This is a genomic window from Streptomyces sp. NPDC007856 (assembly GCF_042868225.1).
Classification (GTDB): Bacteria; Actinomycetota; Actinomycetes; order Streptomycetales; family Streptomycetaceae; genus Streptomyces.
On the sequence record NZ_JBIAEC010000018.1, the window covers coordinates 1 to 56,061 of the forward strand.

General features: G+C 72.1%; 52 protein-coding genes and 1 pseudogene (1 of these 53 only partly in view). 37 read left to right on the forward strand and 16 right to left on the reverse strand.

All coding sequences use genetic code 11. The features are described 5' to 3' along the window. Positions 1–305: 305 nt before the first annotated feature. Both ACFYOH_RS34470 and ACFYOH_RS34475 read right to left on the reverse strand, forming a co-directional pair. Entirely contained in the window at positions 306–1,169 is an 864-nt protein-coding gene (locus tag ACFYOH_RS34470; protein WP_388633990.1) for a polysaccharide deacetylase family protein, read from the reverse strand. Between the two features lie 386 nt (positions 1,170–1,555). Continuing rightward, positions 1,556–2,140, reverse strand: coding sequence for a hypothetical protein (locus tag ACFYOH_RS34475; protein WP_388633992.1), 585 nt, complete (start codon positions 2,138–2,140; stop codon positions 1,556–1,558). Between the two features lie 160 nt (positions 2,141–2,300). On the opposite strand from ACFYOH_RS34475, the gene ACFYOH_RS34480 reads away from it, so the two are divergent. The 3 genes from ACFYOH_RS34480 to ACFYOH_RS34490 all read left to right on the forward strand — a co-directional run bounded on the left by ACFYOH_RS34480 (position 2,301) and on the right by ACFYOH_RS34490 (position 4,673). Further along, a complete protein-coding gene (locus tag ACFYOH_RS34480; protein WP_388633995.1) occupies positions 2,301–2,627 on the forward strand; it encodes a putative quinol monooxygenase in 327 nt (108 codons plus the stop codon). Positions 2,628–2,837: 210 nt separating this feature from the next. After that, a complete protein-coding gene (locus ACFYOH_RS34485) occupies positions 2,838–3,842 on the forward strand; it encodes an aldo/keto reductase family protein (protein ID WP_388633998.1) in 1,005 nt (334 codons plus the stop codon). A 486-nt stretch (positions 3,843–4,328) separates the two neighbouring features. Beyond that, positions 4,329–4,673, forward strand: a complete 345-nt coding sequence (locus ACFYOH_RS34490) for a DUF3040 domain-containing protein (protein ID WP_388634001.1) — start codon at positions 4,329–4,331, stop codon at positions 4,671–4,673. 203 nt (positions 4,674–4,876) lie between these two features. Here ACFYOH_RS34490 and ACFYOH_RS34495 read toward each other — a convergent pair whose 3' ends face one another. Then, a complete protein-coding gene (locus ACFYOH_RS34495; protein WP_388634003.1) occupies positions 4,877–5,440 on the reverse strand; it encodes a hemerythrin domain-containing protein in 564 nt (187 codons plus the stop codon). A gap of 92 nt (positions 5,441–5,532) precedes the next feature. On the opposite strand from ACFYOH_RS34495, the gene ACFYOH_RS34500 reads away from it, so the two are divergent. Further along, positions 5,533–5,673 carry a hypothetical protein gene (locus ACFYOH_RS34500; protein ID WP_388634006.1) on the forward strand — a complete coding sequence of 47 codons (141 nt, stop codon included), beginning with the start codon at positions 5,533–5,535 and terminating at the stop codon, positions 5,671–5,673. 57 nt (positions 5,674–5,730) lie between these two features. On the opposite strand, the gene ACFYOH_RS34505 is transcribed toward ACFYOH_RS34500, so the two are convergent. Continuing rightward, entirely contained in the window at positions 5,731–5,979 is a 249-nt protein-coding gene (locus tag ACFYOH_RS34505) for a hypothetical protein (RefSeq protein ID WP_388634009.1), read from the reverse strand. Between the two features lie 722 nt (positions 5,980–6,701). Between ACFYOH_RS34505 and ACFYOH_RS34510 the strand changes: the two are divergent. The 15 genes and pseudogenes from ACFYOH_RS34510 to ACFYOH_RS34580 all read left to right on the forward strand — a co-directional run. Next, positions 6,702–7,655: pseudogene (locus ACFYOH_RS34510) on the forward strand (NAD-dependent epimerase/dehydratase family protein); the annotation flags it as partial. Positions 7,656–7,965: 310 nt separating this feature from the next. Then, the gene (locus ACFYOH_RS34515) at positions 7,966–9,600 is read left to right on the forward strand and encodes a carbamoyltransferase (RefSeq protein WP_388634011.1); all 1,635 of its coding nucleotides are present in this window, start codon (positions 7,966–7,968) and stop codon (positions 9,598–9,600) included. Further along, complete coding sequence (locus ACFYOH_RS34520; protein WP_388634014.1) at positions 9,597–10,592, forward strand: glycosyltransferase family 2 protein; 996 nt, start codon at positions 9,597–9,599, stop codon at positions 10,590–10,592. The genes ACFYOH_RS34515 and ACFYOH_RS34520 overlap by 4 nt, the downstream gene beginning before the upstream one ends. Further along, positions 10,589–11,464 carry an HAD-IIIA family hydrolase gene (locus ACFYOH_RS34525; protein WP_388634017.1) on the forward strand — a complete coding sequence of 292 codons (876 nt, stop codon included), beginning with the start codon at positions 10,589–10,591 and terminating at the stop codon, positions 11,462–11,464. Before ACFYOH_RS34520 ends, ACFYOH_RS34525 begins: the two co-directional genes overlap by 4 nt. Continuing rightward, complete coding sequence (locus ACFYOH_RS34530) at positions 11,461–12,471, forward strand: glycosyltransferase family 9 protein (RefSeq protein ID WP_388634020.1); 1,011 nt, start codon at positions 11,461–11,463, stop codon at positions 12,469–12,471. The genes ACFYOH_RS34525 and ACFYOH_RS34530 overlap by 4 nt, the downstream gene beginning before the upstream one ends. Then, the gene (locus tag ACFYOH_RS34535) at positions 12,468–13,430 is read left to right on the forward strand and encodes a glycosyltransferase (protein WP_388634023.1); all 963 of its coding nucleotides are present in this window, start codon (positions 12,468–12,470) and stop codon (positions 13,428–13,430) included. The genes ACFYOH_RS34530 and ACFYOH_RS34535 overlap by 4 nt, the downstream gene beginning before the upstream one ends. Further along, positions 13,427–14,659 (forward strand): glycosyltransferase, encoded by a 1,233-nt coding sequence (locus ACFYOH_RS34540; protein ID WP_388634026.1) that lies wholly within the window; start codon positions 13,427–13,429, stop codon positions 14,657–14,659. The genes ACFYOH_RS34535 and ACFYOH_RS34540 overlap by 4 nt, the downstream gene beginning before the upstream one ends. Next, positions 14,656–15,357 carry an SIS domain-containing protein gene (locus ACFYOH_RS34545; RefSeq protein ID WP_388634029.1) on the forward strand — a complete coding sequence of 234 codons (702 nt, stop codon included), beginning with the start codon at positions 14,656–14,658 and terminating at the stop codon, positions 15,355–15,357. The genes ACFYOH_RS34540 and ACFYOH_RS34545 overlap by 4 nt, the downstream gene beginning before the upstream one ends. Then, a complete protein-coding gene (locus ACFYOH_RS34550) occupies positions 15,354–15,527 on the forward strand; it encodes a hypothetical protein (RefSeq protein WP_388634033.1) in 174 nt (57 codons plus the stop codon). Before ACFYOH_RS34545 ends, ACFYOH_RS34550 begins: the two co-directional genes overlap by 4 nt. Next, positions 15,524–16,945, forward strand: coding sequence for a PfkB family carbohydrate kinase (locus ACFYOH_RS34555; RefSeq protein ID WP_388634036.1), 1,422 nt, complete (start codon positions 15,524–15,526; stop codon positions 16,943–16,945). The genes ACFYOH_RS34550 and ACFYOH_RS34555 overlap by 4 nt, the downstream gene beginning before the upstream one ends. A gap of 462 nt (positions 16,946–17,407) precedes the next feature. Then, on the forward strand, positions 17,408–18,397 hold the full coding sequence (locus ACFYOH_RS34560; RefSeq protein ID WP_388634038.1) for a glycosyltransferase family 9 protein: 990 nt from the start codon (positions 17,408–17,410) through the stop codon (positions 18,395–18,397). Further along, on the forward strand, positions 18,387–19,328 hold the full coding sequence (locus ACFYOH_RS34565; protein ID WP_388634041.1) for a glycosyltransferase family 2 protein: 942 nt from the start codon (positions 18,387–18,389) through the stop codon (positions 19,326–19,328). The genes ACFYOH_RS34560 and ACFYOH_RS34565 overlap by 11 nt, the downstream gene beginning before the upstream one ends. A 117-nt stretch (positions 19,329–19,445) precedes the next feature. After that, positions 19,446–19,904, forward strand: coding sequence for an STAS domain-containing protein (locus ACFYOH_RS34570; RefSeq protein ID WP_388634044.1), 459 nt, complete (start codon positions 19,446–19,448; stop codon positions 19,902–19,904). A 120-nt stretch (positions 19,905–20,024) separates the two neighbouring features. Further along, positions 20,025–21,545, forward strand: coding sequence for an ANTAR domain-containing protein (locus ACFYOH_RS34575; protein ID WP_388634048.1), 1,521 nt, complete (start codon positions 20,025–20,027; stop codon positions 21,543–21,545). A 95-nt stretch (positions 21,546–21,640) separates the two neighbouring features. Further along, a complete protein-coding gene (locus ACFYOH_RS34580; protein WP_388634051.1) occupies positions 21,641–22,093 on the forward strand; it encodes an RpiB/LacA/LacB family sugar-phosphate isomerase in 453 nt (150 codons plus the stop codon). Positions 22,094–22,149: 56 nt separating this feature from the next. On the opposite strand, the gene ACFYOH_RS34585 is transcribed toward ACFYOH_RS34580, so the two are convergent. Continuing rightward, the gene (locus ACFYOH_RS34585) at positions 22,150–22,515 is read right to left on the reverse strand and encodes a DUF6479 family protein (RefSeq protein WP_388634053.1); all 366 of its coding nucleotides are present in this window, start codon (positions 22,513–22,515) and stop codon (positions 22,150–22,152) included. A gap of 165 nt (positions 22,516–22,680) precedes the next feature. On the opposite strand from ACFYOH_RS34585, the gene ACFYOH_RS34590 reads away from it, so the two are divergent. The 8 genes from ACFYOH_RS34590 (at position 22,681) to ACFYOH_RS34625 (ending at position 31,352) form a co-directional block, all read left to right on the forward strand. Beyond that, entirely contained in the window at positions 22,681–23,052 is a 372-nt protein-coding gene (locus ACFYOH_RS34590) for a ferredoxin (protein WP_388634055.1), read from the forward strand. A gap of 99 nt (positions 23,053–23,151) precedes the next feature. Continuing rightward, positions 23,152–24,330 carry an acyl-CoA dehydrogenase family protein gene (locus ACFYOH_RS34595; RefSeq protein ID WP_388634058.1) on the forward strand — a complete coding sequence of 393 codons (1,179 nt, stop codon included), beginning with the start codon at positions 23,152–23,154 and terminating at the stop codon, positions 24,328–24,330. A 1,378-nt stretch (positions 24,331–25,708) separates the two neighbouring features. Then, the gene (locus tag ACFYOH_RS34600) at positions 25,709–26,605 is read left to right on the forward strand and encodes a TauD/TfdA dioxygenase family protein (RefSeq protein ID WP_388634061.1); all 897 of its coding nucleotides are present in this window, start codon (positions 25,709–25,711) and stop codon (positions 26,603–26,605) included. Then, a complete protein-coding gene (locus ACFYOH_RS34605) occupies positions 26,602–27,495 on the forward strand; it encodes an ABC transporter permease (protein ID WP_388634064.1) in 894 nt (297 codons plus the stop codon). The genes ACFYOH_RS34600 and ACFYOH_RS34605 overlap by 4 nt, the downstream gene beginning before the upstream one ends. Continuing rightward, positions 27,492–28,223 carry an ABC transporter ATP-binding protein gene (locus tag ACFYOH_RS34610; RefSeq protein ID WP_388634067.1) on the forward strand — a complete coding sequence of 244 codons (732 nt, stop codon included), beginning with the start codon at positions 27,492–27,494 and terminating at the stop codon, positions 28,221–28,223. The genes ACFYOH_RS34605 and ACFYOH_RS34610 overlap by 4 nt, the downstream gene beginning before the upstream one ends. A 42-nt stretch (positions 28,224–28,265) precedes the next feature. Further along, positions 28,266–29,324, forward strand: coding sequence for an ABC transporter substrate-binding protein (locus ACFYOH_RS34615; protein ID WP_388634070.1), 1,059 nt, complete (start codon positions 28,266–28,268; stop codon positions 29,322–29,324). Continuing rightward, on the forward strand, positions 29,321–30,649 hold the full coding sequence (locus ACFYOH_RS34620) for an LLM class flavin-dependent oxidoreductase (protein ID WP_388634072.1): 1,329 nt from the start codon (positions 29,321–29,323) through the stop codon (positions 30,647–30,649). The genes ACFYOH_RS34615 and ACFYOH_RS34620 overlap by 4 nt, the downstream gene beginning before the upstream one ends. Further along, the gene (locus ACFYOH_RS34625) at positions 30,642–31,352 is read left to right on the forward strand and encodes an ABC transporter ATP-binding protein (protein ID WP_388634075.1); all 711 of its coding nucleotides are present in this window, start codon (positions 30,642–30,644) and stop codon (positions 31,350–31,352) included. The genes ACFYOH_RS34620 and ACFYOH_RS34625 overlap by 8 nt, the downstream gene beginning before the upstream one ends. 30 nt (positions 31,353–31,382) lie before the next feature. On the opposite strand, the gene ACFYOH_RS34630 is transcribed toward ACFYOH_RS34625, so the two are convergent. Beyond that, positions 31,383–31,688, reverse strand: a complete 306-nt coding sequence (locus ACFYOH_RS34630) for a hypothetical protein (RefSeq protein WP_388634078.1) — start codon at positions 31,686–31,688, stop codon at positions 31,383–31,385. 71 nt (positions 31,689–31,759) lie between these two features. On the opposite strand from ACFYOH_RS34630, the gene ACFYOH_RS34635 reads away from it, so the two are divergent. The 3 genes from ACFYOH_RS34635 (at position 31,760) to ACFYOH_RS34645 (ending at position 35,117) form a co-directional block, all read left to right on the forward strand. Then, entirely contained in the window at positions 31,760–32,755 is a 996-nt protein-coding gene (locus ACFYOH_RS34635; RefSeq protein ID WP_388634080.1) for an LLM class flavin-dependent oxidoreductase, read from the forward strand. A 626-nt stretch (positions 32,756–33,381) separates the two neighbouring features. Then, a complete protein-coding gene (locus ACFYOH_RS34640) occupies positions 33,382–34,605 on the forward strand; it encodes an acyl-CoA dehydrogenase family protein (protein WP_388634083.1) in 1,224 nt (407 codons plus the stop codon). A gap of 53 nt (positions 34,606–34,658) precedes the next feature. Next, positions 34,659–35,117: an RrF2 family transcriptional regulator gene (locus ACFYOH_RS34645; RefSeq protein WP_388634085.1), complete on the forward strand. Its 459-nt coding sequence runs from the start codon at positions 34,659–34,661 to the stop codon at positions 35,115–35,117. 314 nt (positions 35,118–35,431) lie between these two features. Here ACFYOH_RS34645 and ACFYOH_RS34650 read toward each other — a convergent pair whose 3' ends face one another. The 6 genes from ACFYOH_RS34650 to ACFYOH_RS34675 form a co-directional block, all read right to left on the reverse strand. After that, positions 35,432–37,120, reverse strand: a complete 1,689-nt coding sequence (locus ACFYOH_RS34650; protein ID WP_388634088.1) for a HEAT repeat domain-containing protein — start codon at positions 37,118–37,120, stop codon at positions 35,432–35,434. Positions 37,121–37,249: 129 nt separating this feature from the next. Continuing rightward, positions 37,250–37,378 carry a hypothetical protein gene (locus ACFYOH_RS34655; protein ID WP_388634090.1) on the reverse strand — a complete coding sequence of 43 codons (129 nt, stop codon included), beginning with the start codon at positions 37,376–37,378 and terminating at the stop codon, positions 37,250–37,252. A 267-nt stretch (positions 37,379–37,645) separates the two neighbouring features. Then, positions 37,646–38,572, reverse strand: a complete 927-nt coding sequence (locus tag ACFYOH_RS34660; protein ID WP_388634093.1) for an ABC transporter permease — start codon at positions 38,570–38,572, stop codon at positions 37,646–37,648. Then, positions 38,559–39,356, reverse strand: coding sequence for an ABC transporter ATP-binding protein (locus ACFYOH_RS34665; protein ID WP_388634095.1), 798 nt, complete (start codon positions 39,354–39,356; stop codon positions 38,559–38,561). Before ACFYOH_RS34665 ends, ACFYOH_RS34660 begins: the two co-directional genes overlap by 14 nt. A 39-nt stretch (positions 39,357–39,395) precedes the next feature. Further along, a complete protein-coding gene (locus ACFYOH_RS34670) occupies positions 39,396–40,505 on the reverse strand; it encodes an aliphatic sulfonate ABC transporter substrate-binding protein (protein ID WP_388634098.1) in 1,110 nt (369 codons plus the stop codon). A gap of 647 nt (positions 40,506–41,152) precedes the next feature. After that, positions 41,153–41,440 (reverse strand): winged helix-turn-helix domain-containing protein, encoded by a 288-nt coding sequence (locus ACFYOH_RS34675; protein WP_388634101.1) that lies wholly within the window; start codon positions 41,438–41,440, stop codon positions 41,153–41,155. A 581-nt stretch (positions 41,441–42,021) separates the two neighbouring features. On the opposite strand from ACFYOH_RS34675, the gene ACFYOH_RS34680 reads away from it, so the two are divergent. The 5 genes from ACFYOH_RS34680 to ACFYOH_RS34700 all read left to right on the forward strand — a co-directional run bounded on the left by ACFYOH_RS34680 (position 42,022) and on the right by ACFYOH_RS34700 (position 50,205). Beyond that, positions 42,022–42,864, forward strand: coding sequence for an oxygenase MpaB family protein (locus ACFYOH_RS34680; RefSeq protein ID WP_388634103.1), 843 nt, complete (start codon positions 42,022–42,024; stop codon positions 42,862–42,864). Positions 42,865–42,980: 116 nt separating this feature from the next. Next, on the forward strand, positions 42,981–45,212 hold the full coding sequence (locus tag ACFYOH_RS34685; RefSeq protein ID WP_388634105.1) for a tetratricopeptide repeat protein: 2,232 nt from the start codon (positions 42,981–42,983) through the stop codon (positions 45,210–45,212). A 686-nt stretch (positions 45,213–45,898) separates the two neighbouring features. Continuing rightward, a complete protein-coding gene (locus tag ACFYOH_RS34690) occupies positions 45,899–47,467 on the forward strand; it encodes a phytoene desaturase family protein (RefSeq protein WP_388634108.1) in 1,569 nt (522 codons plus the stop codon). A 78-nt stretch (positions 47,468–47,545) separates the two neighbouring features. Further along, positions 47,546–48,655, forward strand: a complete 1,110-nt coding sequence (locus ACFYOH_RS34695; protein WP_388634110.1) for an NAD(P)H-dependent flavin oxidoreductase — start codon at positions 47,546–47,548, stop codon at positions 48,653–48,655. Further along, the gene (locus tag ACFYOH_RS34700) at positions 48,652–50,205 is read left to right on the forward strand and encodes an acyl-CoA synthetase (protein ID WP_388634113.1); all 1,554 of its coding nucleotides are present in this window, start codon (positions 48,652–48,654) and stop codon (positions 50,203–50,205) included. The genes ACFYOH_RS34695 and ACFYOH_RS34700 overlap by 4 nt, the downstream gene beginning before the upstream one ends. Before the next feature lie 21 nt (positions 50,206–50,226). On the opposite strand, the gene ACFYOH_RS34705 is transcribed toward ACFYOH_RS34700, so the two are convergent. Then, the gene (locus ACFYOH_RS34705) at positions 50,227–50,742 is read right to left on the reverse strand and encodes a hypothetical protein (protein ID WP_388634116.1); all 516 of its coding nucleotides are present in this window, start codon (positions 50,740–50,742) and stop codon (positions 50,227–50,229) included. Positions 50,743–50,940: 198 nt separating this feature from the next. On the opposite strand from ACFYOH_RS34705, the gene ACFYOH_RS34710 reads away from it, so the two are divergent. Beyond that, a complete protein-coding gene (locus ACFYOH_RS34710) occupies positions 50,941–52,437 on the forward strand; it encodes an acyl-CoA synthetase (protein WP_388634118.1) in 1,497 nt (498 codons plus the stop codon). On the opposite strand, the gene ACFYOH_RS34715 is transcribed toward ACFYOH_RS34710, so the two are convergent. The 3 genes from ACFYOH_RS34715 to paaK all read right to left on the reverse strand — a co-directional run bounded on the left by ACFYOH_RS34715 (position 52,434) and on the right by paaK (position 55,253). Continuing rightward, complete coding sequence (locus ACFYOH_RS34715; RefSeq protein ID WP_388634121.1) at positions 52,434–53,336, reverse strand: TIGR03620 family F420-dependent LLM class oxidoreductase; 903 nt, start codon at positions 53,334–53,336, stop codon at positions 52,434–52,436. The two genes, ACFYOH_RS34710 and ACFYOH_RS34715, sit on opposite strands and share 4 nt — an antisense overlap. 185 nt (positions 53,337–53,521) lie before the next feature. Then, a complete protein-coding gene (locus tag ACFYOH_RS34720) occupies positions 53,522–53,854 on the reverse strand; it encodes an ArsR/SmtB family transcription factor (RefSeq protein ID WP_388634124.1) in 333 nt (110 codons plus the stop codon). A gap of 79 nt (positions 53,855–53,933) precedes the next feature. Beyond that, positions 53,934–55,253, reverse strand: a complete 1,320-nt coding sequence (gene paaK, locus ACFYOH_RS34725) for a phenylacetate--CoA ligase PaaK (protein ID WP_388634126.1) — start codon at positions 55,251–55,253, stop codon at positions 53,934–53,936. Positions 55,254–55,467: 214 nt separating this feature from the next. Between paaK and ACFYOH_RS34730 the strand changes: the two genes are divergently transcribed. Beyond that, positions 55,468–56,061, forward strand: partial view of an alpha/beta fold hydrolase gene (locus tag ACFYOH_RS34730; RefSeq protein ID WP_388634129.1) — the 5' portion only. It continues 300 nt past the right edge of the window; the window shows 594 of its 894 coding nt (coding positions 1–594); it begins with the start codon at positions 55,468–55,470; its stop codon lies off the right edge, out of view.

The following is a 56,061-nucleotide window of genomic DNA, read 5'->3' on the forward strand; positions in this document are numbered from 1 at the left end:
GCGAGAACGATCGCCAGCATCAGCACTTTGTTGCTCGTGAGATCCATGGGCTGTTACCTGCCTGCGCTCTCCGCCCGGCGCCGCCCGCGCTTCGTCGCGAGGGCTTGCCCGGGGCTTTCCATGGCCTTTGACCCGAGGGGTTCAAGGTTTCTCGCGGAACTACGAGATGCGATGTCTGTCAGATAGATGAGCAAATATCGGGCGAGGTTCCGACCCGATCAGCCCGGCCGCCGCTCATACCGCGCGGCCTGCGCCCCGGCGCCGAAGGGTGCAACGGCTGCGAGACGCACTGATTTCTGGCCGGTTCACCGTCCGGCCGGCGGCTGGATGTAGTCCTCCAGGCGGGCCACCGCGAAGCCCTGTTCCCGGACGCGCCTGAGCAGATTCGCGAACATCTCCGTCATGGTGGCGCCCTTGAGCTCCGCAGGGCCGCGGAAATGGGCGAGGATGATGTCGCCGGGACGCAGCTTCCCGCCTGGCTCTTGGTACTGCATATTGCGAATCTGCATGGACTCGCGCCACCAGACGATCGCTCGCGGCCCGCACTCTCCCACCGCGATCTTGGTGTTGTCGTTGTACGCCCCGTAGGGCGGCCGGAAGAGGAACGGGGCGGTGCCGAACTGCTGGGTGAGGATCTTCTGGTCGCCGCACACCTCTTGCTTCTGGCGGACCAGTGGGATGGTGTTCATCGCGGGATGGTGCAGGGTGTGGTTCTGGATGTGGTCGCCCAACGCCTGCAGTCGCTTGAAGTACCCGTAGTCCGACTTGATGGCGTCGTTCATCAGGAACATCGTGATCGGGATCTTCAAGTCCCGCATCATCTCGATGAACTTGGGGTCCTTCTCCAGTCCGTCGTCGACGGTGATGAAGACGACCTTCTGGGATGTCGGTACGTGGGCGAAGACCGGAACCGGGCCGGTCGCGGACAGCTTGATGGGTTTGTCCGCCGGGGGCTCGGGAGCCGCGGGCAGCGGTGTCAGGCCCCACTTCCGCCAGGCGGCAGGCTCAGCCGTCGTGACGTGCGACGCGGTCCCGGGCGTGCCGCCGGCGGTGGTGGCCGCCGGACCAGTTGCGTTGCCACCGCTCGTGCCACAGCCGCCTACGGAGAGCGCCAGGAGCACGGTGGCCAGCGGGACGTGGAACCTGCCGCCCATGTTGCGTCGCTTCACCGCACCGGTCTCCTGACTACAAAGCTGACCATGACTCTGCTGGGAAGATAACCGCGGCATGAAAGGCGAAGTTCAGCGGCGTGAAAGGCGAAGTTCAGCGGAGGGTGAGAATATGACCAAGCCGGTGCGGCGGGTGAAGGAGTCGCGCGGCTGGGGTTGAAGAGGATGGGGCGTAGAGCGCCCTGTTGCCATGCGGTCTCAGCTCATGCCGTCCACGTGGAGCTGGGCGCGGGAGCACCCCCGAAGCAGCGCCGGAGGACAGGTGCCGAGCGAACTCGCGCGGCGGCTGTCCAGCAGCCGCCACGGACGCGCCCGCTCCGCTGCGTACGCTACCCGCGCCTGCCGGGCAGCCGCCTCGGCCGACCGTCAACCGCCGCCTCGGCCCGCTAAAGGGCTTGGTCTTCTGACGGATGCCCGCTGGACGGGCCTGGTTCCCGGCCCCGGTGGTGTGCGGAGGCTTCCGCGACCTGCTTGAGCGCAGACGCCGTGGCAGAGTCACCGACCCTGGCGGGTTCCTCGTGCGGGTGGCCCTCGTGGCGGAAGTGGGAAGGCTCCAGCCTGTCGCCGGGACCGCGGTGCTGCGACAAGGTGCCGGCGGAGTCCGTGCGGGCAAGGTCGGCGTCGGCTGGAGGGGGCCGCCTGCCGTACTGAGTGTCGTTCTCGGCGTTTCCAGCCCTGTCGGCCTTGGGTGCCTCCTCCTGGGCGCCTCGTCGGGGGCCCGGCTGGGTCAGCCACGCCACGGCCGCGCCGGTGAGCGCCACGGGCCATTCCACCACCCCGGCGACGCCGAGCACCCCGGCTCCGGTGTAGACCGCCATCCGCCGACCGCGTGGAGAGATCGCTCCGATCCAGTCCAGCGCACTGTCGGCGGCCTTGCCCACCTGCTGGGCTCCGGGCAGCCGGCGCAGCCCGGAACCGACTGCCCGAAACGGCTGCGGAAGATCCGATGAACTCGTCCTGACCTGGCTCATGTCCTGCTCCCTCCAACGTTCACAAGGGGTGCCGGCTCCCGAGTTTCCCGATGTCACCCCGCATATGCCCCCTGCAAGCAGCGGGCCCAGCAGCCCCATGCGCGGCGGCCGCCCGTCGTCCTAGGATGAGTGAAGATCAAATGCGATCAGGGAGCGTGAAATGATCTTTATCACGGCCAAGTTCCGGATCAAGCCGGAGTACGCGGAGAGGTGGCCCGAGATCTCGCGAGAGTTCACGGAGGCCACTCGCAGTGAGCCCGGCTGTCTGTGGTTCGACTGGTCGCGCAGCCTCGACGATCCGACCGAGTATGTGCTCGTCGAGGCGTTCCGGGACGGTGACGCCGGTGCCGCGCATGTCCAGTCCGCCCACTTCAAGTCGGCGCAGCAGACCCTGCCACCCCACCTGGTCGAGACGCCCCGCATCGTGAACGCGGTCCTGGAGCAGGACGACTGGTCCCTGCTCGGGGAAATGGCCGTCCAGGGCTGACGGAGCCGCGGAGGGGCAGGGGAACGCGACTGCCGAGTACGTTCGGCAGCAGTAGGCAAGTGCTGTTGTCCGGGGGCACGAAATGATCTGATGATGGCCCTGTCAAGCATCCCTCCAGTAACCCCCGGATGCCGAGCCGGCGGCAGACCATGGTGCGCTCGCACCGGGCCGTGCCGACTGCCTCGCGGAGCCGACCAAAGGACTGCCCCTATGGAATATCGCCAGCTCGGCCGCAGTGGCCTGGTCATCAGCGAGATTGCCTACGGCAACTGGCTGACCCATGGCTCGCAGGTGGAGGCGGAGGCGGCGACCGCGTGCGTGCGCGCGGCGCTGGACCTCGGCATCACCACCTTCGACACGGCCGATGTCTATGCGGCAACGCGTGCCGAGTCGGTCCTGGGCGATGCGCTGAAGGGCGAGCGCCGCGAGGGACTGGAGATCCTCACCAAGGTGTACTGGCCGACCGGACCGGGTCGCAACGATCGGGGGCTCTCGCGCAAGCACATCATGGAGTCGATCGAAGGGTCGCTGCGACGCCTGCGGACCGACTACGTGGACCTGTACCAGGCGCACCGGTACGACGTGGCCACGCCTCTGGAGGAGACGATGGAGGCGTTCGCCGACATCGTCCACTCCGGCAAGGCCCACTACATCGGTGTTTCCGAGTGGCCCGCGGAGCAGATCCGGCGAGCTCACGCGCTGGCGCGGGAACTGCACATCACTCTGGTGTCCAATCAGCCCCAGTACAACGCCTTGTGGCGGGTGATCGAGGGAGAGGTCGTGCCCACCTGCGAGGAACTGGGCATGGGTCAGGTGGTGTTTTCTCCGATCGCGCAGGGCGTGCTGACGGGCAAGTACGAGCCCGGTCGGCGGCCTCCGCAGGGCTCGCGGGCCACCGATGACAAGGGCGGGGCCGACATGATCGCGCGGTGGATGCGCGACGAGGTGCTGGAGGCCGTTCAGCGGCTGAAGCCGCTGGCAGTCGAGGCCGGGCTGTCGCTCGCGCAACTGGCCGTGGCCTGGGCGCTGCAGAACGCCAACGTCTCGGCCGCCATTATCGGTACCTCGCGTCCGGAGCAGGTCGAGGAGAACGCCAAGGCGTCCGGGGTCGTGCTGGAGGCCGACCTCATGGCCCGTATCGAAGAGGTCCTGGAGCCGGTTGCGGTCACCGACCCCAAGCGGGTCCACGACAATGTGCCGCAGCGCCGACCCTGAACCATCGACGCCATTGCGGTGATCGGAAGTCGCGACCGTTTTGGCGTCCGAGCCGATTTCCGTGAAGCGTCACAACCGCACGCCCCGGCTGATCCGGCTCACAGCCGAATGAGGTGGCCGGGGTAGCAGTGCTCCACGACGGGGGGCTCGCGCGGCGGCCAGGTGCAGCGCGTAAGCCATCGCACGAGCCCTCAGTATGGCCGTGACCTGCGGCCGCGCCACACTACGGAACGTTGATCAGCATCCTGTGCCCGGACCGTGAGCAGCAGGTCACCGAGGCGGACCGCCGACCGCCGGTACGCCCGACGCGCCTGGCAGGGCCGGGAATCCGGCGTCGACCAGGCAGAGTGCGCACACCGCGAGGCCCGGACAGGGCATCACCGAGGAGGGCGCCGGGGGATCGCGGCTCCGCATTGGCCGGGCCGTCCGGGGAACTCGGGTGCGCGGGGACGGAAACCGCCGATGGGCGGAGGAGGTGCCGTTGCCGTGGACGACTGGGAGACATGGGAGATGCACGACGAGGTACGGCTCTGGCCGCGCGAACGACTCGCGCTGCTGCAGATCGAGAACTCCCTCAGCCAGGACCGCAGGTTCGCGCGGCGCATGGGCGACACCCGTCGAGAGGTGTGGCTGCCGGTGGCGGTGCTGCTGCTGGGCATCGCCTCGGCGTTCGCGGCCGTCATGGGCGTCCGTACCTCGGACCCCGCACTGCTGTGGTGCTTCGCGCTGCTGTGGCCCCTGACCCTCTTCCAGGCGTTCCGTCTCCTGTGCCGAACCGTCCGCCGCCATTGCCGCTCCCGTTCCGGAGACGGCGTGCGGCCGTGGCTCTGAGAGTCCCGGGACGGGTCGGCGTGCGGGTCCTGTCGCGCCGGTGACCTGTCAACCCGTACCTTTTCATGGCGGCAGGGCGGCCCCGCCGATACGGCGCTGATCGGGGCCGTGGCGCCGAGGCCGGCCGGCCCGTCCGGCGCTGATCGGGGCCGCGGCGCCGAGGCCGGCCGGCCCGTCCTGGGCCGGCCCGGGCGCCCCGTCCCTCAGCTCTCCCTCCCCCGCCCGGACAGCGCGTCGCGCATCCGGTCGACCAGGCCCGCTCCCGGAGCCAGCAGCTTGTTGGCCGGGGGAGTGTCCGGCGCCGAGGGATGCGGACGGGTGGGGGCCATCTTCTTGGCGCGGCGCACCTTGTCGCCGAGGTTCATCAGCGTGTCCGCCGAGCAGGCCGCCTCCAGCTTCGGGAAGAGGTTCTGCTCCTCGTCCATCACATGGGACCGGATCTCGCTCATCAGCTGTGCCATGAGCGCGTCGAACCGGGCATCGTCCGCCTGCAGGCCCTCCATGTCCTTCATGATCTGCTCGGCCTTGGCGTGGTCCTCGATCTCCTTGTCGGCCATGGCGTCCCCGCCGGTGATGTGCTCGCGCACCGCCGGGTACAGATAGGACTCCTCCGCGACCGAGTGCCGTACCAGCTCGATCGTCGCCTGGTCGGCGAGCGCCTTGCGGTCCTCCGAACCGGGCGGCAGCGCCGCGATACGGTCGAAGATCTCCTCCACCTCACGGTGATCGGTCGTCAGCTCCTGGATGACGTTTCCGCCGTGACCCATGTCGTCACCTCCTGCGAGACATCGGCGGCCGATGAGCGGCCTGCCGTCGCCGCGCCGAGTGCCCCGGGTACGCCGCGCTACACGGGGTGTCCGTGCGTGATCGGCGCGCCGAGTGCCGGGCCGCGGCCGGCCGGCCCGCCCCGGACCGCGCCCACCGCCACCAGTGGTCCAGCAACTCCTCGCTCACCGCCCCGGCGTCCACCAGCGCCGGCCGGCCCATGGCCCGGGCCTGAGCGCTGCCCTGGCACCGCCCGCGACCGGGCCCACGGCGATCACCGGGGCGCCGGTGCTCAGGGCCCGCACCAGGCCGGCAGCCGGGTGATGAAGACGAGGTCGCAGCGGGCGACCAGCGCCAGGAACTGCTCGGCCGTGGCGCAGCCGCCTGTCGTCCGCGGCCAGGCGGGTCCCGGCCGGGAGGCGTGCGCAGCCCCGGCCGGCCGGCCGCTGAGCCGCGCGTCGACCTCGGCGGCCAGTCGTCGACAGGCCCTGAACCTGGCATGCAGCGCGTCGACTTGGGGTCCGTGTAGCGGGCCGCACACGAAGAGCAGAGTGTCGTACGCCTCCGGCCGGACCGCCTCCAGCGACAGCTCGCCGGGACGGAAGCCCGGGCTCCACGCGATGTCGTGCCGGATGCCCGCCGGGCCGGTTCGGCCGATTCGTGGGCCGACCAGGCCGACCGGTCGGGGCCGATGGCGGTCGTCCTCGCCAGTTGCTTCTTCCGGCCCGCCGTCTCCAGGCGGGCCGGCAGCGCCTCGTAGGCGGAGGTGTCCCGGTCCCCGCCGACGATGTTCTGGTCGGTGCCGACGTACGCCGAGTACCGCTCGGGGTGGTCGCGGGCCAGGCGCAGGCCGATGACCGTGCCGAAGCTGTTGGCGAGGAGGATCACCTTGTCCACCTTCAGGCGGGTGCGTGCGCCGCTGGGCGAGCACGTCCCCGGCCGCGTCCAGCTCCCTGCGGGTGTCGCCGCCAGTCGTCTCCACCTGCTCCGACGTCGTTGGAGTCGCGCGAGGACCCGGCCTTCCGGACAATGAGAGTGCAACGGGTGAAACCAACTGGCAGGGGAACTCTGGCGCCCATGCCGTCCAGCAAGCGGCGGCCGTCCAGGGCGGCCCTCCGGACCAGCGGGGCCCAGCCCTCTTCTTGATTTTCCCAGTACTTCCCTCAGCGGCCCGACACATTCGGGCCGGCGACGCGGCACGCGCCGAACGCCCAGGCAGGGGCGTTCCCAGGGTGCGACGACGTGACGAAGGAACAGCCCCCCATGACTGGTGACACACCGTTTTTCTGGCGGCGCGCCCTGGTGACCGGAGGCGCCGGCTTTCTCGGCTCACATCTGTGCGAAAGGCTGCTGGATTCGGGGGTCGAAGTCGACTGCGCCGACAATCTCGCCTGCGGGCGGCGGGCGAACGTCGCCCCTTTCGAGGACCGGCCCGGTTTCCGGTTCGTACAGCTCGACGTCTGTGCGCCGGACTGTGTGGAGCTGCTGCCGGGGCCGTACGACCTGGTGCTGCACTTCGCCTGCCCGGCCTCGCCGGCCGACTATCTGCGCCTGCCCCTGGAGACTCTGGACGTCGGCAGTCTCGGCACCCGCAACGCGCTCGCGATCGCCGAGCGCGACGGGGCGCGCCTCCTGCTCGCGTCGACCTCCGAGGTGTACGGCGATCCGCTGGTGCACCCGCAGCACGAGGGCTACTGGGGCAATGTGAACCCGGTCGGGCCGCGCAGCGTGTACGACGAGTCCAAACGGTTCGCCGAGGCACTTGTCACCGCGCACGCCGGGACCAGGCGCACCGACGCCGGGATCGTGCGGCTGTTCAACACCTACGGGCCGCGGATGCGGGCCCACGACGGCCGCGCGGTGCCCACCTTCATCTGCCAGGCACTGGCCGGGGAGGCGGTCACGGTGACCGGCGACGGCAGCCAGACCCGCTCGCTGTGCTACGTCGACGACACCGTCGACGGTGTCCTGCGGGTGGCCGCGAGCAGGTCCGTGCGGCCGGTGAACATCGGCGGCAACGACGAGATCACCGTCGGTGACCTGGCCCGCCGGGTGGTCGCCCTGACCGGCTCCCGGTCACCGATCGCGTTCATCGACCGGCCCGTCGACGACCCGGGCCGGCGTCGCCCCGACACCACCCTCGCGCGCGAACTGCTCGGCTGGTCACCCCAGATCCCCTGGGAGGAGGGGCTGAAGCAGACCATCGCCTACTTCGCCGCCCAGCAGCCGGATAGGGAGCCGGCCTCCGGCCCGGGGGAGGAGCCGGCCTCCCCGCCGCCGGTCGCTGAGTCGGGCCGGGAGCCGCCGGTCGCCGGGCCCGCGCCGGAGCCGCCGGTCGCCGGGCCCGCGCCGGAGCCGCCGGTCGCCGGGTCGGCACGGAAGCCGCCGATCGCTGAGCCGGCACGGAAGCCGCCGGTCGGTGAGCCGCCGCCGGAGCCGCCGGGCGAGGAGTCGGCGCGGCGGCCCCCGGGAGGCACATCCGGGCCGCAGTCCTGACCCCCGACCGCCAGCGTCCTGGAGACAGCGCATGCACGTCCTCGGTATCAACGCACTCTTCCACGACCCCGCGGCCGCCCTGCTCACCGACGGCAGGGTCGTGGCGGCGGCGGAGGAGGAACGGTTCTCGCGCCGCAAACACGGCAAGCGGCCGGTCCCCTTCTCCGCGTGGGAACTGCCCGAGCAGTCCGCCCGCTGGTGCCTGGACCAGGCCGGCCTCACGCCGTCCGACCTGGACGCCGTCGCCTACTCCTACGACCCCTCGCTCGCCCGCCCCGCCGACCGGATGGGCCTCGACGACCCCTGGGACCACGTGCGCCAGGAGTACGCCCGCCAGGCCCCGAACTTCCTCGCCGACGCCCTGCCCGGGCTCGACCCGGCCAAGGTGCGGTTCGTCCCCCACCATGTGGCGCACGCCGCCTCCGCCGGGCCGGTCTCGCCGTACCCGGACTGCGCCGTCCTGGTCCTCGACGGCCGCGGCGAGTGCGGCTCCCATCTGGCCGGCCGCTACACCGACCGCGAGCTGACCGTCCTGCGCACCCAGCAACTCCCGGATTCCCTCGGCCTGTTCTACGAGGACCTCACCCAGCACCTCGGCTTCCTGCGCAGCAGCGACGAGTTCAAGGTGATGGCGCTCGCCTCCTACGGCACCCCGCGCTTCGCCGGGCGACTGCGGGAGTACGTCCGGGCCGACGACCGGGGCGGTTTCCGTGCCCGGCCGGTCCCCTGGGCCGACCTCGTCCCGCCGCGCCCGCCCGGTGGTGCATGGAGCCGGGACCACGCCGACCTCGCGGCCAGCGCCCAACTCTGCCTGGAGGAGGCCATGCTCGCCCTGGCCCGGTGGCTGCGCGAGTGCACCGGCGAGGACGCGCTGACCATGGCCGGCGGTGTGGCGCTGAACTGCGTCGCCAACACCCGGCTGTGGCGGGAGAGCGGCTTCGAGCACGTGTGGGTGCAGCCCGCCGCAGGCGACGCCGGTACGGCCCTGGGCGCGGCCGCGCACGTCGCCGGCCAGAAGGACACGCTGGAGCCGATGCCGACCGCCGCCCTCGGCCGGGGCTGGAGCGACGCCGAGCTGCGCGAGTGGCTGGAGCGGGCCGCCGTACCGTACGAGGAGCCCGCCGACATCGCCGAGACGGCCGCCGAGGCGCTGGCCGCCGACGGGATCGTGGCCTGGTTCCAGGGCCGCAGCGAGTACGGGCCGCGCGCCCTCGGCCACCGCTCACTGCTCGCCCACCCCGGACGGGCCGCGAACCTGGAACGGCTCAACGCGGTCAAGGGCCGAGAGGAGTTCCGGCCGGTCGCGCCCATGGTGCTCGCGGAACGCGCGGCCGAGATCTTCGACGGGCCGCTGCCCAGCCCGCACATGCTCTTCGTGCACGACGTGGCCGCCGACTGGAGGGACCGCATCCCCGCCGTGGTCCACGTCGACGGCACCGCCCGCATCCAGACCGTCGACCGCGCCCAGGAACCCCTGGTCGCGCACGTGATCGACGGGTTCGAGCGGCGCACCGGGCTGCCGGTGGTCGTCAACACCAGCCTGAACACCGCCGGCCGGCCCATGGTCGACGACCCGCGCGACGCGCTGGAGTGCTTCGGCTCCGCACCCGTGGACCTGCTGGTGCTCGGCCCGTTCGCGATCCGCCGCGGGAAGGCGTTCGCATGACCGACGCACCCGCCTACACCGTCGTCGTCCCGACGATCGGCCGCCCCTGCCTCGCCGAGTGCCTGCGCGCGCTCGCCGAGGCCGAGGGGCACCCGCCGCACGAGGTGATCGTCGTGGACGACCGGCCCGAGCGCGACGGCGACCTGCCGCTGGCGGCGGCCGGGCCGCTGCGCGACCGGATACGGACCCTGCGCACCGGCGGCAAGGGCCCGGCCGCCGCCCGCAACGCCGGCTGGCGTACGGTCGGGACACCCTGGACGGTCTTCCTCGACGACGACGTCCAGGTGTTCCCGGACTGGTCCCGGCTGCTCGCCGAGGACCTGCGGGAGGCCGGTGCGGACGTCGGCGGCATCCAGGGACAACTGCGTGTCCCCCTGCCCCCGGACCGCCGGCCCACCGACTGGGAACGAGGCACCAAGGGCCTGGAGAACGCCGCCTGGGCCACCGCCGACATGGCCTACCGCACCGAGGCGCTCGCCCGGGCAGGCGGTTTCGACGAACGCTTCCCGCGCGCCTTCCGCGAGGACGCCGACCTCGCCCTCAGGGTGCAGCGGGCCGGCTGGACCCTGCGGCGGGGCCGCCGGATCACCTGTCACCCGGTCCGCCCGGCCCACTGGTGGGCCTCGCTGCCCGCGCAGCGCGGCAACGCCGACGACGCGCTGATGAACCGGCTGCACGGCCGCGACTGGTGGGCCCGCGCCCAGGCACCGCGCGGCCGGCTGCCCCGCCACCTCGCCGTGACCGGTGCCGCGCTTGCCGCGGCCGTCTGCGCCTCGGCCGGACGCCGGCGCGCCGCGGCCGTCTGCGCGGCCCTGTGGACGCTCGGCACCGCCGAGTTCGCCCTCGCCCGGATCCTGCCCGGCCCCCGTACCGCCCGTGAGATCGCCGGGATGCTCGGCACCAGCGTGCTCATCCCGCCCCTCGCCGTCCGGCACTGGCTGCGCGGAGTCGTCCGCCACCGGCACGCCGAGCCCCTGGGAGGTGCCGGGTGAATCCCTGCTCCGCCGTCCTGTTCGACCGCGACGGCACTCTCGTGGCGGACGTGCCCTACAACGGCGACCCCGACCGCGTCCGGCTCCTGCCCGGCGCCGCGGCGGCCGTCGAGCTCGTGCGCTCCCACGGCCTGGCCACCGGGGTGATCAGCAACCAGTCCGGCATCGGGCGCGGACTGCTCACCGCCGACGCCGTACACCGGGTCAACGAGCGCGCCGACGCCCTGCTGGGCGGCCTGGACACCTGGCTGTTCTGCCCGCACGCCCCGGATGCCGGCTGCGACTGCCGCAAGCCGCGCCCCGGTCTGGTCCTCGCCGCCGCCGCGCGGCTCGGTGTCCCGCCCGGCGTGTGCCTGGTGATCGGCGACATCGCCGCCGACGTCCTGGCGGCACGGGCGGCGGGCGCCCGCGGGGTGCTCGTACCGAACGCGGCCACCGCACCCGACGAGGTGGCCCGCTTCGCCGCACAGAGCGCCCCCGACCTGCTCATCGCGGTGCGTACGGCACTTACGGCCGCGGCGGACCCGGACGGGACGCGCTCGGCTTCGCCGGAGGGCGCGGGCGCGATGTGCTCGGTTTCGCCGAGGGCCACGGCCCCCGGACGGGTACGGTTCCCGTCCCCGTCCCCGTCCCCGTTGTCGGACGCTACGGCCGCCGGCCGGATGCGGTCGTGCTCGCCGCAGCCAACGGCCCCTGGCCGGACGCCGTCACCCGCGGCCGACCCCGCGGTTCCCGGCCGGCCCCTGTGGCCGTCGCCGGACTCGGCGTCTCCGGCCGGGGCGCGCCCGTCCCGGCAGGGCGCGGCGGCTCCGGACCGGGTGTGGCCGTCCGAGGGGGACGCGGCGGTTCCGGGACGGAGGCCGTCGCCATGAAGGTCCTCGTCGTCCGGCTCGACAGCTTCGGTGACGTGCTGCTCGCCGGGCCGGCCGTGCGTGCCGTCGCCGCCCACAGCGCGCACGTCACCATGCTGTGCGGTCCGCGCGGCGCGGACGCCGCCCATCTGCTGCCCGGCGTCGACGAGGTGCTGGTGTGGGAGGCGCCCTGGGAGGGCTTCGACCCGCCCGACGTGGGTCCGGCCGACATCGACACCCTGCTGGACAGGCTGCGCGCCGGGGCCTTCGACGCCGCGCTCGTCCTCACCTCCTTCCACCAGAGCCCCCTGCCCACCGCACTGCTGCTGCGCCTCGCCGGCATCGGCCGGATCGGCGCCGACAGCGTCGACCACCCCGGGCGGCTGCTCGACGTACGGCACCGGCGGCTGCCGGGCCGGCACGAGGTGGAGGCGGCCCTCGACACCGCCGCCGCCATGGGCTTCCGGCCGCCTCCCGGGGACGAGGGCCGGCTGCGCGTCCTGCCGCCCCCGGACACCAGCGCCCTGACCGGCAACGGCTCGTACGTCGTCCTGCACCCCGGAGCCAGTGCCCCCGCCCGCGCCTGGAACCCACGGCGCTGCGCGGACGCGGTCGCCCTGCTCACCGACGCCGGACACCGCGTGGTCGTCACCGGCGGCCCGCACGAACGCATCCTCACCCGGTGCGTGAGCGGGGACGTGGGCATCGACCTCGGCGGGCGGACCGGCCCGCGCACCCTCGCCGGGGTGCTGCGCCTGGCCGACGTCGTCATCAGCGCCAACACCGGGCCCGCCCATCTCGCCGCCGCCGTAGGCACCCCGGTCGTGTCCCTGTTCGCACCGGTGGTCCCGGCCGAGCGCTGGGCGCCGTACGGCGTCCCGGCCATCCTGCTCGGCGACCAGTCGGCGCCGTGCGCGAACACCCGGGCGCTGACCTGCCCGGTGCCCGGACACCCCTGTCTGGACGAGGTCACCGGACAGGACGTGGTGCGCGCGGTGCACAAGCTCATCCAGGAGCGGCACACATGAACATCCTCGTCTGGCATGTGCACGGATCGTGGCTCACCGCCTTCGTGCAGGGCCCGCACACCTACCTGGTCCCGGTCACCGACGACCGCGGACCCGACGGGCTCGGCCGGGCCGTGACCTGGGACTGGCCCGAGAGCGTCCAGGAGCGGACCCAGAAACAGCTGTGGGACTGCGACATCGACCTGATGGTGTTGCAACGGCCGCACGAACTCGACCTGGCCCTGCGCTGGACCGGCCGGCGGCCGGGAGTGGACGTGCCCGCCGTCTACGTCGAGCACAACAGCCCCGACGAGTCCCCCGAAGGCCAACTGCACCCGCTTGCCGCGCAGTCGGCGATCCCCGTCGTGCACGTCACCCACTTCAACCGGCTGATGTGGGACAACGGACAGGCCCCCACCGAGGTCGTCGAGCACGGCATCATCGATCCCGGCCACCGCTGGACCGGCACCGAGCGGCGCGCGGCCGTCGTGGTCAACGACCCCGTGCGCAGGGGCCGTACGACCGGCACCGACCTGCTGCCCCGGTTCGCCCGGTCCGCGCCCCTGGACGTCTTCGGCATGCGCACCGAAGGACTCGCCGACCACCTGGGGCTACCGCCCGAACGCTGCCGCACCCGCGACCTGCCCCAGCACGAACTGCACCGGGAGATGGCCCGCTGCCGGCTCTATCTCCACCCGGTGCGCTGGACCTCGCTCGGGCTGTCGCTGCTGGAGGCGATGTTCCTGGGCATGCCGGTGGTCGCCCTCGACACCACCGAGGTGCGCGAGGCGATACCCGAGGGCGCCGGGGTGGTCTCGAACCGCCTCGACGTACTGGAGGACGCCGTACGCGCCCTCATCGCCGATCCCGGGCTCGCCCGCCGCACCGGCACGGCGGCCCGGGCCGCGGCGCAGGCCCGCTACGGAGAGCGGCGCTTCCTGGACGACTGGGAGCGCCTGATCAAGGAGGTCACCCGATGAGCCGCATTCCGCACACGGCCGGGCGCATCGCCATGGTCTCCGAGCACGCAAGCCCGCTGGCCGCGCTCGGCGGACCGGACGCCGGCGGCCAGAACGTGTACGTGGCGCAGGTCGCCCGGCAGCTCGCCAGAAAGGGATACCGGGTCACGGTGTACACCCGGCGGGACGCGGCGGGCCTGCCGGACCGGGTGACCCTCATCGACGGGGTGCAGGTGGTGCACGTCCCCGCCGGACCGCCCGTGCCCGTCCCCAAGGACCAACTCCTGCCGCACATGGTGGAGTTCGGGACCTTCCTGGCCCGGCAGTGGTCGCTGAGCCCACCGGACGTGGTGCACTCCCACTTCTGGATGTCGGGCCTGGCCGCCCTCGCCGGCGCCCGGCAGCTCGGCATCCCGGTCGTGCAGACGTATCACGCGCTGGGCACGGTCAAGAAGCGCTACCAGGGTGCCGCCGACACCAGTCCGCCGCAGCGCCTCGCCATCGAGGAGGCCGTCGGTCACGAGTGCGCGCGCATCATCGCCACCTGCAGCGACGAGATCGCCGAACTGAAGGCCATGGGCCTGGACGAGGACCGGATCCGCGTCGTGCCCTGCGGCGTCGACCCCGACCAGTTCGCGCCCGCCGCCCGCACCCGCCGTGCCGGCACGCGCAGGAGGCTGCTGTCCGTCGGCCGGCTGGTGCCCCGCAAGGGCTTCGACCGCGCCATCCGTGCCCTGGCCGGCATCCCCGACGCCGAACTGATCGTCGCGGGCGGCCCCGAGGCCGATCTGCTCGGCAGCGACCCCGAGGCCCAACGCCTGTGCACCATCGCCCGCGAGCACGGCGTCATCGACCGCGTCACCCTGCTCGGCGGAGTCAGCCCGGCCCGCATGCCCCGGCTGATGGCCGGCGCCGACCTAGTACTGTCGCTGCCCCGCTACGAGCCGTTCGGCATCGTCCCGCTGGAGGCCATGTCCTGCGCCACGCCGGTCGTCGCCACCGCGGTCGGCGGCCAGCTCGACACGGTCGTGGACGGCACCACGGGCGTCCTGGTCCCGGCCGACGACGACCACGACCTCGGCGCCGTCGTGCGCGCCCTGCTCGCCGATCCCGACCGGCTCGCCCGGTACGGAGCCGCCGGCCGGCAGCGGGTGCTGACCCACTACACCTGGGACCGGGTGGCGGACGGTGTGGCGGGGGTGTACGGCGCCGTCGCCTCGGTCCCCCGGCTCTCGGGGGTGATGCGATGAAGACCGTCGGCGACACCACGCACTGCGACGACCTCGCCAAGGCCCTGGACGCGTTCCGCGACCACGGCTGCCTCATCGCACACTGGGGCACCGAACTCGCCCGCCGTCTGGGCGCCGGGGCCCGGCTGCTCGTCGCGGGCAACGGCGGCAGCGCCGCCCAGGCGCAGCACCTGACGGCCGAACTCGTCGGCCGCTACCGTGCCGACCGGCCGCCGTTCTCCGCGGTCGCCCTGCACGCCGACACCTCCGCCACGACCGCGATCGCCAACGACTACGGCGTCCAGGAGATCTTCGCCCGGCAGACCCTCGCCCACGGCCGTCCCGGCGACGTGCTCATGCTGCTGTCCACCAGCGGCGCGAGCGCCAACCTGCTGACCGCCGCCGACCGTGCCCGCAGCCGGGGCATGACGGTGTGGGCGCTGACCGGCCGGGCCCCCAACCCGCTGCAACTCGGCGCCGACGACGCGCTCTGCGTGGACGCGCCGGTGGCCGCCACCGTGCAGGAACTCCACCTGGTCGCCGTGCACATGCTGTGCGAGGCCTTCGACCAGGCCGTCGAACGCGGGGAGGCCGACCGGGCCGGCTCCGACGGGGTGGACGGCAGACCGGGCGTCGTCGGTCGGCTCGTCGGCCGGGCCCGTACCGTCGGCCGGTCCACGCCCGGCGCGCCCCTCGCCCAGCGGAGGGGACACGCATGACGAGCACCCGCACGCCGCTGGTCGTCGTGGGCGACGCGCTGCTGGATCACGACCTGTGCGGCCGGGCCGAGCGCCTGGCCCCGGACGCTCCCGTGCCGGTGGTGCACGGCACCCGCCGCACCTCCCGCCCCGGCGGCGCGGCCCTCGCCCAATGGAGGGGACACGCATGACGAGCACCCGCACGCCGCTGGTCGTCGTGGGCGACGCGCTGCTGGATCACGACCTGTGCGGCCGGGCCGAGCGCCTGGCCCCGGACGCTCCCGTGCCGGTGGTGCACGGCACCCGCCGCACCTCCCGCCCCGGCGGCGCGGCCCTCGCCGCCTGCCTCGCCGCCGACGAAGGCCGCCCGGTCACGCTCGTCACCGCCCTCGGTGACGACCCCGCCAGCGACACCCTGCGCGGGCTGCTGGCTGGCCGAGTGGACCTGGTGGAGGTGCCACTGGAAGGCGCCCTGAGCAGCAAGACCCGGGTCATGGCCGGAGACCGGCCGCTGCTCCGTCTGGACGACGGCGTCGGACGCGCCCGCGCGGCGACCGGCGCCGCCGAGGACGCCGTCACCGGTGCCGCCGGAATCCTGGTCGCCGACTATGGCCGGGGCACCGCCGACGTCCTCCGCGACGCCCTCGGCCGGACGACGGCCCCCCTGGTCTGGGATCCCCATGTGCGCGGCCTGCCCCCGGTCCCCGGCGTCCGTCTGGCCACGCCCTGCGCACAGGAGGCCCGCACCTTCGCCCGGCAGCTGGACGCCGACGGGTCAGGCGACGAGGCGGGGCTGCGCACCGCCGCCCGGGACGCCCGCACCCTCGTCCGGGCCTGGCAGGCGCAGGCCGTCGCCGTGACCCTCGGCGACCGCGGCGCTCTGCTCTCCCACGGCGAGATTCCGCTGCTGGTACCGACCCCGGCCGCCGTGGCGGGCGATGCCTGCGGCGCCGGCGACCGATTCGCGGCGGCGGCGGCCGGTGAACTCGCCGACGGCGCGCTCACCGAGGACGCCGTACAGGCCGCCGTCCACGCCGCCACCCGCTACGTCGCCGAGGGCGGCGCCCGCGCGCTCGCCACCGAGGAGCGGCCGGACAAGCCCGAGCCCGCCCCGGCGGGCGGCGACATCACCGGGGACGCCGTACGCCTGGCCGCCCGGGTCCGGACCGCGGGCGGCTCGGTCGTCGCCGCGGGCGGCTGCTTCGACCTGCTGCACGCCGGCCACGTCGCCCTCCTCCAGGCCGCGCGCCGGGCCGGCGACTGCCTGATCGTCTGCGTGAACTCCGACGCCTCCGTGCGCCGCCGCAAGGGCGCCGGCCGCCCCCTGGTGCCGGCGGCCGACCGCGTCCGGGTGCTGCGCGCCCTGGAGTGTGTCGATGCGGTCGCCGTCTTCGACGAGGACACGCCGGAACGCATCCTCGGCGAACTCCGCCCGCACATCTGGGCCAAGGGCGGCGACTACGCCCGCACCGAACTGCCCGAGCAGCCCCTGGTGGAGAGCTGGGGCGGCCAGGTCCTCCTGCTGCCCTACCTCGACGGCCGCTCCACCACACGCCTGGCCCACCGCGCGGCCCTGGCGCCGGCCCCCACAGGAGGACACCAGCGGTGACACCGAAAGCCCCGCACCCCGGCGCGCCGTCCGATCCGCTCGGCACCGCACCGCCTCTGCGCGCCCCCGAGGGCAGCCGGCATACGGCGCTGGCCACCCCGGCCGGTGCGGGGCTGTGCCGATGCTGCGTGTCGCGCGCCCGATGCGCAACGCCGGTCGGCGTGCCCGGCCCGCGATCCCGACGGCGCCGGTCACCCTCCCCCGCGCCGCGTGCCGCCGGGTGCCACCCGTTCCGTCTCGCGCCGCGTGCCGCCGGGTGCCACCCGTTCCGTCCCGTGTCGCACGCCGCCGGGTGCCGGCGCCGCCCCGCACAGCACCGCGCGGGCCCGGCCCGCGTCCCGGCAGGTCGCCGGCCACCCCGCCGACTCGCCCAGGCAGTGCGACCCGTGCGCGTCCCTCGCCCGCAGCGTGGTACCCGCCACCGTGCCGCCACCGCTCCCGCACCCCTGGAGGACCCGCTCGGTGACCACTCCGCACCGCCCTCCGACCGTCCTGGTGCTGCGCGCGCTCGGCCTCGGTGACCTGCTGGCCGGTGTGCCCGCGCTGCGAGGCATCCGCCGCGCCTTCCCCGGTCACCGGATCCTGCTCGCCCTGCCCCCGGGCCTGACCGAACCGGCCCTCGCCACCGGCGCGATCGACGCCGTGTTCCCGGCCGATGCCCCCGGACGGGCGGTGCCGTCCCTCACGCACTGGACCGGCCCGCCGCCCGACCTGGCGGTCGACCTGCACGGCAACGGCCCCGAGAGCCGTGACGCCCTCGCCGCCGTGCACCCGCGCCGGCTGCTCGCCCACGCCTGCCCGGACGGCCCCCCGTGGCAGGCCCAGGCCCACGAACGGGACCGCTGGTGCGCCTTCCTGCACGCCTACGGCATCCCGGCCGACCCCTCGGACCTGCGGCTGCCCCGGCCCGGCACCCGGTCCGCCGCGCCGGGCGCCGTGGTCGTGCACCCCGGCGCGGCGTCCGGCGCACGCCGCTGGCCGGGGGAGCGGTACGCCGCCGTCGTACGGAGCCTGCGCGCGGCCGGACACCATGTGGTGCTCACCGGCGGCCCCGGCGAGGAGGCCCTGGTGCGTTCGGTCGCCGAGCGCAGCGGACAGCCCGCCGGCGACGTGCTCGCCGGCGGCCTGCCCTACCGGGAGCTGTCCGCGCTGGTGGCCGAGGCGTCCCTGGTACTCAGCGGCGACACCGGCCTGGCGCACCTCGCCGTCGCCCACGGCACCCGCTCGGTCACTCTGTTCGGCCCCGTCTCCCCGCGTCTGTGGGGACCGCCCCCGAGCCCCGCCCACCTGGCCCTGTGGCAGCCGGGCCCACCCGGCGATCCGCACGGCCGCACACCCGACGCCCGGCTGCTGCGCCTCCGCTCCGCAGAGGTCGCCGCGGCCTGCCTGACCCTGCTCCAGCCGGCCCACGGCGCGCGACAGACCGGACCGGAGGCCGCGCATGTCCACTGAGTCCGCCACCGGCCTCACCCACCTTGACACCGCCGCGGGCGACCCGCGGATCACCGTCGCCGTCATCACCCGCGACCGGCCGGTCAGCCTGCTGCGCACACTCGACGCGCTGGCCGCCCTGCCCGAGCGGCCACCGGTGATCGTCGTGGACAACTCCCGCGACGACGGCACCCGCACGGCCGTGCGCGGTCACCCCGCCGTCGCCGGCCTGCTGCGGCCCGCTGCCAATACCGGTGCTCTGGGCCGCAACCTGGCCGTCCGGCAGGCCCGCACCCCCTACGTCGCCTTCAGCGACGACGACTCCTGGTGGAAGCCGGGCAGCCTCGCCCGCGCCGCCGACCTCCTCGACCGCCACTCCCGGCTCGGCCTGCTCGCCGCCCGCACCCTGGTCGGCGACGAGGCCGCCGACGACCCGCTCAACGCCGTCCTCGCCGGCTCGCCCCTTCCACCGGAGCCCGACCTGCCCGGCCGTCCGGTGCTCGGCTTCCTCGGCTGCGCCACCGTGCTGCGCACCGAGGCCTTCCGGTCCGGCGGCGGCTTCCATCCCGGCCTGTGGCTCGGCGGCGAGGAGGAGCTGCTCGCCTGCGACCTGCTGCGACAGGGCTGGTGGCTCGCCTACGCCGAGGTCCTCACCGTCCACCACCAGGCCTCCCGGCTGCGCGACAGCACGGCCCGGCGTGTCCTCGGGATCCGCAACACCCTGTGGTTCACCTGGCTGCGCCGCCCACTGCTGCCGGCGCTGCGCCGCACCGGCCATCTGATGCGCACGGTTCCCCGGGACTTCGCCTCCGTGCGCGCCTTCGCCCACGCCACCGCCGGGCTGCCATGGGTGCTGCGCCAGCGCGACCCGGTGCCGCCCGACCTGGAACGCCGGCTGGCCGAGCTGGAGCGGGCCCGCCGAACCTCACCCGCCCGGCGGTATGTCGGCTGAACCGCGCCCGGTGCGACACGCCCGTGGAGAATCGTTGCGTCGGGCGTGGGGCGGGGGCACAGTGAACCATCCCGGTCAAGACGCGGCTGGCTGATCCTTCCCGACCCAGGAAGCCCGATGTCCATGGAAAAAGGTCAGCTGTCCCGTGCCCGGGTCCGCCCCGGCGGCCCGGCCCCGCTGCTCCTGCAGATCGTGCACGAACACCGGCCCGAGACCGGCGCCGTCAGCGTCCTGAAGGCACGGGGTACCGTCGACGCAACCAACGCCATGGAGTTCTCCGAGACGCTCGCCGAGCACATCGCCCGGGCCGACCGGACCGGCGAACACGCCGTCCTGGACATGACCGAGGTGTACCTCGCCTGCGCGGCCGCGGTACGAGCCGTGGACCGGGCCACCGGCGTCCTGGCCTTCTCCGGACGCGCCCTGCCCGTCGTACAGCCCCGGCCGCATGTGCGGGAGGCGCTGCGCGCCGCGGAACTGCCGGGCGTCCGGGTGCACGCCACCATGGCGTCCGCCCTGAACTCCCTGGAGGCCCGCAGGCGGGCCGGCCCACGGCCCGGCGGCACCGGTTGGTGAGCACACCGGCCCGCCCCGTCCCGCGTGGTGGGGGCGCGGCCGGCGGCCGGGCCGTCACCGCGCACAGCGGTCAGGAAGAGGCCGCCCGAGTTCGTCGCGCCGTCCTGTCCGGGTGATGCCATGAGTCCCTCTTCCGAGCCGTCCGCCGCCCCGGCACCACTCGTCATCGAGTCGTGTGTCGTCGACGAGCTGCCCGCCGAGGCGGCGCTGCTGCTGCGCATGTCCGACAGCCTGGACGCCGCGGGCGCCCAGGCCTGGTCGGCGGAGCTGCGCGGCCATCTCGAACAGGCGGACCGCGCGGGGCTGCGGCCCGTCCTGGACATGGCCCATGTGCAGCTCGGCGGCGCCGCCGTACTGCACACGCTCAGCGAGGCGACCCGGTCGCGCATCGGACGCCCGGACCTGATCATCGTCCGCGCCCGGCCCGGGGTGCGTGAGGCCGTGCACCTCGCCCGCCTCGACGGCGTCCGGCTCTACGCCACCCTCGACGAGGCGATGCGGGAGCTGGCCCGGGCCGGCTCCCGGGTGGAGGAGCTGCCCGCCTGGCGGTCGCAGATGGCGGATCCGCTGCGCCCGAGCTACGAGGATCTGCGCAAGGAGGTCCGTGCGCTGCGCGCCCGGGTGCGCACCGCCCCAGTGATCGGCATGGCACAGGGCGTGCTCATGGTCCGCTACGGCCTGCCGGACTCCGGCACCGCCTTCCGGGCGCTGCGCGAGGCCTCGCAGCGGTTCAACGTCCCGCTGCGCGTCCTCGTCTCCGCCGTGGTCGTGGCCCGCCCGCCGGACGGCGAGGTGTGGTTCCCGGGCCGCCGCTCCCTGCCCGTGCCCCAGCTGCGGATCCTGGCCCGCGACGGCCGCGACCCCCGCTACCGGCGGCAGATGATCGACGCCGTGCTGCACGAGGCGCTGGCCATCGGGCGGGCGTCGGCCGGATACGTACGGTTCGTGGACCCGGCCGTGAACGCGCTGATGCTGGAGACCCATCACGGCTGCGCGGAGACGTTTCTCGACCTGCTCGTGCGCGGCCGGGACGAGGGCACGGCCGACGCGCTCGCCCGGCTGCGCGGACGCCGGGTGAGCGTGCCCGACGTGGCCGCCGACGTCCTGCTCTCCGAGGAGATCCGGCGCGTCCTGCTGAGCACGGGCACCGGTGCCCTGCAGAGCATCCCCGTGGTGTCCGCGGCCGGCTCCTGCACCGGCGTGATCACCCTGCAGTGGCCCGACACCGGGCGCCGGCCGACCGCCGCCCAGGCCGAGGCCCTCGGTCTGCTGGCCTCCGACACGGCGGCCTGGCTGAGCTGGTACCACCGCTCGGTGCTGCTCGACGCCCTCGAACACCTGCACCGGACGGTGACCGGCTCCGCCGTGCCCGCCGAGGACGGTGAGTGCCGTCCTGGGAACCCGGAGTCGGTAGGCACCACGCAGGACCCGGAGGGAGCCCGGCGCATGTCCAATCCGCAGCAGCCCGAACAGCGACGCAGTGACAAAGGCGGCGGCACCCCGCAGGACAGTGGCCAGATGAAGGCCCGGCAGGAAGCCGAGCGCGCCGCGGGCGGCCGCCCGCACGGCTCGGACAAGGGCGAGAAGGGCGGCGGCGAAGGCGGCGGCGTGCCTCCGGCGCAGCAGCCAGATCATCCCTGAGTCCCCGCGCCCCGAAAAGGGGCGCGGGGTTGTGTGATGTGCGGCTGCGCGGGCGCGATCGGCCACAGAGCACCCGCGGGCATTACCCTCCAGGCATGCGGATCTCCGTCTCTTCCGACATGGACGAACCCGTGGCCCGTTCACTCGTCGAGGACCTGCGGCGGCGCGGCCACGACGTGCGGACGCACGGCGCCCTGCGCCCCGGCGCCGACGCGCAGTGGGCGGCCTGTTCGGAGGCGGCAGCGCAGGATGTGGCCGAGGGTGCCGCCGATCAGGCGGTGGTGTGCTGCTGGACCGGCACGGGGGCGTCCATCGCGGCCAACAAGGTGCCCGGCGTGCGCGCGGCGCTGTGCACGGATGCCGTCACGGCGGACGGCGCGCGCCGCTGGAACGACGCCAACGTCCTCGCGCTGAGCCTGCGCCTGACCTCCGAACCGCTGCTGAGGGAGATCCTCGACGCCTGGTTCGCCGGCGAGCCCAGCCAGGACCCCGGGGACCGGCAGAACGTGGCCCGCGTCGGCCGCCTGGACGCCGCCCGGAATTCCTAGGGGCGTACGGCGGGCCGACGCGGACGGGCCCGAGTGTGGTCGTTTGCGGGTGGGGGTCAGTGGGCGCCGAGTCCGCCGCCGCCGAAGGAGCCGCTGGAACCCCGGCTCCAGCGCGGACGCTCCTTCGTCGCGCTCGGCCGGGAGTCCTGGTTCCTCAGGTCGTACGGCGTGAGCGGCCGGCCGCCCTGGGGGGTCTCGGGGACCTCCTCGTAGTCCCTGTTCTGCCGTACCTCGCGCACCGGGCCCTCCGGCGGCAGCGTGGGCTGTTCCTCGGGCCGTGGCCGAGGCGACTCGCGGTACTTGACGCGGGAGGTCATCCAGAAGCCGCCGGCGAGCAGCGCCAGGACGCCCACGGCCACGATGAACAGAACGAGGCTCATCAGGCCGCTCGCTGCGGCCAGCTGCATCGATGCGGTAGTCATAGAAGAGGAATACCCCATTCAGAACGGGACGAACCGGACGCCGACTGTGACCGGTGGTCAACGGACGGCGACCTGTCTCCTGTCGACGGCGTGTCCGGGTGCCCCAGCGCGCCTTCCGGTCCCGCGCAGTGGTTTGTGGCCCTGCACCCCGGCTACCCGCACGGTGTGACATCGCCGACTTCGCAGCAGCTCTACCGGTTCCTGGAGGACCGATTCGCGTGTGCCCAGGCGTGTACGGAGTGCGCCCGGGCCTGTGCGGTGCGCGCGAGCCTGGTCGACCCGGACGGCACCGAGCGGCATGAGCGGGTGCGCAGGCTGGGCATCATGTGCGCCGAGGTGTGCGACGCCACGTGCCACGTGCTGTGCGAGGAGAGCCAGCAGAACGAGGATGAGATCCGGGTCCGGCTGGAGTGGTGCCGCTCGGTCTGCCTGGAGTGTGCGCGCGCCTTCGACGAGCAGCCCGGCGCCGAGTCGGCGGCGGCCACCTGCCGGTCCTGCGCCGACGCCTGCTCGGAGTTCCTGCGCAGCCTCGTGTGAACCTCGACGGAATTCCCCTGGGGCGCGTCATTCCCTATTTCTGAAACACGTTCTACGGTGTGCGCCGTCAGGACCGCCCGTGGGGAGCCTGGAGGCGCCGTGCATCTCGACCACACGCCCGAGCAGCAGCGACTGCGCGCCGAACTGCGCGCCTACTTCGCACAACTGGTCCCGGACAACGCCTACGCCCGGTACGCCGACCCGGTCGCCCGGAAGCGGTTCTACCGCGACACCATCCGCCGGCTCGGCACCGACGGCCGGCTCGGCGTCGGCTGGCCCGAGGAGTACGGCGGGCGCGGCATGACGGCGATGGAGCAGTTCATCTTCTTCGACGAGGCCGCGCAGGCCGGCGTACCGCTGCCGCTGATGGCACTGAACACGGTCGGCCCGACGCTCATGCGGTACGGCACCGAGGAGCAGAAGGCGTACTTCCTGCCGCGTATTCTCTCCGGCGAGATCGACTTCGCGATCGGCTACAGCGAACCGGACGCGGGCACCGACCTGGCCGCCCTGAAGACCAGGGCCGTACGGGACGGGGACGAGTACGTGGTCAACGGTCAGAAGATCTGGACGACGAACGGCGACACCGCCGACTGGGTCTGGCTGGCCACCCGCACCGACCCCGCCGCCCCGCCGCACAAGGGCATCACCATGCTGCTGGTGCCGACCTCCGACCCGGGCTACTCCTGCACCGTCATCAACACGCTCGCCTCCCACGACACCACCGCGAGCTACTACGAGAACATCCGCGTCCCGGTCTCCCGGCGCGTCGGCGAGGAGAACCAGGGCTGGCGGCTGATCACCAACCAGCTCAACCACGAACGCGTCACCCTCGCCGCGCACGGCACCATGGCCATCCGTGCCCTGTACGACGTGCAGCGCTGGGCCATGGAGACCAAGCTCGCCGACGGCCGCCGGGTCGCCGACCTGCCCTGGGTGCGCCGGCTGCTCGCCCGCACCCACACCCGGCTCGACGCGCTGAAGCTGCTCAACTGGCAGATGGTCAGCGCCGTCGAGAACGGCACGCTCACCCCGCAGGACGCCTCCGCCGTCAAGGTCTACGGCTCCGAGGCCCGCCGGGACGCCTACGCCTGGCTCATGGAGATCGTCGCGGCCGCGGGCCCGCTGAAGGAGGGCTCGGCGGGCGCCGTCCTGCACGGCGAGCTGGAGCGCGGCTACCGCTCGGCGGTCATCTTCACCTTCGGCGGCGGCAACAACGAGATCCAGCGCGAGATCATCTCCTGGATCGGCCTGGGGATGCCCAGGGTGCGGCGCTAGTCGCCTGTGACTACCGACATTAGTTGTCACATACCGAGGACAGTTGGCACCGGGAATCGGTGCCATCGAGAAGGCGGCTGAGCCGTGACCTGGCTGTCGGCAATTCGGCACCAGCACGGGAAGCGCCGTCGACTCCGACTCCCCGGCGAGGGCGGCTCCAATTCAAGATCGGGAAAGTACCGCCTGCCAGGTCGCGAGTGCTTCGTTGGCGCCGCGTCCGAGGTTGCCCGTGGGCGTACACCACCGACAGTGGGTGTTCTGGCGGGGATCTTGGAGATGCCGTTCGCGCATTCGAGGGCGGTGGATGACTGAACCTAGATCGTCGTCGTTGTCGTGCAGGCCGGCGGATGCGAGAAGGAAGTGGGTTACGGCCTCGCCGGCCGTGAGTGTGTTCAAGGGCATCACGCTGGGTGCGGGCACGCCTGGGACGTACTGGGCTTGCTCGCGTCCCCGATTGCCGCGCCCAGTACGTGCATCAAAGCCTCCGGCTGTCAGGAATCTCCTTTTCAACGTACGTCGTCCGCCCCTGCGACTGTCGAGGTCGAACATGGCGGAGGGGCGTCTCACCGCTGGGACGCCTGCGTGCCTTCTTACGCCTCGACTCAGCGGATCGTGTGCGGCTGTCGGTCGCGTCCCGCGAAGTGGTGTAGCGATGTGGAGTCCACGACTCCGCACGTCACGCACGCCGACAGGGCCGACGCCCGGGCAGAGGCCGCTCCGATGGCCTGGAACAGCATCGACACCGACCGAGGAACCTCGGCGGTGATCACCATGGAGGCGGTAGCCGGAGCGAGGTGGCCCGGATTCCTACACCACTTGGCGGGACACCATCCGGCTGTCGGCGACGGTGGGCGAGCAGTACCGAGCGGCGGCCGTCGACAAGCGCAGAGGTTCTGCGTGTCCGCAATGCAAGACCTGTCCGGGAAAGCATTGACCAACGTGGTGGCCGTCTGCTGAACTCCCGTCCATGAACCCGCGCGTGGACCTGACCCGGCGGCGCCACATCGATCTGGCGCACGTCTCCAGCGCGTTTTGTTGTCGCTGACCCGGCAAGTGGTCGCCGGCATTGGCCGGTGTGCGTAGTCGGCGCGCGCCGGGCTGAGGCGGAAACCGCCCGCAATGCGATGCTTCCCCCACCGGATCGTCGTATCCACCTCCTGTGAGCTCTCCGCCTCGTATGAGCCGGGAGCCTCTTCGCGTACGCCGACTGGGTCGCTGAGAACGCGGCCGTAGCGGTCCTGCGACCACGCTTCTTCTCTCCGGCCCGGCCGATTCGGCGTTCCGCGTGCCGGGTCGATCAGTCCTGCGCGCTACCAGCGCCTTCATCCAGCTGCTCGGCACGCCTTGGTGTGCCCATCCGTCCGGGAGGGACCCCCTCATGCCTCCGTCCATCCGTAAGCTCACCGGCCGTATCGGCGCAGTCGTCGAGGGCGTCGACCTCGCGGCGCCGCCGGACTTCTCGACGATCACCACGCTCCGAGACGCCCTCAACGAGCACAAGGCGATCGTGTTCGACGACGTGCGGCTCGACAACGCCGACCAGGAGCGTGTGGCCGGGTGGTTCGGCGAGCTGACGACCGCTCATCCGAACGTACCGGCGGCAGACGGCACGACGAACGTGCTCGCCGTCGACAGTGAGAGCTCCAAGGCCAACGCATGGCACACGGACGTCACCTTCGTTGTCAACCCGCCGCAGCTGACCACGCTCCGGTCCGTCGTGATCCCGCCCTACGGCGGCGAGACCCTCATCGCCAACGCCGCCGCGGCCTACCGCGATCTCCCCGAACCGCTGCGCGCCCTCGCCGACACGCTGCGCGTCGTACACACCAACCAGTACGACTACGCGCGCCCCGCAGCCGCGACCGCCGAACAACAGGAGTACGACCGCATCTTCGTCTCGACGCCCTACGAGGCCGAGCACCCGGTCGTGCGGGTGCATCCGCTGACGGGCGAACGCGGTTTGTTCATCGGTGGGTTCGCCAAGCGGATCGTCGGTCTGTCGGGCAGCGACTCGGCCGATCTGCTGCGCATCTTCCAGTCGTACGTAACGCGTCCGGAGAACATCCTGCGCTGGAAGTGGTCCCGAAACCAGCTGCTGATCTTCGACAACCGGATCACCCAGCACTACGGGGTGGACAACTACGACGACCACCCACGCCGCCTCAACCGGGTGACGGTCGCGGGCGAGGTGCCGACCGGTGTCGACGGCCGCCGCAGTGAGCAAATCCTCGGCGACGCCTCGCACTACAGCAGGGTGCTGGCGGTGGCGGCATGACCGAGGTCCGCATCCCGGCACCGGCCGTCGTGAAGGGCCCGGACCCCGGGACGACGAACGCGCGGGAACGCGAGGTGTTCCTCCCGCGCGACGCCCGCCGAAGGACGCTGCTGCGCACACTCCGCGAGCGCCTGCGCTGGCCGCTGGGCATCTACACGACCCCGGTCGCGATCCTCATCGCCTGGGAGGCGCTCGCCCGGACCGGAGTGGTGTCGAAGACCTACGCGCCGGCGCCGACCTCGATCGTGAAGTCAGCCGCCGATCTGTGGCAACAGGGCGTCCTGGGACCCGACTTGGCCATTTCGCTGCAGCGGGCCGGCATCGGTTTGGCGATCGGTCTGACGGTGGGGATCGTCACCGGCGTGCTCGGCGGGCTGCTGCGCAGCGGCGAGTACCTGTTCAACGGCCTCGTGCAGGTGCTCAACACGATCCCCCTCCTCGCCGTACTGCCGCTGATGATCGTGTGGTTCGGCATCGACGAACTCACCAAGGTGCTGTTGATCTCCTTCGGCGCCGGCGTCCCGATGTATCTCAACCTGTTCGCCGCGATCCGGGGCGTGGACCAGCGGCTGATCGAGATGGCACGGACGACGGGCGCGGGCACCTGGCGCCTGGTGACGCGGGTGCTGGTGCCCGGGGCCCTGCCGGGGTTCCTCGTTGGCCTCCGGTTCTCCCTCGCGTACAGCGTCCTGGGCCTGGTCGCAGCCGAAACGGTCAACGCGGACAAGGGACTTGGCTTCCTGATCACTCAAGGGCAGACCTATCTCCAGACCAACCAGGTCTTCGTGGGGCTGGTGATCTACTCGCTCCTCGGTCTGCTCGCCGACCAGCTCGTCCGGGTTCTCGAGCGGGTGCTGCTGCGGTGGCGACCCAGTTATGAGGCGTCATGAGCAGCACGATAGCGACGGAGCCCCGGCGGCAGACCCGGGTCGTCGTCGAGCAGGTGGTCCGTCGGTTCGGTGACCGGGTGGTGCTCGACCACCTCGACCTCACCATCGCCGACGAGGAGTTGGTGATCCTGCTCGGCCCCTCGGGCTGCGGCAAGAGCACCCTTCTGCGGCTGCTCGCCGGACTGGACCGGCCCGACGGCGGGCGCGTGGAGGTCCCGGCACGGCGTGCGATCGTCTTCCAGGCCGACCGGCTGCTGCCGTGGCAGCGGGTGTTGCGCAACGTCACCCTCGGCCTGCACGGACCCGACGCGGAGCAGCGGGCCCGCGACGTGCTCGCCGAGGTCGGACTCTCGGGCCGTGAGAAGGCATGGCCCAAGGAGCTCTCCGGCGGCGAGGCCCAGCGGGTGTCGCTCGCGCGGGCCCTGGTCTCGGAGCCCGAACTCGTGCTGCTCGACGAGCCGTTCGCGGCCCTCGACGCCATCACACGGCTGCGCATGCACGACCTCGTACGGGCGCTGCGGACCAAGCACCACGCCGCGATGCTGCTCGTCACCCACGACGTCGACGAGGCGATCGCCCTGGCGGACCGCATCGTCGTCATGAGCAACGGCCGTATCGGCACCGCGCACGAGGTCCACCTCTCCGCCGCGGACCGCGAAGCGAGCGTCGCACGCGAGGAACTCCGCGCCCGGCTCCTGGCAGACCTCGGCCTCGCCGGCCAGCACTGACCTCCCCGAACACCCTCACCCAGCACAGAAAGCACGACAACCATGCGAAATGGAACCACCAGACTCATCGGCGCCGTCGGCTCGCTCGCCCTCGGGAGCTCCCTCGTCGCCTGCGGATCGTCGTCTTCGAACAGCGCCGCGCCGCTGAGCAACGCCGCCGCAGCGAGCGACGCCAAGCACCCCGAGTGGAGCAAGTACACCTTCACCATCGGCGACAACGGCGGCGACGGCAGCCAGGAACTGGCGAAGATCACCGGCGTGTTCGACAACGCGCCGTACAAGGTGAAGTTCGCCCGGTTCACCTACGGCCCGCCCCTCGTGCAGGCCGCCGCCTCGGGCGACATCGACCTCGGCAGCGTCGGCGACGTGCCACCGATCACCGGAGCCGCGAAGGAGTACGGCTTCAAGGTCGTCGCCGTCAACCGCTCACTCACGCCGACCCAGTCGAACGAGAACATCATCGTGCCGAAGGGCTCGACGCTGAAGACGGCCGCCGACCTCAAGGGCAAGAGGATCGCCGTTCCGCAGGGCAGTTCGGCCCACGGCCTGGCCCTGAACGCGCTGAAGAGCGTCGGCCTCACCCCCAAGGACGTGAAGCTGACCTTCCTCGACCCGGCGGCCGGCGCGACGGCGTTCAACACGGGCAAGGTGGACGCCTGGTCGATCTGGAACCCGCAGTCGGCGATCGCGGTCAAGAACGGCGCGCGGATCCTGGTGAAGGGTCTGCCGCCGATCGACCAGACGAGCAGTTACTACGTCGCCAGTGACACGTCGCTGAAGGACAAGACCAAGCGTGCGGCTCTCACGGACGTCCTGAAGAGGCTCTCGCGAGAGTTCGCCTGGGCCGTCAAGAACCCCGACCAGTACGCGCAGGCGCTCTCGAAGGAGCAGGGGATCCCGCCGGCCGACGCCAAGGCGTCCCTGGCCGCCTACTCGAACCGGGTGACCCCGGTGGAGCAGTCGGACATCGAGTTGGAGCAGAAGCTCGCCGACGCCTTCCTGGAGGCGGGGCAGATCACCAAGAAGGTCGATGTCAAGTCGATCACCGACAACCTCCTGCCGGCCGGTTACGACAGCTCCAAGCTGAAGGTCACCTCATGAGCGCGAGACGGCGTCGGCTCCATCTCAACGCTTTCCTCATGGAGGCGGGTCACCACGAGGCGGCGTGGCGGCTCCCGCACAGCAATCCCCGGGCGGACTTCGACCTGCGGCACTGGATCGAGCTGGCGCAGCTGGCCGAGAGCGCCAAGTTCGACTCGCTGTTCCTCGCGGACGGCCCGGCCCTCATCGGCACCGGCGAGTTCCGCCCGCCCGGCCAGCTCGAACCGCTGACGCTACTGACCGCGCTGTCCCAGGCGACCAGCAGGATCGGCCTCATCGCGACCGTGTCGTCGACCTACAACGAGCCGTACAACCTCGCCCGCCGGCTCGCGTCCGTCGACCACGTCAGCGGCGGCCGCGCCGGCTGGAACATCGTCACCTCGGCCGGGGCGGACGAGGCGGCCAACTTCGGCCTCGACGACCGTCCCGGCCACACCGAACGCTATGCCCGCGCCGACGAGTTCCTGAAGGTCGCCAAGGCACTGTGGGACAGCTGGGAGGCCGAGGCCGTCGTGGCGGACAGGACCACGGGCCGCTACGCGGACCCCGAGCGGCTGCACCGCCTCGGCCACGAGGGCAAATACTTCAAGGTGGCCGGCCCGCTCAACGTCGAGCGTCCCCCGCAGGGCTACCCGCTGCTCGTCCAGGCCGGCTCTTCCGAGGACGGCAAGGCATTCGCCGCCCGCCACGCCGAGGCGATCTTCACCGCGCACACGACGTACGAGCGCGCGGCCGCCTTCTACGCCGACATCAAGGCGCGGACCGGGGCCGCGGGCCGCGACCCGGACGGTGTGATCGTCCTGCCGGGCATCGTCCCGTACATCGGGTCGACCGAGGAGGAGGCCCGGGCGCTTGCGCGGCAGTTCGACGAGCTGCGCGTTCCGGAGTACGGAATGCGCCAGCTGGCCGCCGTGTTCGAGACCGAGCCGTCGGTCTTCGAACTCGACGAGCTGCTGCCGGACTTCATCCTCGCCAGGCCGAAGCTGGAAGGCTCACAGTCCCGTTCCGACCTGATCATCGACCTCGCGGTGCGCGAGCGGCTGACGGTCCGCCAAATCATCTCGCGACTCGGCGGCGGACGTGGTCACTTCGAGTTCATCGGGACGCCCGAGCAGATTGCGGACACGATCATCGCCTGGTTCGAGGGCGGTGCCGCGGACGGGTTCAACATCATGGCGCCCGCCTTGCCGTCGGGCCTCGCCGCCTTCGTGGAGCATGTGTTGCCGATTCTGCGCGGCAAGGGCCTGTTCCGCGAGGAGTACGAGGGCACGACCCTGCGTGAGCACTACGGGCTGCCGGTCCCGGCGAACCAGTTCCGTGGCTGACCCGCTCGCGACTCCCGCCGCTTCCCGGAGCGGCGGGAGTCCGCCCGCACTGCGAGTCGAGGGCTTTAGCAAGACCTACGAAGACGGCTTCACCGCGGTGGCCGGGCTCGACCTGGAGATACCGGACGGCGCCTTCTTCGGCCTGCTCGGCCCGAACGGCGCAGGCAAGACCACGCTGATCGGCTCGGTGTGCAACATCGTCGGACCCACCGCAGGCACCATCTCCGTCTTCGGCCACGGCCACTGCAGCCGTCAGGCCCGTAGGCTCCTTGGCCTGACCGCGCAGGAGATCAACGTCTACCGGTTCCTGTCCATCCGGCAGATCCTGATCTACCACGCCGGATACCACGGCGTCGGCCGGAAAGCGGCCTCCCGGCGCGCCGACGAACTGCTCGCCCTGTTCCGCCTCGACGACAAGGCCGACGTACGCGCCTACGAACTCTCCCGCGGCATGCAACGGCGCCTCGTCCTCGCGCGGGCCCTCATGCACCGCCCCCGCCTGCTCATCCTCGACGAGCCGACGGCCGGCGTCGACGTCGAACTGCGCTCGGAGATCTGGCGGGTCGTCAAGGGCCTCAATGCGGCAGGCACCACTGTGCTGTTGACAACTCACTACCTGGAGGAGGCGGAGAGCCTGTGCGACGAGATCGCTCCTGCGCGCGGGCCGGATCGCCGACCGCGGCTCCGCCGCGTCGCTGCGTGAGCGGTACGCGGCCCGGGACATCTCGGAGGTCTACGACCGGGTGATCACGGTGGAGGGGATCGCCTCGTGAGCGGCACCGAGGCCCCGGCTCTCCCGGCGTACGACGAACCGTTCCGGGCGGAGCGATCGCCCGTGCGCGAGTTCCGGGCCTCGCAACCGGTCACCCAGGTGGAGTTGGTCGGCACGCAGCAGGCCGACATCCTTCCGCAAGGGCGCGGCCGAGCGGGACGCGCGGCGCAGGCTCCCGCACATGGAGCTGGAGCGGCTGTCCGCCTCCGGGCTGCTCGCCGTGACCGTGCCCGCCCGGTTCGGCGGCGCGGACGTCCGTGCGGACACGCTCGCCGAGATCTTCCGACTGCTGGCCGCCGCCGATGCCAGCCTGGCCCAGACTCCCGCAGAGCCACTTGGTGTACGTCAACGTGCTGCGCCGGCAGGGGACCGACGAGCAGCAGGAGTTCTTCTTCGGCGAGGTACTGGCCGGCAAGCGGTTCGGCAACGCCCAGTCCGAGGCGGGCACCCAGCACGTCCAGGACATCCGCACCCGCCTCGCCCGGCTCCCGGACGGGTCGTACGTCCTCGACGGCGTCCAGCGCTACTCGACCGGCGCGTTGTTCGCCCATTGGATCCCCGTCCTCGCCCGCACCGAGGACGACACCCTGCACGTGGCGTACGTGCCGCGCGAGGCGCCCGGCCTCACGGTCGTGGACGACTGGGACGGCACGGGACAGCGCACCACCGTCAGCGGAACCGTCCGGCTGGAGTCGGTGCTCGTGCCCGCCGACCGTGTCGTGCCGCACCACCTCACCTTCCAGGGCCCCCAACTCCACGGCGTGGTAGCTCAGTTGCTGCACGCTGCCATCGATGCCGGCATCGCCTCCGGGGCGCTGGGCGAGGCGGTGGAGTTCGTCCGTACGAAGAGCCGCCCCTGGTTCGAGAGCGCCGCCGAGGGGCACGCGACCGCCGCGGAGGATCCGCTGCTGAGCCAGCGGTTCGGCGAACTGGCGATCAGAGAACGGGCTGCCGAAGCGTTGCTTCGCGAGGGCGGGCTTGCCCGCAGTGAGTCGCAGGGGCAGCAGCGGATGCTGGCCCTGCACGGGGGTGGGAGACGGGACGGGCTGGAGATCCATCCCAACCTGTGGGCGGGCATCGGTCTGGTGCGGGGTGGGGCGGGGACCGCCCTGGTCGGCAGCCACACCGAGGTTGCCGAGCGGATCAAGGAGTACGCCGCGTTGGGGATCGAGGAGTTCATCTTCTCCGGGTATCCGCATCTGGAGGAGGCGTACTGGTGGGGCGAGGGCGTGCTGCCGAAGCTTCAGGCGCAGGATCTGTGGCGGCACCCGTACGGGCAGCAGGTGGCCCCCGCCGCCCAGGTCCCCTTCGCCGACGCCGGGAGGGTGCGATGACCCATGTGATCGCCGACGACGCCGAGGCGGTTGCCGTCGCCGGCCGAGCTGGCCGTCAAGTTCGCCCGCGAGGCCGCCCTGCGCGACGCTGAACGCGTCCTGCCGCGCACAGAACTGGACGAGGTGTCCGACTCCGGGCTCCTTGGCATCACCGTGCCCCGCTCCCACGGAGGCGCCGAGGTTCGACGGCTTCGACCTCGCCTACGCCACCACCCCTGGCCCCTTCGCCGACTTCGTCGACTCGTCGTCCCGGATCTGGGCAGCCGCGGCAGGATCCCGGCCCCGCCCGGCGGCGCCACGCTTCGCGAACGCCTCCACGGCGCGGCCGGCAGTTCCCGGATCAGGGACGATCACCCGGCCGCCCGCCGTCGTGAACTCGCCATCCGGGAGCGTGAATCAGCCGGAACACACCAGCTTTCCTAGTTTTCCTATCGAATTACTAGGGAAGCGTTGACGGCGGTCGAAGAGGCGAGTGAGGATGATGAAGCCGACGCGTCACGGCGCACCGCCGCACTCCCACGCCGCCTCGCCGGGCACCGCGTCGTCCTCGGTTCCCTGAAGGAAGACGCCATGACCACAGCACTGAGCTGTAGCGACAGCCGCAGCTGCATGAAGCGGGTGACGATATGACGGTGACGGCGGACGAGGTGACCGACGCGGGAGCCGTGCAGGCCGACTGGCTGCACATAGCCCGTGAGATGGCGGACGACCTGGCCACGGACGCGGTCGAGCGCGAACAGGCCGCCAAGGCACCGCTCGACGAGGTGGCGCGGTTGCGCGAGTCAGGACTGCTGACACTGCCGGCGCCGACCGAACTCGGGGGAGGCGGTGGGGACTGGCGTACGGTTTACGCGGTCATCCGGACCGTTGCCGCGGCCGACGGGGCCATCGGCCACCTGCTGGGCAACCACTACTTCCTGTCCTGCAGCGCCCGGTTCTTCGCCGACCGCACCCGTGCCGCCCGCATCGAGCGGGAGTCGACGGCGGGGCAGTGGTGCTGGGGAGGCGGTATCGCCTCAGACGAACCACCACTCATCCTGACCCCCACGCCGGGCGGTTATCTGCTCAGCGGCTACCAGAGGTATGCCACCGGAGTCGGGATCGCCGACCGGCTGGTGGTTCGAGCCGCCAAGTACGGCACCGGTGAGCCGTTGGCCGTCCTGGTCGACCCCGCCCGCTCGGGCGTCGTGAGCGGCAGCAGCGGGGACGCCTTCGGCCAGCGGCTGGCGGCCGGTGGCGGCGTGGAGTTCGATTCCGTGCCGGTCGCGGCCGACGATGTGCTCGGCTCCCTCTCGCCGGACGAGTGCGTCCTGTCACCCTTCGCCTCGCTGGCCGCGCCGGCCGCACGTCTGGTCTCCGTCCAGTTCTGTCTTGGCGTGGCAGAGGGCCTGCTGGCCGAGGTTCGCGAGTGCGGAAGGGGCATGAGGTCCTCCTGGCAGCCGTTCTCGCCTCAGCCCTGGCCGGGCGGCCCGCCGCAAGATCCGTACGCGCTGACTGTGTACGGCGAGCTCACTGTCGTCGCACGTGCCGCGTCCGCCCTCGCCGAGCAGGCGGTGGATGCCCTGGTGCGTGGCTTCGTGCAGGGCGAGGATCTCGACGACCAGGAGTGCGCGGAGATCGCCGTCCTCGCGAGCGTGGCCGAGTCTGCCGCCTCCCGGGCCGCGCAGGAGGTCACCACCCGTGCCCTGGACGTCATCGGCACCGACGCCGCCTCCGCGCGGCACGGCTTCGACCGCTTCTGGCGCAACGCCAGGACACACACCCTGCGCGAGCCGGTCGCCCACAGACTGCGCGAGGTGGGCGACTACTTCCTCAACGGCGCGCACCCACCCTTCGTGCTTCCAGCCTGACCGGGAGGGCGACCGGTGCGGTGGCGGACACGACAGTGATGGATAATCGCGGCATGCGGATCTCGGCGCGGGCGGACTATGCGGTGCGGGCGGCACTGGAGCTGGCCGCAGCAGGGGGTGAGGCCTCGCTCAAGGCCGAGGCGATCGCCGCGGCGCAGGGCATCCCGCACAAATTCCTGGAGGGCATCCTCGGCGACCTGCGCCGGGGCGGTCTTGTGGTCAGCCAGCGGGGCGGCAAGGGCGGCTACCGGCTCGCCCGCCCGGCGGAGTCGATCGCCATCGCCGACGTCATCCGCGTGGCGGACGGCCCCCTGGTCTCGGTGCGGGGAGTGCGCCCACCCGAGCTCTCCTACTGCGGTCCCGCGGAGTCGCTGCTGCCGCTGTGGATCGCCGTGCGCGCCAACGTCCGCAAAATCCTCGGCGAGGTCACCCTGGCCCACGTGGCCGCGGCCAAGCTGCCCGGCGAGGTCCTGAGCCTCGCGTCGGACCCCGAGGCCTGGACGAATCCCTGACCGACGTCCGGTGAACGAAACGAGCAGAACTCCGAGATGGACACGCTCATCGAGACGCGGACGCCGCGCAGACCGTCCTGTCGGCGCTCGCAGGTCCGCGTACCGCCCCGTTCGCACTGACCGGCCCCTCCGCGCCGGGCGTGACCCGGAACTACACCGCCTGGAAGCAGCTCTCGGACGAGACGTCGACGCCCGGGTGGTCTCCGGTATCCACATGAGGTCGTCCGACGAGGCGGGGATCACGCTCGGCACGAACGCGGCACGGCACGTCCTGCCGAACACGGGACGCCTCCTGGCCGCACGGCAGGTCGCGGTCACAGTGCCCGCGCCGCATAGGCCCTGACGTCCGCGTCCGAGTCCGTCGTCGCGGTGGCCAGGGCGGCTCGGGCGTCCTCGACGGCACGGTGCCGGGTCAGGGCCAGTACGGCGGCCTTGCGGACGTCGGCGTTCAGATCGGTGAGGCCCTTGGCGAGGGCCGGGACGGCCAGCTCGGAGTCTGCGCCGGACAGAGCGGTGGCGGCGCCGGCCCGGACCTGCCATGCCGGGTCTGACAGGGCCGCCTCGGCGCGTGTGGCCAGGGCTGCCGGGCAACCCGTCGTGCCCAGAGCCGCGTAGGCGGCCCCCCGTACCAAGGCGTCGGGATCGTCGACCAGCGCGGCGAGGGCCGAGCGGACCATGTCCGAGCCTGTGCCCATGGTGGCCAGGGCCTTGGCGATCGTGACGCGGACCTCGCGGGACGGATCGACGGCCGCCGCGCGGGCCACCTCCACCGAGGCGTCGACCGACACCAGCGCGCGCACGGCCGCCACACGTACGGCGATGTCGGAATCCGACAGGGAGTGCGCGAACAGCTCGGCGTCACCAAGCCGCAGAGCACGCAGCGCGTCCAGTGCGGCGGCACGGACGGCGGGGTCGGCCCCGGACAGGGCGGCGGCGAGGCCGTCGCGCAGGGCCGGTTCCGGCGGCAGCGTCTCGACCAGTTCGCGCAGTGAGGCGACTGCGGCGGCGCGGACGCCGGCGTCGGGATCCTTGAGCGCCGAAGCCAGAGCCGGTCCGGTGCCCGGCGGCAGGATCTCCGTCAGGACCGTGACGGCCGTCCGGCGCACGCTGGGATCGGGGTCCGTCAAGTAGTCGTTGAGCGCGGAGAGATCAGGCTCGTCTTCTGCGAGAGCGAGGAGTTCGAGCAGGCGAGGTGTGGCCTGCGCGTCCGCGTCGGCCCGGGGACGGGCGGCTGTGTCTGCCGCGGTGGGTTCCTGCCGCAACGCCACCGGCGCCGCTTCCCGGGCCCCTGCCGTCGCCACATGTTCCGGGTGGACCTCGCCGACGTGCCGGGAGGGGCCGCCGGCCGGGGCGAAGCCGTCGACCGGGACCAGGTAGGGAGCCACGGGACGGACTGTGAACTCCATAGTGCCAGAAGGGGACTTGTACAGGTCGAGGTGGTGGAACCAGAACACGTCGTCGCGCCGCGGGTGGTCGATACGGTCGTGGTAGAGGCCCCAGCGGGACTCGGTGCGGGCCAGGGAGGCGCGTGCGGCCATCTCCGCGCAGTCGCGGATGAAGGTGACCTCGGCGCAGCGCATGAGTTCGTGCGGGGTGCGGGCGCCCATGGCGGCGATGTCGTCCCGCATCCGCTCGAAGGCTTCCAGGGCCAGGGAGAGACGGGCGCCGGACTTCGGTGGGGCCACGTAGTCGTTGACGAAGCGGCGCAGCTTGTACTCGACCTGGGGCTGCGGTGGGCCGTCCGGGTTGCGCAGCGGGCGGTAGATCAGCTCGTGCGCCTCGCGCAGCTGGTCCTCGGGCAACTCGCCCTCGTAGGCCTGGTACTGGGACGCGTCCGCTCCGGCCAGGTCCCCGAAGACGAACGCGCCGATCATGTAGTTGTGCGGCACGCAGGCCAGGTCTCCGGCGGCGTACAGGCGGGGGACGGTCGTACGGGCGTGGTCGTCGACGCGGACGCCGGAGGCGGAGTGGCCGCCGCACAGGCCGATTTCCGAGATGTGCATCTCGACGTCGTGGGTGCGGTAGTCGTGGCCGCGGCCGGAGTGGAAGGTGCCACGGGTGGGGCGCTCGGTCGAGTGAAGGATCGACTCCAGGGCCGAGATCGACTCCTCTGGAAGGTGGCTCAGCTTCAGCTAGACCGGGCCCCGGTCGCTCGCGATCTCGGCGGCGAACTCGGCCATCATCTGGCCCGACCAGTAGTCGGAGTCGACGAAGCGTTCGCCGTGCCGGTTGACCTGGTAGCGGCTTGCGCCACCTGACACATGACCAGATGACCGCCTGAACTGGGGTTTCGTCGGACAGACAGGGAGATCTGCCAGCGCCGGGGCCTACGGCCCACGAGAGCCGACGAGGCGCTCAGCGCGAGATTTCGCACAGCTGACTACGCGCCTGAACGCGGACAGGACCTGCCTCCTACACACACGACAACACCGGCCCGCGTGCGGCCATGATGCTTATGCGGGCCGGTGCCGTGTGCGCGTGGCTGAGGGGGTAGGGCGCGCACTCCGTGTCGATCGGGATCCGTTCGCTCAGCGGGTGACCAGCAGGCCGCGGCTGCGCAGCACCCACCGCTCCAGCGGGCTGAAGATCAGCAGGTCGATGGCGATACCGACGAGCAGGATCAGGAAGATGGCCAGGAACACCTGCGACATGCTGGAGTTGTTGCGCCCGTTCTCCAGCAACTGGCCCAGACCGACGCCCAGATCGGGCGAGGAAGCGATGATCTCGGCGGCCATCAGAGACCGCCAGGAAAACGCCCAGCCCTGCTTCAGCCCCGCCAGATAGCCGGGCAGCGCCCCCGGCATCACGATGTGCCACGCCCCGCGCAGGCCGGTCGCGCCCAGTGTCCGTCCGGCCCGCAGGAACAGCGGCGGGATCTGGTCGATGCCCGCGACGAGGCCGTTGGCGATGGACGGGACCGCGCCGAGCAGGATCACGGCGTACATCATCGAGTCGTTCAGGCCCAGCCAGATCACCGCGGGCGGCACCCAGGCCACGGACGGCAGCGACTGCAGGCCGGACAGGATGGGCCCGATGGCCGCCCGGACGAACGCCACCCGGGCGACCAGCAGGCCGAGCGGCGTACCGATGGCGAGCGCCAGCAGGAAGCCGAGCAGACCGCGCGAGACGCTGGTCCAGATGTAGCCGAGGAGCGTGCCCTGCACCCAGGCGTCGCGTACCTCGCCCCACACCTCGGACGGGGAGGGCAGCTTGTAGTCGGGGGCGACGTTCGCCCACACCAGCAGCTGCCAGACCACCAGGACCAGTGCGACGGCGGTGAGGGGCGGCAGGACCTTGCGTACCAGGGTCTCGCGCAGCGGCGCAGGACCGGCCTGCACGGAGTCCAAAGCGTCGAGCCCGGCCTCCACTCCCGCGAGATCACTCGGGGTCTGGGGGTCCCCGACTGCCGTGGAGCCGTCCTTCTTGGTGTCGGCGCCGGTGTCAGTGCTGGCCATGGCGGCGGATCTCCCCACGCAGTTCTTCGGTGATCTCGACGGACAGTTCGGCGACCGCGCTGTCCTCGATGCGGCGCGGCTGCGGAATGCCGACGGTCCACTCCCGGGCGATCCGCCCCGGGCGCGAGGACAGCAGGATGACGCGCTGGGCCAGCCGCACCGCTTCCCGCACGTTGTGCGTCACGAACAGCACCGACAGTCCCGTCTCGCGCCAGATGCGGGTCAGTTCGTCGTGCAGTACGTCACGGGTGATCGCATCCAGGGCGGCGAACGGCTCGTCCATCAGCAGCAGTCGGCTGTCCTGGGCCAGCGCGCGGGCCAGCGCGACGCGCTGGCGCATGCCGCCCGACAACTCGTGCACCCGTTTGCGGTACGCGCCTTGCAGTCGTACGAGTTCCAGCAGCCGTTCCGCCTCCTGCCGGCGTTCCGGCCCTGCGACCCCGCGTAGTTTCAGGGCGAGTTCGATGTTCTTGCCTGCGGTCAGCCAGGGGAACAGGGCGTGTTCCTGGAACATCAGGGCGGGGCGGCCGTCCGTGTCGATGGAGCCGGTGGACGGCCGGTCCAGTCCCGCGACCAGGTTGAGCAGGGTGGACTTGCCGCAGCCGGAGGCTCCCAGGAGGGTGACGAACTCGCCCGGCGCGACATCGAGCGTGATGTCGTCGAGGACGAGCTGCTGTCCGCCGGGCGTGCCCGGGGCGGGGAAGGACTTCGAGACGTGCTCGATGCGGGCGGCGTGCCTCACCGCCGTGGCGTCCTCGGCAGCCTTGGCGATCGTGGTGGCCATGGTCGTCACCTCCTGGGAACTCATCGGATCCGGTTGTCGCTACTGGGCGCCGAGACCGGCGTCGCTGACCTCGTCCTTGCCCTGGGCCTTGAGGACCTTGTTGAGCAGGGTGAGGTCGTAGATGCCCTTCAGATCGGGCTTGTCCAACAGGCCGGCCTTGACCGCGTGCTCCGCTTCGGTGTTGAGGGTGGAGGCCAGCGGGTCGTCGAGGAAGGTGATGGACTTCCAGGCCGGGTCGATGACGTCGGCGGGCAGCGCCTTGCCCGACAGCTTCTCCAGTGCCGTGTTGGCGGCCGCCTTCGCCTTGTCAGGGTTGGTGTTGATCCACGCGTTGGTCTTCACGGAGCCGCGCAGTACGGCCTCGACGACGTCCGGGTGCTCCTTGAGGAACTTCTGCGACACGATGATGTCGGTGATCACGAACTTCTTGTCGGGCCACAGGGTCGACTCGTCGAGCAGTACCTTGCCGCCCTCGGCGACCAGCTTGGAGGCGGTCGGCTCGGGCACCCAGGCGCCGTCGATGGAGCCGGACTTGTAGGCGTCCGGGGTGATCTTGTTGTCGCTGCGGACGACGGAGACGTCGCCCTCGCCGCTTTCCGCGTCGACCTTCCAGCCCTGGTCGGCGATCCAGTTGAGGAATGCGACGTCCTGGGTGTTGCCGAGCTGCGGGGTGGCGATCTTCTTGCCCTTGACGTCCTGCAAGGACTTGATCTTCTTCGGGTTGACGACGAGCTTCACGCCGCCGGAGGCGGAACCGCCGATGATGCGCAGGTTCTTGCCGTTCGACTTGGTGTAGCCGTTGATCGAGGGGGAGGGGCCGATCCAGCCGATGTCGATGGACCCGGCGTTCAGCGCCTCGATCTCGGACGGGCCGGCGTTGAAGGTCGAGGCCTTGATCGTGGTGCCGCCGAGCTCCTTCTGGAACAGGCCCTCCTGGACGCCCACCAAAGCGGTGGCGTGTGTGAGGTTGGGGAAGTAGCCGATCTTCACCTCGTCGGCGGAGAGCTTCTTGGCGCCTGCCGCGGCAGCCGGGGTCTGCTTGCCGTCGTCGGTCGATTTGGAGCCGTAGCCGCATGCGGTGAGCAGGAGCGGAAGCGTTGCGATGACGGCGAGGGTGCGCAGGGTGGTGAGCGGTCTTGCGGCAGACACGGAGGTGTCCTCTCAGGGAAGGAGGGGTGATCAAGGAGGGTGGAGCAGCGTGCTGAGGTCTCAGAAGGGCCGACAGATGGAACTGGACGTACGGCCGAAGTCGATGTGACGACGCGAGGTCAGCACGGGCAGGGCCCGGTCTGTGCAACTGAGCGCTCCCACGGCCACCCCCCGATCCCTAGTATTCCTACCTGGCTGATAGGGATCGTGGCAGAAGGTGGCATCCACCCCAAGATGCTATTCACATGATGGACATAGGTATCTCAATATTTGGGATCGCTGGCGATTGGCCCAGCACGTCAGCGGTTTACCCAGACGCTGGGGATCGCTCACACGCAGCGGAGACTTGATTGGCGACCTGCTCGATGTGCCAAGCGGATCCTCCCGGTGTTCACCGAGGCCGTGCAGGGAGTGCGTCCGGGCGCCGAGGTCCAGGTGCGGATGGACCGCTCGGCCCGGCTGACGGATGCTGTCGACCGCGGCGAGATCGGCCTGGCCGTCTGCGTCGCCGAACGACCGCCGTGGCGGGCACCGCTGCGCTGGTACGCCGCCCCGGCCGGAAGCCGCCCACCGCCCCCGCGAGTACCACGGACGACCTGGATTACCGCTGCCTGGTGTTTCGATCGCGGAACCGCCCCGGACGGCTGTCAGGCCTCGGGCACGTACTTGTATCCCACGCGTCGCACGGGGACGATCCGCTGCCGTTGGGCCGCGCCCGGCTTTCGGCGCAGACGTGCGATGTGAACGTCGACGGTGCGTCCGCCCCCCAAGTGGGTGTGTCCCCACACGTGCTCGACCAACTGTTCGCGTGTGTGGACTCGATGCGGATGAATCACGCGCTGGGCCGGCAGGCCGGACTCCAGGTCTTGCAGCCCGAGGAGGACATCCCCGTACCGGCCGACGCCGTGGCCCGCATCCTCGCCGGTGTCGCGCACGGCACCACCTGCCCAGCGGCCACCCCGCGGCCGTCTCCGCCGAAGGAGCCTGGCGCCTCGGGCTGGCCACCGGGACCTGGAGCAAGCCGGAACCCGCATTCATCGGTGCTCTGCCCGGCAGCGGGCCCGGCAACGCAGGGCCGCCGAACTGACCAGGCGCATAGAGGAAGCGGACGGCGCCCTCGCCGCCCTCGACCACCAGCGGCGATGTGGTTGCCGCGTTCACATCAAGGCTGTCGCCGCCGAAGATCTCTGGCCCCCCTATGGCGACACACGCCTCATTACCTGCGCTGTACCAAAGTGCCAACTATTTCGCTGATTCAGCGGCTCCGGCCGCTGAATCTAGTTGGCATCAGTGCAGGTCGTGAACGCGGCCTGGTGCCAACTAGCGAGCCCGGTCACACGCCGTCGTCCCGGCCCGGGACGCCGGCGCGGCAATTCGGTGGCTGATGGGCTGACCCGGCTGTGAATGGTTCACTGTCAATCCGGGGTGTTGTGGCTGCCGGGACCGGCGCGCGCGGCACCGTCGGCCGGACAGCGACAAGAGGTGACAACCAGTGGCTGTGGTCACACCTGCGGGCATGGATGATCCCGGGCTGTTCACGCCGAGCTCCGTGACCTGGCAGATGCACGGCGATCCCATGATGTGGGTCGCCGGGGTCCGCGCGCTCTACCTCCAGGCCCTGCACCCGCGTGCGGTGCGCGGCGTCATGCAGAACTCCGACTTCCGGCGCGACGCCTGGGGCCGGCTGATGCGCACCGCGAACTTCGTCGGTACGACGACCTACGGCACGACCGAGGCCGCCGAGCGCGCCGGCGCCCGCGTACGGAAGATCCACAGCCTGCTGACGGCGACCGACCCGGAGACCGGAGAGCGGTACGGCGTCGATGAACCCGAGTTGCTGCTGTGGGTGCACTGCGCGGAGATCGACTCCTATCTGCACGTGCTGCGCCGCTCCGGCTTCCCGCTCACGGACGCCCAGGCCGACCGGTACATAGCCGAACACCGGGTCAGCGCACGCCTGGTGGGCCTCGACCCGAAGACCGTACCCGCGAGCCGGGCCCAACTCGCCGCGTACTTCGAGACGGTACGGCCCGAGCTGGCGGCGGGACCCGAGGCACGCGAGGTGGACGACTTCCTGCTCCGACCCCCGACGCATCCCCTTCTCGTCCCGGCGCGCGAGGTGTTGTGGCGGCGCGTGGCCCAACTGGCCTACGCCGCCCTGCCGCCGTACGCCCATCAGCTGTACGGCAGACCGGCCCCCGCACCCGCCGTCGTCACCCGTCGGCTGCGGGCCACGGGCGCGCTGCTGCGGTGCGTTCCCGCACGTGCGCGCTGGCAACTGCCGCCCAAACACATCCTGCGGGCCATGGCGCGGCTCGGACCGGGGGCGCGTCCGGCACCATACAAAGTCGGGCGATAGGCCGCCATACTGGACGAGCAGGGGGGTGTGGCGCGGATCGGGCCGACGTGGTGCGGCGCGGTGCCGAGCAGGTCCCCTGGCGGCGGAGCGGACGGCGACGGGGGCGGCGGATCGCTATGGGGGAGAACAGGCTGGTTCAGGGCCGGTACCGGCTGCTCGACCTGATCGGGCGGGGCGGGATGGGCGAGGTGTGGCGGGCCCGGGACGAGTCCCTGGGCCGGCTGGTCGCCGTGAAGTGCCTCAAGCCGCTCGGCCCGTACCACGATCCGTCCCTCGTGGCGGTCCTGCGCGAGCGCTTCCGCCGTGAGGCCCGGGTGGCCGCCGGCCTCTCGCACCGCGGGGTGACCGTCGTCCATGACTTCGGCGAGTCCGACGGGGTCCCGTTTCTGGTGATGGAGCTGCTGGAGGGCCGCGATCTGAGCCGGCTGCTGCAGGACAACAAGGGCCATCCGCTGCCGGTGGAGGACGTGCGGGACATCGCCACACAGGTCGCCGCCGCCCTTGCCTACACCCATCAACAGGGGGTCATACACCGCGACTTGAAACCGGCCAACGTCGTCCGGCTGACCGACGGGACCGTGAAGATCTGCGACTTCGGCATCGCCCGGCTCGGCCACGACGTCGGCTTCACCGCCCGGCTGACCGGCACCGGCGTCGCGCTGGGCACCCCGCACTACATGTCCCCGGAACAGATCGGCGGCGACGCGGTGGACCAGCGCAGCGACCTGTACTCGCTGGGCTGCGTGCTGTACGAGATAGCCACCGGGGCACCGCCGTTCGACCTGGAGGACGCCTGGGCCATCCTCATCGGCCACCGCGACACCCCACCCCGGCCCCCACGCGAACACCGCCCGGACCTTCCCGGTCACCTCGAGCGGATCATCCTCGACCTGCTGGCCAAACGGCCCGAGGAACGGCCATACGCGGCGGGCGAGTTGGTCCGCCGACTCGGGGGCCGGCGCGCAACAGGCGCTTTCCCCGAGGCCGTCGGGTCCGCGCTCCCGGACGCCGGGGGCAGCAGCCGGTCGCCGGCCTGGACTCACGGCATGACCACCGGCCCCAAGGCGCTCGGCACCGGCCTCGGCGCGCTGCCGCCGGTCTCGGGGGCGATGCTGTCGTGCCGGTGGGCTGCAGCGCCCCAAAAGGGCGCGGGGAACTCCGCGACCGGCCACAGCGGCTCCGCGGGCGCTGGACGGCCCGTGCCGGCACCACCCGTGGAGCGCAGCGCACGGCACCGCGAGGCCGTCCGGCTCGCCGGGCTCGGCCGGTGGGCCGAGGCGGGCGAGGCGCACCAGGCGGTGGCCGCCGAACGCGCCGCGCTCCTCGGACCCGACCACCCCGAGACCCTGGCCAGCCACTACGAGGCGGCCTTCGCCCTCGTCCGGGCCGGCCGGGTCACCGAGGCCATGGCCGCCTACACGGACCTCGCCGAGGCCAGAACGCGCGTCCTTGGCGCGGACCATCCCGACACCCTGGCCGCCCGCCAGGAGAGGGCCTATGCGCTGGGCCGGCTGGGCCGCCACTTCGAGGCCCACCAGGTGTACGCGGAGGTGCTGGCCGCCCGGGTCCGCACCATGGGCGCCGACCACCCCGACACCCTGCGCTGCCGCCACAACCTCGCCTGCACCCTCGGCCGGCTCGGCCGCCTGGACGAAGCCTGCCGTACGGCCCTGGAGGTGGCCGCCGCCCGGGCCCGGGTGCTCGGTGCCGAGCATCCCGACACCCTGGTCTCGCGCTGCGAAGTCGCCTACGCCCAGGGACAGTCGGGGCGCTGGGAGGAAGCGCTGTGCATCTACCGCGAGGTCGCCGGGGCCAGAGCACGCGTCCTCGGCGCCGACCACCCGGACACCCTCGCCGCCCGCTACGAGACCGCCCTCAGCCTCGGCCGCCTCGGCCGCAGCGCGGACGCCCTGTGCCTGTACCGCGAGCTGATCGTGGACCGTACCCGCGTCCAGGGCTCCACCCACCCCGAGACCCTGCGTGCCCGGCACGGCCTCGGGGTCAACCTCGGCCGGCTCGGCCGCTGGGAGGACGCCCTGACCGAGGCCCGCGACGTCTGTCTGCTCCGGGAGCAGGTCCTCGGACCCACCCATCCCGACACGCTCGTCAGCCGCCGCGAGATCGCCGTCGTGCTCGGCTGGCTGGGCCGCTGGGCGGAGGCCCTCACCGAGTACCGGCGGGTCGCCGCCACCCGCGAGCAGATCCTCGGCCCGGACCACCCCGACACCCTCGCCGCCCGCGGCGACGAGGCCCACTGCCTGGGGCGGCTCGGCCGGGACACCGAGGCCGGCGAGCTGTACCGCCGGGTCGCGGTGATCCACCGCCGGCATGCGTCGGGCGGAGCCTGAGGAGACTCTCCGGCCGCGGTCACCTGATCGGGGCGGTGTGCTGAGTGGGGACCGGAGTTGGGGTTGCTGGTCTGGGTGTGTGGCCGGGGGGCCGGGGTTGGGGTTGCTGGTCTGGATGTGTGGCCGGGGGGCCGAAGTTGGGGGTGCAGGTCTGGGCGTGTGATTGGGGTGCCGGGTTCGGGGCGCTGTTCTTGGGCCTGTGAGTGGGGTGTCGGGTTGGAGGCCCTGGTCCGGGCGTTTGACCTGGGGTGCCGTGCGCAAGAGGCTGCGCAAGGGTGCGTGAGGGACCGCCCGCAATCGGTCGCCTGGTCGAGTCCGCGCGTTGGAGGCGGCCTGCCCCCGGCCATTCGGCTGCTGCCCCCCGGCGCCGCCGGACGCCACCCGCCTGCCGGCCGCTGCCACCCGCCCAGCTGCCGCCCCCCGGCCCCTCGGCCGCCCGGCCTGCCCCCGGCCACCCCCGGCCGCCCGGCTGCTGCTCCCCGCCCACCCGGCCGATGCCGCCGGCCACCCCGGCCGCCGGCTCCGGCCCCCGGCCGACGTCACCCTGCCCCCGGGCTGCTGCCACCCGCGCCCCGGCCGATCCCCCGGCCCTCCGCCGGGCGCTACCCGCCTCGCAGCCGATGCCACCCGCCCCCGCCCGGGGCACGCCTCTGGCCGCAATGGATCATCACGTGTTACGAAGAACCATGCCTGCCAACGAGCACACCCGCACCTACGACGCCGTCATCGTCGGCGGTGGCCACAACGGCCTGGTCGCCGCCGCCTACCTTGCCCGCGCCGGCCGTTCGGTGCTGGTGCTGGAGCGGCTGGACCACACCGGCGGGGCCGCGATCTCCACCCGCCCCTTCGCCGGTGTAGACGCCCGGCTGTCGCGCTACTCCTACCTGGTCAGCCTCCTGCCGCAGAAGATCGTGCGCGATCTCGGACTCGACTTCCAGGTGCGCGCCCGCACCATCTCCTCGTACACCCCGGCGGAGCGGGACGGCCGGCCCACCGGACTCCTCGTCGGCGGCGGCGAACAGCGTACCCGGGAGGCCTTCGCCCGGCTGACCGGCGGCGAGCGCGAGTACCAGGCCTGGCAGCGCTTCTACGGCATGACCACGCGTGTCGCCGAACGCGTCTTCCCGACCCTCACCGAGCCCCTGCCCGCCCGTGACGAACTGCGCCGCCGCATCGACGACGAGACCGCCTGGCGGGCCCTGTTCGAGGAGCCGATCGGCGTCGCCGTCGAGGAGAACTTCACGGACGACCTGGTCCGGGGCGTCGTCCTCACCGACGCCCTGATCGGCACCTTCGCCGACGCCCACGACCCCTCCCTCGCCCAGAACCGCTGCTTCCTCTACCACGTCATCGGCGGCGGCACCGGCGCCTGGGACGTGCCGGTCGGCGGCATGGGCGCGCTCACCGACGCCCTGGCCGCCGCGGCCCGTTCGGCGGGCGCGGTCCTCGAGACCGGGCACGAGGCGGTCCGGATCGCCACCGACGGCCACTCCGCCGAGGTCACCTACCGCACGGCCGACGGCGAGGGCGTCGCCGTCGCCCGCCACGTCCTGGTGAACGCCTCCCCGCAGGAACTGGCCGCCCTCACCGGCGACCCGTCACCCGAGCCCGCCGAGGGCGCGCAGCTCAAGGTCAACATGCTGCTCACCCGGCTGCCCAAACTGCGCGACCCGGCGGTCGACCCGCGGGAGGCCTTCGCCGGCACCTTCCACATCGCCGAGGGCTACCGGCAGCTCGCCACCGCCCACGCCCAGGCCGCCGCCGGCGAACTCCCCGCCGTGCCGCCCTCGGAGATCTACTGCCACTCCCTGACCGACCCCACCATCCTCGGCCCGGACCTCGCCGAGCGCGGCTACCAGACCCTCACCCTGTTCGGCCTGCACACCCCGGCCCGCCTCTTCGACCGGGACAACGACGCCGTACGCGAGGAGCTGCTGAAGGCCACCCTCGCCCAGCTCGACGCCCACCTCGCCGAACCCCTCACCGACTGCCTGGCCACCGACGCCGACGGCCGCCCCTGCATCGAGGCCAAGACCCCGCTGGACCTGGAGCGGGACCTCCGGCTGCCCGGTGGCAACATCTTCCACCGCGCCCTGACCTGGCCCCATGCCCAGGAGGGGACCGGCCGCTGGGGAGTGGAGACCCGGCACCCGAACGTCCTGCTGTGCGGCGCGGGCGCCGTGCGCGGAGGAGGGGTGAGCGGCGTACCGGGACACAACGCGGCGATGGCGGTGCTGGAGGCCACCACTGCGTAAGGCGCCGCTCGGCAAAAGAATCTGACGGGACGTCAGGAAACTCTTCCGTCGTCCGGCCCGCTGCGGCATCCTGCGCCCATGCAGACGGAGCTGAGCAGGAAACTCGGAGTCGAGCACGCCGTCTTCGGCTTCACGCCGTTCCCCGCCGTCGCCGCGGCCATCAGCCGGGCCGGCGGCTTCGGCGTGCTCGGCGCGGTCCGCTACACCGCCCCCGACGACCTCAAACGCGACCTCGACTGGCTCGACGCGCACACCGGCGGCCGCCCCTACGGGCTCGATGTCGTCATGCCCGCGAAGAAGGTCGAGGGCGTGACCGAAGCCGACGTCGAGGCGATGATCCCGCAGGAGCACCGGCAGTTCGTACGGGACACCCTCGCCAGGTACGGCGTCCCCGAGCTGGCCGAGGGGGAGGCGTCCGGGTGGCGTATCACCGGCTGGATGGAGCAGGTCGCGCGCACCCAGCTCGACGTCGCCTTCGACTACCCGATCAAGCTGCTCGCCAACGCCCTCGGCTCCCCGCCCGCCGACGTCGTGGCCCGCGCCCACGACCGGGGCGTGCAGGTCGCCGCGCTCGTGGGCAGCGCCCGGCACGCCCGCAAGCACCAGGAGGCCGGCATCGACATCGTCGTCGCCCAGGGCTACGAGGCCGGCGGCCACACCGGCGAGATCGCCACCATGGTGCTCACCCCCGAGATCGTGGAAGCCGTCGACCCACTGCCCGTCCTCGCCGCCGGCGGCATCGGCAGCGGACAGCAGGTGGCGGCCGCACTCACACTCGGCGCGCAGGGCGTGTGGCTGGGGTCTATATGGCTGACCACCACAGAAGCGGACCTCCACTCGCCCGCTCTGACCCGCAAGCTGCTCGCCGCCGGGTCCGGCGACACCGTCCGCTCCCGTGCCCTCACGGGCAAGCCCGCACGCCAGCTCCGTACCGAGTGGACCGAAGCCTGGGAGGACCCGGCCGGACCCGGCACCCTGCCGATGCCGCTGCAGGGCCTGCTGGTGGCCGAGGCGGTCTCCCGGATCCAGAAGTACGAGGTCGAACCGCTGCTCGGCACGCCGGTCGGGCAGATCGTCGGCCGGATGAGCAGCGAACGCAGCGTCCAGACCGTCTTCGACGACCTCACCCGCGGCTTCGAAAGGGCCGTGGACCGCATCAACCGCATCGCCGGAAGGAGCGGCAAGTGACCAGCACGCCCCCCGCCGGATTCTGGGCCCAGGCCGCCCAGCAGCCCGGCCGCACCGTCCTCGTCGCCCCCGACGGCGAGGAGTGGACCGCCGGACGACTGCACGGCGCCGCCAACCGGCTCGTCCACGGGCTGCGCGCGGCCGGTCTGGAGCGCGGCGACGCCTTCGCCGTCGTCCTGCCGAACGGTGTCGAGTTGATCACCGCCTACCTGGCTGCCACCCAGGCAGGCCTCTATCTGGTCCCGGTCAACCACCATCTCGTCGGCGCCGAGATCGCCTGGATCGTCGCCGACTCCGGCGCCAAGGTGCTCATCGCCCACGAGCGGTTCGCATCCGCCGCGAGGTCCGCCGCCGACGAGGCGGGACTGCCCGCCACCCACCGGTACGCGGTCGGCGAGGTCGCCGGCTTCCGGCCGTACGGCGAACTCCTCGACGCGCGACCGGAGTCCGCCCCGGGGGGCCGGGAACTCGGCTGGGTCATGAACTACACCTCGGGTACGACCGGACGCCCGCGCGGCATCCGCCGTCCGCTGCCCGGCAAGGCACCGGAGAAAGCCTACCTGGGCGGCTTCCTCGGGATCTTCGGCATCAAGCCGTTCGACGACAACGTGCACCTCGTCTGCTCGCCGCTGTACCACACGGCCGTCCTGCAGTTCGCCGGTGCGTCCCTGCACATCGGCCACCGGCTGGTCCTGATGGACAAGTGGACGCCCGAGGAGATGCTGCGCCTCATCGACAGCCACAAGTGCACCCACACCCACATGGTCCCCACCCAGTTCCATCGCCTGCTGGCCCTCCCGGACGAGGTGAGGGCCCGTTACGACGTCTCGTCCATGCGGCACGCCATCCACGGCGCCGCCCCCTGCCCGGACCATGTGAAACGGGCCATGATCGACTGGTGGGGACACTGTGTGGAGGAGTACTACGCGGCCAGCGAGGGCGGCGGAGCCTTCGCCACCGCCGAGGACTGGCTGAAGAAGCCCGGCACGGTCGGCAAGGCCTGGCCCATCAGCGAACTCGCGGTCTTCGACGACGACGGCAACCGGCTACCGCCCGGTGAACTCGGCACCGTCTACATGAAGATGAGCACCGGCGGCTTCTCGTACCACAAGGACGAGGCGAAGACCCGCAAGAACCGTATCGGCGATTTCTTCACCGTCGGCGACCTCGGCTACCTCGACGAGGACGGCTACCTCTTCCTCCGCGACCGCAAGATCGACATGATCATCTCCGGCGGGGTCAACATCTACCCCGCCGAGATCGAGTCCGTGCTGCTGTCCCACCCCGCCGTCGCCGACGCGGCCGCCTTCGGCATCCCGCACGACGACTGGGGCGAGGAGGTCAAGGCCGTGGTCGAACCGGCCCCCGGCCACGAGCCGGGCCCGGCCCTCGCCGCCGCCCTCCTCGACCACTGCGCCGAGCGACTCGCCGGCTACAAGCGGCCCAAGAGCGTCGACTTCATCGCCGAGCTGCCCCGCGACCCCAACGGCAAGCTGTACAAGCGGCGGCTGCGGGACCCCTATTGGGCGGGGCGGACGCGGCCGGTTTGACCACGGCCCCGGCCGTCGGAGTCATGGGTGACTCTCCAGGAACCCGGCGAGGCCCGCGGCGTCGGTACCGGCCTTGCGGAGCAAGTGCCGCACGCCTTGCTCGGTCAGCCGCAGTTCCTTGGCGACCACCGTCACCGGGTGTCCCTGGGCGGACAGTTCGGCTGTGCGGCGTTCCCGGTCGGTCAGCGTGTCCGGCAGCGCATACCGCAGCGGCAGCGGACGCATTCCCGCCGCCGCGAGCTCTGCCCTGGCCCGGGCGGCCGGTGCCTCCGCCCCGCAGTGGACGGCGCCTTCCAGGCCTTGGTAGAGCCGATAGGCGGCGGCCTCCCGCAGCCGCCCGTCGCGGGACAGCGCGGCGCCGTGGCCGACCTGGGCGCGGGCCGGCTCGTAGGCGGCGGGGGACTGCTCCAGGTGAGCGACGGCCTCCGCGTACAGGGGGAGCGCGGCGGGACCGCCGGTCACCTCGGCCAGCGTGTGCAGAGCCTGACCGATGGTGGAGGCGGCACCGAACTTCCGGGCGCCCCGGGCGTGGCCCACCGCCTGCCCCGGGGCGGTGGGGGCGAGCGCGGAGGCCAGGTGCAGCTGCCACGGACACCAGGCCGGGTTCCGCCAGGCCCGCCCGTCCGAATCCCTTCTCCAAAGGGGCGCACAGAGGCACGCGGAAGCAAAAGTGCATTCGGAATGCGCCTCCAAAGTCCTTGACCTGTCTTTGCGGCGGACCCAGGATCATGAGCCATGACCCAGGGACACGGCAGCACGGTCGACGGGGTCCTGCGCCGCAGCGCCCGGCGTACCCCGGCCCGCCGCGCGGTGGAGTACGGCGAGCGCCGCTGGACGTACGAGGAACTCGACGACGCCGTCTCCCGCGCGGCCTCGGTGCTGCTCGCCGAGGGCCTCGCACCCGGCGACCGGGTCGGCGCCTACGGCCACAACTCCGACGCCTACCTGATCGGCTTCCTGGCCTGCGCCCGTGCGGGCCTGGTCCATGTGCCGGTCAACCAGAACCTGACCGGGGACGACCTGGCGTACCTCGTCGGCCAGTCCGGCAGCAACCTCGTCCTCGCCGACCCGGACCTGGCCGACCGACTCCCGGACGGCGTACGGGTGTTGCCGCTCAGGGACACCGAGGGTTCGCTGCTCGCCCGGCTGGCGGACACACCGCCGTACGCCGGGCCGGAACCCCGCACCGAGGACCTGGTGCAGCTGCTGTACACCTCCGGTACGACGGCCCTGCCCAAGGGCGCGATGATGGCCCACCGGGCTCTTGTGCACGAGTACCTGAGCGCGATCACCGCTCTGGACCTGAGCGCCGGTGACCGTCCGGTGCACGCGCTGCCGCTGTACCACTCGGCCCAGATGCATGTGTTCCTGCTGCCGTACCTCGCCGTCGGCGCGACCAACATCATCCTGGACGCGCCGGACGGCGACCGCCTGCTCGACCTGATCGAGGCCGGCCGCGTGGACAGCCTGTTCGCGCCGCCCACGGTGTGGATCGGCCTGGCGGGCCGGCCCGACTTCGCCACCCGCGGTCTCGACGGCCTGCGCAAGGCCTACTACGGCGCGTCGATCATGCCGGTCCCGGTGCTTCAGCGGCTGCGCGAGCGCCTGCCGCGGCTCGCCTTCTACAACTGCTTCGGGCAGAGCGAGATCGGCCCACTGGCCACCGTCCTCGGCCCCGACGAGCACGAGGGCCGGCTGGACTCCTGCGGGCGGACCGTGCTGTTCGTGGACGCACGGGTCGTGGACGACCAGGGCGAGGACGTGCCCGCCGGCACGCCCGGCGAGATCGTGTACCGCTCACCGCAGCTGTGCGAGGGCTACTGGGACAAGCCCGAGGAGACCGCCGAGGCCTTCCGGGACGGCTGGTTCCACTCCGGGGACCTCGCGGTGCGCGACGCCGACGGTTACTTCACGATCGTGGACCGGGTGAAGGACGTCATCAACTCCGGTGGCGTCCTGGTGGCTTCGCGCCAGGTCGAGGACGCCCTGTACACCCACGAGGCGGTCGCCGAGGCCGCCGTGATCGGCCTGCCCGACGAGCGGTGGATCGAGGCCGTCACGGCGATCGTCGTCCTGCGCGGCGAGGCGACGGAGGATCAGCTCATCGCGCATGTGAAGGGGAAGCTCGCGCCCTTCAAGGCGCCCAAACGGGTGCTGTTCGTGGACGAGTTGCCGCGCAACGCCAGCGGGAAGATCCTCAAGCGCGAACTGCGGGACCGCTTCCGCGGCTAGCCGAGGCCGCCGGCGGTCTTCGACGGCAGCAGGGCGTGGGCCAGCAACCGCCACTGCGGAAGCGCCGATTCGCCCGGGGCCACGCCGATCACCTGCACGGCGACGTGATCGGCACCGGCCCCCACATGCCCGTGCAGCTTTCGTACGACCGTCTCCGGGTCGCCCCAGAACACCAGGTCGTCCACGAACCGGTCGCTGCCGCCGCCGGAGAGGTCGTCGTCGGTGTAGCCGAGCCGACGGAACTTGGCGATGTTGTAAGGGGTTTCGAGGTAGCCGCGCAGGTGCTCGCGCGCGAGCGCGCGGGCCCGGTCCCGGTCGGTCTCGAACAGCACGGCGTGCTCCACGGCCAGGAAGGCGTCCGGCCCGAGGATCTCCCGCGCCTGCGCAGTGTGGACCGTGTTCACGTGGTAGGTCTGGGCACCCTCGGCGCGCTCGCGGGCCAGCTCCAGCATCTTGGGGCCGTAGGCCGCCAGCAGGCGCCGGACGGGCTGGGCCGGGCGGGGGTTGGGCGTCTGCAGGGCGTCCAGCTCGTCGAGGTACCCGGCCATCGCGGCGAGGGGCTTGACCCCCGGACGCGGCTGCCCGCCGAAGCCCAGGCCGAGCACGTGCCGCCCCGGGTAGGCGTCCGCCAGCAGCAGGGCGGCGCCGTGTGCCCAGGTCGCCTCCCGGGACCAGATCCGGGCGATGCCGTTCACGACCCCGAGCCGACGCGTCGAGGCGAGCAGAAACCCGGCGTGCGTGAACGCGTCCCGCCCGAGCGCCTCCGGGATCCAGACGGCCCCCCAGCCCAGATCCTCCAGCTCCTGGACCGAGTCCCGGATCCGTGTGGCCGGCTGGTGCTCGAAGTCAAAGGTGTAGATCCCGAACCTGCCGAGGTCCAGGCCGCTCTTCCCCGTCATCGTCAGTCTCCCTGCGCGTCGGCTCCATACGATGATTCGAAATATCGCAGATTCTCGATATGAAGTGCAAGGCGTGGCCGGCGCCGGTGATCAAGGTGCGGCTGACAGCCGGCGATGCCGGGCGGGGTCGCGCAGGGTTGGGCCGGGCGGAGCGAGCTGGGCCGATCCGGGAGAGGCCGGGCCGGCTAGAGCGACCGGCCCAGCTCGGCGACCAGGTCGGCTATGCGCTCTTCATCCCGTTTGTAGTGGGTCCACTTGCCCACGCGGGTGGCCCGGACCAGGCCCGCGCGCTGGAGTTCGGCCATATAGGCCGACACCGTCGACTGGGCCAGGCCCGCCTTGGCCTGGATGTGGCTCACGCACACACCGACGTCGGCCGGATCGGCGATGGCCGTCTCCATGGGGAAGTGCCGCTCGGGCTCGCGCAGCCAGCGCAGCATCTGCAGCCGCATGGGATTGGACAGCGCCCGCAGCGCGTTGACCAGGTCGGGGTCCGGGGTGGGAGCACTGTCCGTCATGGGTTCGGAGTATAGGTCCGCACCGATGTTTCGGGGTACGTCGATACGACCCCCGTACGTCCGTCGGCCCGGCGAGGTCCTACCCGGCAGTCTTCGGCCCGGCAGGCTTCGGTCGCAGGTCCACGATCCGGCGGATCTTGCCGACCGAGCGCTCCAGGGACTCCGGCTCCACGATCTCCACGTCGACGGTCACCCCGATCCCGTCCTTCACGGCCGCGCAGATGGAGAGGGCCGCCGCGTCCCTCGCCTCCGGGCCCGCGTCCGGACGGGCCTCGGCCCGGACGGTCAGCCGGTCCAGCCGGCCGTCCCGGGTGAGCCGGAGCTGGAAGTGGGGCGCCACGCCGGGCGTGCGGAGCACGATCTCCTCGATCTGGGTCGGGAAGAGGTTGACCCCGCGCAGGATCACCATGTCGTCACTGCGTCCGGTGATCTTCTCCATCCGCCGGAACACCCGGGCCGTCCCGGGCAGCAGCCGGGTGAGATCCCGGGTGCGGTAGCGGACGATCGGCATGGCCTCCTTGGTCAGCGAGGTGAACACCAGCTCGCCCCGCTCGCCGTCCGGCAGCAGCTCACCCGTGATCGGGTCGACCACCTCCGGATAGAAGTGGTCCTCCCAGATCGTCAGCCCGTCCTTGGTCTCCACGCACTCCTGCGCCACGCCCGGGCCGATCACCTCGGACAGCCCGTAGATGTCCACGGCGTCGATGGCGAACCGCTCCTCGATCTCGCGTCGCATCTGCTCGGTCCAGGGCTCGGCCCCGAAGACGCCCACGCGCAGCGAGGTGCCGCGCGGGTCCACCCCCTGCCGCTCGAACTCGTCCAGCAGGGTGAGCATGTAGGACGGGGTCACCATGATGACGGCCGGCTGAAGGTCCTGGATCAGCTGCACCTGCCGGGCCGTCATGCCGCCGGAGGCCGGGACGACCGTGCAGCCCAGGCGCTCGGCACCATAGTGGGCGCCCAGACCACCGGTGAACAGCCCATAGCCGTAGGCCACATGCACGATGTCACCGGGTCGTCCCCCGGCCGCCCGTATCGACCGCGCCACCATGTCGGCCCACATGGAGAGGTCGTTGTCCGTGTAGCCGACCACCGTGGGGCGTCCGGTGGTGCCGCTGGAGGCGTGCAGCCGGCGGATCCGCTCGCGCGGCACGGCGAACATCCCGAACGGGTAGTTCTCCCTGAGGTCCGCCTTGGTCGTGAAGGGGAAACGCGCCAGATCGGCGAGTGATCGGCAGTCCTCGGGGCGGAGGCCGGCCTTGTCGAAGGACTCGCGGTAGAACGGCACGTTGTCGTAGGCGTGCCGCAGCGAGGCGCGCAGCCGCTCCAGTTGGAGCTCGCGCAACTCCTCGGGTCCGAGCCGTTCGCCCGCGTCGAACAGGGCCGTCGCTTCCGCCATCGAGTCGTCTCCCTCGCCGCACTCACATACCGGACGACCGATCATTCGGTCGATTCCTTCGGGGTCAGTAATTCAGGCCACACGGCTCCAGACAAGAGGGCTGCGAAGATTTTCCGCGCCGGTGCGGGGCGGAGAACGGGGAGGTGGAGCCCGCCGACCTCCCCGCGTGGTGAACCGTTGCGCCGCGCCGGGTCCGGCCGACATGATCACGGCCATGTCGACCTGCACCGCACCCGACGGCACCCGGCTCGCCTACCACCTGCGGGGTGACGGCGAGCCCCTCGTCGTCCTGCCCGGCGGCCCCATGCGCGCCTCCGCCTACCTCGGAGACCTCGGCGGGCTGCCCGCGCACCGCCGTCTGGCCCTGCTGGACCTACGAGGCACCGGGGACTCCGCCCTGCCGGCGGACCCGGCGACATACCGCTGCGACCACATGGTCGAGGACGTCGAGGCATGGCGCGCACACATGGGTCTGGAGCACATGGATCTGCTCGCCCACTCGGCGGGCGCGGCCCTGGCCATGCTCTACGCGGCCCGCCACCCACAGCGAATTCGGCGACTGCTGCTGATCACGCCCAACCCGTCCGCCCTGGGCCTGCGGGCGACGCCCGAGGACCGGCTGGCCGCGGCCCGGCTGCGCGCGGACGAGCCGTGGTTCGCGCAGGCGTTCCCCGCCCTCCGGGCCTGGCTGGCGGGCGAGGCGGACTTCGACGACGTGTTCCTGCCGTTCTTCTACGGCCGCTGGGACGACGCCGCCCGGGCCCACACGGACGCCGAACCGGAGCAGACGAACGAGATGGCGGGGGAG

Bases quoted from the DNA above. Each gene is read 5' to 3' on its own strand.
- ACFYOH_RS34475 (WP_388633992.1), bottom strand. From the start codon at position 2,140: ATGAGCCAGGTCAGGACGAGTTCATCGGATCTTCCGCAGCCGTTTCGG.
- ACFYOH_RS34480 (WP_388633995.1), top strand. From the start codon at position 2,301: ATGATCTTTATCACGGCCAAGTTCCGGATCAAGCCGGAGTACGCGGAG.
- ACFYOH_RS34485 (WP_388633998.1), top strand. From the start codon at position 2,838: ATGGAATATCGCCAGCTCGGCCGCAGTGGCCTGGTCATCAGCGAGATT.
- ACFYOH_RS34495 (WP_388634003.1), bottom strand. From the start codon at position 5,440: ATGGGTCACGGCGGAAACGTCATCCAGGAGCTGACGACCGATCACCGT.
- ACFYOH_RS34515 (WP_388634011.1), top strand. From the start codon at position 7,966: ATGCACGTCCTCGGTATCAACGCACTCTTCCACGACCCCGCGGCCGCC.
- ACFYOH_RS34520 (WP_388634014.1), top strand. From the start codon at position 9,597: ATGACCGACGCACCCGCCTACACCGTCGTCGTCCCGACGATCGGCCGC.
- ACFYOH_RS34530 (WP_388634020.1), top strand. From the start codon at position 11,461: ATGAAGGTCCTCGTCGTCCGGCTCGACAGCTTCGGTGACGTGCTGCTC.
- ACFYOH_RS34535 (WP_388634023.1), top strand. From the start codon at position 12,468: ATGAACATCCTCGTCTGGCATGTGCACGGATCGTGGCTCACCGCCTTC.
- ACFYOH_RS34540 (WP_388634026.1), top strand. From the start codon at position 13,427: ATGAGCCGCATTCCGCACACGGCCGGGCGCATCGCCATGGTCTCCGAG.
- ACFYOH_RS34545 (WP_388634029.1), top strand. From the start codon at position 14,656: ATGAAGACCGTCGGCGACACCACGCACTGCGACGACCTCGCCAAGGCC.
- ACFYOH_RS34550 (WP_388634033.1), top strand. From the start codon at position 15,354: ATGACGAGCACCCGCACGCCGCTGGTCGTCGTGGGCGACGCGCTGCTG.
- ACFYOH_RS34555 (WP_388634036.1), top strand. From the start codon at position 15,524: ATGACGAGCACCCGCACGCCGCTGGTCGTCGTGGGCGACGCGCTGCTG.
- ACFYOH_RS34565 (WP_388634041.1), top strand. From the start codon at position 18,387: ATGTCCACTGAGTCCGCCACCGGCCTCACCCACCTTGACACCGCCGCG.
- ACFYOH_RS34570 (WP_388634044.1), top strand. From the start codon at position 19,446: ATGTCCATGGAAAAAGGTCAGCTGTCCCGTGCCCGGGTCCGCCCCGGC.
- ACFYOH_RS34575 (WP_388634048.1), top strand. From the start codon at position 20,025: ATGAGTCCCTCTTCCGAGCCGTCCGCCGCCCCGGCACCACTCGTCATC.
- ACFYOH_RS34580 (WP_388634051.1), top strand. From the start codon at position 21,641: ATGCGGATCTCCGTCTCTTCCGACATGGACGAACCCGTGGCCCGTTCA.
- ACFYOH_RS34585 (WP_388634053.1), bottom strand. From the start codon at position 22,515: ATGACTACCGCATCGATGCAGCTGGCCGCAGCGAGCGGCCTGATGAGC.
- ACFYOH_RS34600 (WP_388634061.1), top strand. From the start codon at position 25,709: ATGCCTCCGTCCATCCGTAAGCTCACCGGCCGTATCGGCGCAGTCGTC.
- ACFYOH_RS34605 (WP_388634064.1), top strand. From the start codon at position 26,602: ATGACCGAGGTCCGCATCCCGGCACCGGCCGTCGTGAAGGGCCCGGAC.
- ACFYOH_RS34610 (WP_388634067.1), top strand. From the start codon at position 27,492: ATGAGCAGCACGATAGCGACGGAGCCCCGGCGGCAGACCCGGGTCGTC.
- ACFYOH_RS34615 (WP_388634070.1), top strand. From the start codon at position 28,266: ATGCGAAATGGAACCACCAGACTCATCGGCGCCGTCGGCTCGCTCGCC.
- ACFYOH_RS34620 (WP_388634072.1), top strand. From the start codon at position 29,321: ATGAGCGCGAGACGGCGTCGGCTCCATCTCAACGCTTTCCTCATGGAG.
- ACFYOH_RS34640 (WP_388634083.1), top strand. From the start codon at position 33,382: ATGACGGTGACGGCGGACGAGGTGACCGACGCGGGAGCCGTGCAGGCC.
- ACFYOH_RS34645 (WP_388634085.1), top strand. From the start codon at position 34,659: ATGCGGATCTCGGCGCGGGCGGACTATGCGGTGCGGGCGGCACTGGAG.
- ACFYOH_RS34650 (WP_388634088.1), bottom strand. From the start codon at position 37,120: ATGCACATCTCGGAAATCGGCCTGTGCGGCGGCCACTCCGCCTCCGGC.
- ACFYOH_RS34660 (WP_388634093.1), bottom strand. From the start codon at position 38,572: ATGGCCAGCACTGACACCGGCGCCGACACCAAGAAGGACGGCTCCACG.
- ACFYOH_RS34665 (WP_388634095.1), bottom strand. From the start codon at position 39,356: ATGGCCACCACGATCGCCAAGGCTGCCGAGGACGCCACGGCGGTGAGG.
- ACFYOH_RS34680 (WP_388634103.1), top strand. From the start codon at position 42,022: ATGGATGATCCCGGGCTGTTCACGCCGAGCTCCGTGACCTGGCAGATG.
- ACFYOH_RS34685 (WP_388634105.1), top strand. From the start codon at position 42,981: ATGGGGGAGAACAGGCTGGTTCAGGGCCGGTACCGGCTGCTCGACCTG.
- ACFYOH_RS34690 (WP_388634108.1), top strand. From the start codon at position 45,899: ATGCCTGCCAACGAGCACACCCGCACCTACGACGCCGTCATCGTCGGC.
- ACFYOH_RS34695 (WP_388634110.1), top strand. From the start codon at position 47,546: ATGCAGACGGAGCTGAGCAGGAAACTCGGAGTCGAGCACGCCGTCTTC.
- ACFYOH_RS34710 (WP_388634118.1), top strand. From the start codon at position 50,941: ATGACCCAGGGACACGGCAGCACGGTCGACGGGGTCCTGCGCCGCAGC.
- ACFYOH_RS34715 (WP_388634121.1), bottom strand. From the start codon at position 53,336: ATGACGGGGAAGAGCGGCCTGGACCTCGGCAGGTTCGGGATCTACACC.
- ACFYOH_RS34720 (WP_388634124.1), bottom strand. From the start codon at position 53,854: ATGACGGACAGTGCTCCCACCCCGGACCCCGACCTGGTCAACGCGCTG.
- paaK (WP_388634126.1), bottom strand. From the start codon at position 55,253: ATGGCGGAAGCGACGGCCCTGTTCGACGCGGGCGAACGGCTCGGACCC.